This window comes from Megasphaera jansseni (assembly GCF_047974155.1).
GTDB lineage: Bacteria > Bacillota > Negativicutes > Veillonellales > Megasphaeraceae > Megasphaera.
In genome coordinates this window covers 57,672-111,956 of record NZ_JBHYRR010000006.1, presented here as the reverse complement: position 1 = coordinate 111,956, position 54,285 = coordinate 57,672, and the positions used below count along the sequence as shown (strand labels likewise).

The window sequence follows — 54,285 nt, the reverse complement described above, 5'->3', positions numbered from 1 at the left end:
GGTTGGCTGAACGATTGGAGATACACCATACGCCGAAGCATGGCAGCTGGTTGAACATGGCCGAAATCGAGTTGAATGTATTGAGCAGGCAATGCCTCAACCGACGAATCGAAAGCCTTGCTAAGCTGCAACGCGAAGTCTATGTGTGGGAAAATAAGCGGAATAAGAATCCGACACCGATTCATTGGCTATTCAACAAGGAAAAAGCCAGAGTCAAACTGGTGTCTTTGTACCCGGATTTAAGCAAATGACCGATTGTTGTATATATGGAAGAGACTATACACTAGCCTCCCCTGCGAAGGCTCTTTTTGTCCTAGCAGGAATCGACTATAAGGGAAGCCGTTCTAGAAGGAGACTACAAAGTGGTGGAGGGGTTCTTTAAGGTAGCCCGCTAGAGAGATTTCATCACAACCTATTCGAGTATAATGACAGGTTTTTATGAGCCACGAACAACAAACCACAAATCAATATTTTTTCACGAGCCGAGGGTTACTTAAGGCGATGTCGTTATTCTAAGGTTGTCGCCGCAGAGCAGTATCTGAGTCCGAAACGAACAGCGGATGGCGGCCGTCAGGCTCCAAACTCGATGAAAGAAAAAAAGGAGGAGTGTCAGACCTTTTTTTGTGTCAATGACACAGCATTGTGTCAAAATGGAACAAATGATATATAATATTCAATTTCATAATGCGCAAATAATGTGATAAAATGTATATACAACTGCAATAAAATATATGGCACGATAATTTCATGTATATTTTTGTTCATTTTTTATGCTATAAAAAAGAAAAGGGGTTTTTATGAATAAAATATATAAAGTTATTTGGAATCGTGCCAAGCAGTGCTATGTTGTTGTGTCAGAATTAGCACATTCTCAAAGGAAGACGAAATATGAAAAGAAATCTTTATCCTGTTCGCTGGCAACTGCTGTAGCAGTGTTTTTACTTACTGGTGGAGGACAATTTTTAACTGTTCAAGCAGCGGATACGCAAATCAACGATAGTGAGTACTATACGAATGGATCTGATTTACATACAAAGAACAGTCAAACTACCAATCAGACCGTTACGGACCCCCATCATGCTATTGCTGTAGGAGATAGCACGGTGGCAACAGGAACGAATGCTATTGCTGCGGGTACACATAATACAGCGTCGGGTAATTCGTCCATCGCTTTCGGTGGGACGTATCTCCCGCAAACTGTCCGTAAACATGGTACGGCCTGTTATGTTTATCAGATTGGAGATAATACGTATTATAAGTACGGAAATGCTTACTTTAGTACAACAGACGATACGCAATTTACTGGAGATACGTCAACGGCTGTTGCTGTTATGGTCAATGGTGGGAATACGGCCAGTGGGGCGGCTTCAGTGGCCTTTGGTGAAAATACGCAGGCTATTGGGAAGGGCTCTGTAGCATTTGGCATGGGGACGCAGGCTGGAGATGGTAATGGGGGGCAGAACTCGGTTGCATTTGGCAATTACACAAAAGCGCTGGGCGGCCGTTCCGTTGCTTTTGGTGAATATACGGTGGCGAAATACAATGACTCTGTCGCTTTTGGCGACGACACTCGCGCTTCTTCCACTGGCGCTACGGCATTTGGCAACCGTACCCGCGCTCTGGCGCAGTATTCTACGGCTTGGGGTAATGCTACCGTCGCAGCTGATGAAGAATCCACGGCCTGGGGTACCGACACCATCGCCGGTGCTAAACTTGACGACAACGGTGCTGTGACCAATATCTATACCTACAAGAACAACCCGGACGATAAAACCGAGCAACCGAAGACTGCAACGGAAAAAATGGATGTCCATGGCAATCTGGCTTATATCCAGAACGGCAGTACAGTCGGTGTCAAGCAGATGGATATTGGCGGTAATACCGAAAAGCACGATTACGTGGTACTGGACGGCCAAGACGGCAATACCTATGTCCGTGACTATCAGGGCAGTCTCTGGCGAGTGAAGGTCAGCGCTGATGGCAAGACGGCTACCGTCGACACGACAGTCGGCACGAATGGCAAAGTATACAACAATAGTGCCAAAGCTGGAACAGTCGGTTCCCTAGCCAAGACAACAATCAATGGAGTGGAAGTCGCCATCACGCCGGACAGTGTGCTGAAAAAAGCTCATGAAGGCAGTAACGGCTATAACATTGACGGCTATAAAGATGCCACGGCCTTTGGCTACTCGACCGAAGCCTCCGGCGACTACGCCACAGCCTTTGGCAACGACACCAAGGCCCAGGCATCAGCCGCTACGGCTTTTGGCACCACAACGACGGCTTCCGGCGATAATGCCACGGCCTTCGGTCTCAGTACTACAGCCTCCGGCAAGCAGGCAACCGCTTTCGGCAGCTCGTCAACTGCTTCCGGTGACAACGCCACCGCCTTCGGCGAAAGCAGCACAGCTTCCGGCGAAGCGGCCACGGCCTTTGGCATCAGTTCCACCGCTTCGGGCAAGAACTCCCTCGCCGCACTGGGCGGCACGGTGGACGAAACAGCCACCAACGCCGCTGCCATCGGCAACGGTGCACAGGCAACTCTTGCTAACAGCGTGGCCTTGGGCAGCAACTCCAAGACCACCCGTGCCAAGTACAGTGCTTTGACCGATGCTAAAGAAAAAGCGGCCTATGCGAAGGGCAGCACTTCTACCGGTTCAGCTTGGGAAGCAACGGATAATGCCATTGCCGTAGGCGATGACAGCACCACCACCCGACAGATTACCGGCGTAGCCGCAGGCTCTCTTGATACGGATGTCGTCAACGTGGCTCAGCTCAGAGCTGTCGATGAAAAGCACACGATTGTCACAGTCGGCGGCCAAGCGGTAACGGCAGACAATACACCGGTTACCGGCGGCAACCTCGACTTGAAGCGCACGACTGCCGCCAATGGGCAGGAAACGTATGACTTGTCATTGGATAAAAATGTGACTCTTGGCGAACAGGCTGAGACTAAGGGCGGCAAGCTGACTGTCAACAACGTTGATAAATTCGAGAACTATGATGAAAAGGGAAATCGCTTACCGGATACCACAGTCAAAGAAGCAGTCAAAATCGATGGCAAGACCGTATCGATCGTAAAACACGATGGTTCGGATGCGGACAACGACCAGCGTCAGGTCGTCCTGGGCGTCGATCAGGATGCGGGCGGCTATGTTGCATTGTATGATAACACCGGTAAGAAACCGACTTATATCTACAATGCTATCACGCCAGGTGCTACGTATCTGAAGGATGGAGAATCCTATACTGCTGGCAATGCTAAGGAATACGGTCGCCTGGAATATGGTGACTATCATCAGGGGACAATTCAGTTCATCGCAACCTTGGACGACGGCCAGAAATATGCCGGCGACAACTACAAGGTCGCTGAGACTGAAACGAAAACCGTTGATGGCAAAACCACCACGGTTATCAAGACAGACGAGCAGAACGTCCTCCTTAAGAAACTCAACGAGCGCTTGGATATCAAGGGCGGCGCAACTGGTGCTCTGACGGAAAACAACATCGGCGTTAATGTTAAGGACGGTGTAATGAAAGTCCAGCTTGCTCAGAACATCGACTTAGGCGGTAGCGGCTCTGTCAAGATGGGCAATACCACCATCAATAATGGCGGCGTGACCATTACTCCTACAGGCGTAACAGACGACAACAAAATGATTTCTCTGACGGACAAGGGCCTCAGCAATGGCGGCAAGCAGATTACCCATGTTGACAGCGGTTTGAAAGATGCTAAAGGCAACCCGGTAGATTTGGCTACAGCCAGTGGAGATGTACTGAACAATGCAGTCAATGTAGGTGATCTGCAGAAAGTTTCTTCTGCCCATACGGCTGTTACCGTCAATGGCAGCGTGGACGCTCCTGCCGCCGGTGCTGATGGAAATCTTGGGGAGTATACGGATAAAGAAAAAGGTAACCTGCGCTTGGCACAGAAGAAAAATACTAAAACCGGCCAGATTACCTATGATTTGAAACTCAATGATAACATCATTCTTGGCAAGGATACCTCTGACGGCAAAGACGGCCAGGAAGGCACCATTGGCCTCACCGGTAAAGATGGCGTACCAGGCGCTGACGGCAAACAGGGATACAGCACCACCATCATCAAGACGGAAAAAGGACAGCCGGGTGCGAATGGTAAGAATGGCAAACCCGGTGTGGATGGCACAGATATTACCCGCATTGTCTATCAGAATGGTAAAGACGGCGAAGTCGGCACTACGACCCATACGGTGGCTACGCTCGATGACGGTCTGAAGTTCATTGGTGACAAAACTGATGATACGGCGATTGCAAAAAAGCTTGGTGAAATCTTGACGATTAAAGGCGACGGTACCTATGATGCAGCCACCAAAACCAATACGGGCAATATCCAGACTTCTGTTGATAACGGGGCAATCAAGGTCGCTCTGAATAAAGATATCAACTTGAAACAGAAGGGTTCCTTGACTGTCGGCGGCAACACGCAGGATGGCTCCACAACGGTACAAGACCCGATTATCATCAAGCACTTTGCCGCTGGTGATTTGACGGTTACAGGAAAAGATAAGAACGGTAACACGCCTCAGTCCAAAGCTGGCGATTACGTCACCGGCCTTGACAACAAGGATTGGGATGTCGATTATCCAACCTATGTCAGCGGCCGCGCGGCTACAGAAGACCAGCTCAAGAAAATCAGCGATATCATTAAGTCAAACGCCGAAACAGCAGCTGGTCAGCATACCGAAATTACTGTTAATGATAAGAAGACACCTACAATTGTTACTTCAGATAAAGTGGGTACAACTGATTACGGTGATTATGTCGGTGGAAATGACAATCTGTTGATTGCTGCTAAAAAAGATTCAATGAGTAATAAGATGACCTACAACATCAAACTCAACGACCAGCTGGCTATTGGCCAGAAGGGCGAGCCGGGTGTGGCTGGCAAAGACGGCAAGGACGGCAAAGTCACGGTGGAAACAAGCAAAGACACCACCGTTGTCATCGGCCATGACGGTGAACCGGGCAAGGATGGCAAAGACGGTATTTCCGTGAAAGGCAAAGACGGCAAGGATGGTGTCACTATCAGTGCTGTGAATGGCAAGGATGGCAGCGAAGGCCATATCGGCCTCACCGGCCCGAAGGGTGCTGACGGCAAGAACGCCAATATCGATATTTCCACGGTTCTTGGCAAGGCTACGCTTGACCGCGACCAGAATGAAGTCAAGGATAAAGACGATAGCACCAAAGACCAGGCAGCCCGCATCCAGTATCAGACCACGGTCACGACAGAAGATGGCACGCAAAAGACTATCACACATGAAGTGGCTACCATGGATGACGGTCTGAAAATTGGTGCCAATGCCGCGTCTAAGGAAAAATCTGCTAATCCTGTCAATAATAAGCTGAACAGTATCCTGAATATTAAGGGGGAAGATGCAAAAACTGGCCATACTTATACCGGCGACAATCTGACCACGATAGTGGAACAGGATGCAAATGGAAACACGACGGTCAAGGTCCTCATGGATAAGGACATCACTGGTAATAGTGTTACTGTCGGAAAAGATGACAAAGATGGACAGGAAGGTTCTATCGGCATTGCTGGTAAGAACGGCATTAATGGTGAGGATGGCAAGCAGGGTATCACGACAACCATCATCAAGACTGAAAAAGGTCAGAATGGTAAAGATGGCGAAGTCGGGAAGCAGGGCGCTCCTGGCATCGATGGCAAAGATATTACCCGTATTGTCTATCAGAATGACCAAAATAATAATGATCAGAACGAGGATGGCAAACATGTCGTCGCTACTCTCGATGATGGCTTGAAATTTGTCGGGGATGATAGTACGGCTACGCCGGTTGCCAAGAAGCTCAACGAAACCTTACAGATTCGCGGCGATGGTACCTATGATGCGACCACCAAGAAGAGCGATGGCAATATCCAGACTTCTGTTGAAGATGGGACAATCAAGGTTGCGCTGAATAAAGATATCAATTTGAAGCAGGATGGGTCCTTAACTGTCGGCGGTGAACAGAAAGATAGTTCTACAACAAGTGATGATCCGATTGTCATCAAGCATTTTGACGACCAGACGCTCAATGTGATTACCGGCGTTGACAAGGATGGCAAGCCGATTCCGGCCAATAAGAAGGCTGCGGCTGGCGACTATGTTACAGGTCTTGATAATAAGGACTGGAATATCGACAATCCGGAATATGTCAGTGGCCGGGCAGCTACAGAAGACCAGCTCAAGAAAATCAGCGATGCAGTCAACAACGCTGCAACTAAGGCTGGCCAGCATACGGTTGTTACGGTCAACGATAAGGACAGCAGTGAAACAATAGCTGCTGTCGGTAAAAATGGCCAATACGGCGAGTATTCAAAGGTTGATCAGGGTAACCTGCTCATTGCTGCCAAAGATGAAAATGGACAGACGACCTACAACATCAAGCTCAACGACCAGCTGACCATTGGCCAGAAGGGCGAGCCGGGTGTGGCTGGCAAAGATGGTAAAGACGGCAAAATCACTGTCGAAACCAAAGGCGGCACGACTGTCGTCATCGGCCATGATGGCAAGGATGGTGAAGACGGCAAAGACGGTCTCTTCGTCACCGGCAAGGATGGGAAAGACGGCAAGTCCGGTGTTTCCATCATCGGTCCGGATGGGAAGGACGGCAAAGATGGTGTCGATGGCAAAGTCGGTATTGCTGGCAAAGACGGCAAGGATGCTGTCTCCCTTGCTGGCAAGGACGGTGTCGGCCATATCGGTTTGACTGGGCCGAAAGGAGAAAAGGGTGCTGACGGGACGCCGGGTAGAGATGGCGCATCTATCGACATTTCGACGGACTATGGTACGAAGACCCTCGACTCGACCAAAAATGTAACGGTTGACAATAAAGAACAGTCCAGCCGTATCATCTACAATGATACCAAGGGTTCGCATGAAGTCGCTACCATGGATGACGGCCTGAAGTTCGTCGGTAACGACGGTAAGGAAGTCACGAAAAAACTCAATTCGACACTGTCACTTACAGGTGGTTTGGACAAGGATGCCGTAGCCAAGGCTTCTTCCAAGAACTTGGGAGTCCGTCAGAATGCAACCAAAGACGGACTGGAAATCGTCATGACCGATACGCCGGACTTCACGAAAGTCACGGTGGGTGGTGACAAGAAGATTACCATCGGCGGACAGCCCAATTCCGATACCAAGAATCCGGCCAACGGCAACTACATCGCCGGTCTGGACAACACCAAGTGGGATAAGGACCATGTGACGGAAAACCGTGCCGCTACAGAAGGTCAGCTCCGCGATATTGCCGGTTCCATCACCAATCAGAACCAGGGCGGTGGTTTTGCTCTGACGTCTGATGAAAAAGGTGCTGACAAGATTGTCAAGCAGGACTTGGGCAAGGCAATTCAGGTTAAAGGTGACACGACCTACAAGGCGGATGGTTCCGTAGAAAAAGCTGGAAACATCAAAACTTCCATAGATAACGGAGCCATCAAGGTGGAACTGAACAAGAATGTAGACTTGACCCAAGAAGGCAGCATCAAGGCCGGTGAAACGACCATCGATAAAAATGGTGTAGATACCAACAAAATCACTATCAAAGATTCGACTATCAGCATCAGTAAAGATGGCATCAATGGCGGCAACAAGCAAATTACAGATGTTGCCAGCGGCGCTACTGAAATCATCAAGGGGGCTGACGGTAAGGATGTCTATAAGTATGACAAAGAGACCAATGCTGCCAATATCGGTGATGTGAAGCGGATTGCAGGTGATATGAAAACTGAAGTCAACAATAATATTTCTAATGTGAATACCAAGGTTGATCAGATTGGCCAGCATGTCGATAACATCCAAAACGATGTCACACAGCTCCAGCAAGATGTCAAGGCAGATCGTACCTATCAGGGCGACGATGGAGCCGCTAAGAAAGTCAATGTTAAATTTGGCAGCTTCCTGAGCCTGACAGGCGGTGCAAAAGTGGCTGACTTGACGGAAGAAGGTAATATCGGTGTTGTTCAGAAAGAAATTGATGATCCGGATAACGAAGGTAAAAAAATCACAGGTCTTTCCGTCCGTCTGGCAAAACGCCTGAATCTGGAAAAGACGACATACACGTCGAATGAAAAAGGTCAGACTTATACGTCTGAAATCGACGGCAAGGGCCTCACCATCAAGACGGGCGATGCCAATCGGACTATTACCGTTCAGGACGGCAACGTCAATATGGGCGGCAACAAGATTGAAAGCGTCGCACCGGGTAAGGTTGCGCCGGATTCGGCAGATGCCGTCAACGGCAGCCAGCTCTTTGCAACGAATCAGACGGTGGCCAACCTCGGCGGTGCTGTTAACAAGCTGGGTACCCGCGTCAATCGCGTCGGTGCCGGTGCCGCTGCCTTGGCAGCCCTCCATCCGCTGGACTTTGACCCGGATGACAAGTGGGATTTCGCAGCCGGCTATGGCAATTATAAAGACGCCAGTGCCGTAGCTGTCGGCGCTTACTATCGCCCGAACGAAGACACGATGTTTAATATCGGCGGTTCCTTCGGCGGCGGAGAAAATATGGTCAATGCCGGCATCAGCTTCAAGGTCGGCCAGGGTAACCATGTTTCGACGTCCCGCGTCGCCATGGCTAAGGAAATCAAAGACCTGCGCCAGGATGTGGCTAACTTGAATGCCATCGTCAATCGCCAGAGTGCCCTCATTGACAAGCTGACAGGCACCCATGCCGGTACGGTCTCGGATACAGGAAATGATTTGTTCCCCGATGTTCCGGCCAACCACTGGGCTTATGAATACGTCACCAAGCTGAAACAGGCCGGTATCCTGACAGGCTATCCCGATGGGAACTTCGATGGCGACCGCATGATGACGCGTTATGAATTCGCGGCCATCGTGTACCGGGCCATTATGGCCGGTGCCGCTTCCAACCCGGCTTTGAGCCAGGACGGCACGCTGGATAAATTAGCCAAGGAATTTTCACCGGAAATGAAACACATCCGCATCGACACGATTGCCAAGGATAAGGATGGTAAGCCGACCATCGAACGAGTCCGCGTCATTCCTGATGCACAATCGTAAAGGAGGGGGAGTATCATTGCACAGATAGGTTTGTCTTTTCGAATCGATTCAGACCTCAAAAAAGAATTTGAAGCGTTTTGCGATGCGGCTGGTATCAGCATGACCGCGGCCATCCACTTGTTCATCAAGACCACGGTCCGGGAACAGCGGATTCCCTTTGAAATAAGGGCATCGAGTAGAAAAATAGAATCGAGAAAGTAAGAAAAAGGCGCTGTCACATGAAGACAGCGCCTTTTTACGTTGATCGTAGTTCGTTCATCGTTTGTCGAGTTTGGGGCCTAACAGCCCGCAGACCGCAGTTCGCAGGCCGCCTCGGACTCAACTTTGTGGCAATAAACTCAGCCTAACAACATCGCCTCGAGTAACCCTCGGCTCGTGAAAAGCCTGCCATTATACTCGGACAGGCTATGGTTAAACCTCACAGCGGGACGCCCGCCGCTACTGTCCGTTCGGGCAACCGCCTTGTACCTCCCGATGGTCGGGCTAGAAAGGCTTTGGGCGTCCCCTACACACAAAGGGCCGTTGTCCGTGTATTTTTTGCAGTTTGTGGCCTCGTTCATTCCCGTTGTCTGTATGCGATATCGTAGGGGAACGCCTGTTAAGGCGTCCCATCGTGAATTCTGTGCACAGCCGGAGTTCATGGCGGGTAGCTCACGGTCGTAATATAATCATGAGTATATTGCGGCGCAGCCGCATCTGAGTCCGATAACGACAAAACGATGAACGGGGCGTCAGCCCCTAAAAAGGCCTTCACAGGAAAGGCCTATATATGGTATTATATACGGTAGACTTTAAATTATGATTTTGGTAAAAACGGAGAGAATACATGGATTTTCAGAGCAATAAATTTTATCATATTATTTCTTATGGCTGTCAGGCCAATATGTCTGACAGTGAACATTATGCCGGCCAGTTAGAAGAGTTAGGCTATCACAACACGGAAGATTTGGATACGGCTGATGTCATCCTCATCAATACCTGCTGTGTCCGCGAGACGGCAGAGGAGAAGACGCTGGGGAAAATCGGCGAACTTAAGCACTTGAAGAAGCAGAATCCTGATTTAATCATTGCCGTTACGGGCTGCATGGCGCAGGAATGGCAGGATAAGCTCTTCAAACGGGCCCCGCATATCGATTTGGTCATCGGTACGCATAATATCCACAAGCTCATCGAGCTCATCAAGGAACGCTGCAGTAAAGCGGATCATTATATGGCTGCCGATATGACCCTGCCGGCTTTCCATGATATGCCGGTCAAGCGGTTCCAGAAATTCTTTGCCTGGATTCCCATTATGAATGGCTGCAATAAGTTCTGCACCTACTGCATCGTGCCTTATGTCCGGGGCCGCGAAGTGAGCCGTCCCATCGATGCGATTGTCGAAGAAATCAAGAAGGTCGCTGCGGAAGGGTATAAGGAAATTACCCTTCTTGGCCAGAATGTCAATTCCTATGGCCTGGACCTCAAGGATGGTACAGACTTTTCCAAGCTCGTTGCTGCTGTTGATGATATCGACGGCATCGAACGGGTCCGTTACATGACCAGCCATCCCAAGGATATGACCTTTGCCATGATTGATGCCATTGCCGACAGCAAAAAGGTTGTCAACCACATGCATCTGCCTATCCAGTGTGGCTCTGATGAACTCTTGAAAAAGATGAACCGCGGCTACACGGTGGAACATTACCTGGAACTCGTCGATTATGCCCGCAAGCGCATACCGGACCTGGTCTTGACGACAGACATCATCGTCGGCTTCCCCGGGGAAACAGAAGCCATGTTTGAAGATACGCTGAACCTGATTAAGCGCGTCCAGTACGATATGGCCTATACGTTCATTTATTCGCCGCGGACGGGGACTCCGGCTGCTAAGATGGAAAACCAGATTCCCCAGGAAGAAAAGAGCCGCCGGTTGCAGCGGTTGATGGATGTACAGAATGTATATAGTTTAGCGAAAAATAAAGAGATGGAAGACCACGTCTATGATGTCATCGTCGAAGGACCGACCAAGAACGATGTCAATCACTGGTTCGGCCGGACGACGGGCAACAAGATGATCATTTGGGAAAATGACAATTCCGTCGCTATCGGCGATACCGTTCCGGTCCAGGTCGACAAGGGCCAGACGTGGGTCCTCAAAGGTCACTTAGTTCACTAAAGGAAGGTGAGACTTTGGCAGGAAAAAAATTAACGCCTATGATGCAGCAGTACATGGAGGTCAAGGAGCAGTGCCAGGATAAAATCCTGTTTTTCCGCCTCGGCGATTTCTATGAAATGTTTTTTGACGATGCCCTGACGGCGTCGCGTGAACTCGACCTGACCCTGACCGGCCGGGCCGGTGGCAATAAAGAGAAGGTTCCCATGTGCGGCGTACCGTTCCATTCGGCAGATACTTATATCGAACGGCTGGTTCACAAGGGCTATAAAGTCGCTATCTGCGAACAGATGGAAGACCCGAAATTGGCGAAAGGCCTTGTCAAGCGCAAAATCATCAAGGTCATTACGCCGGGGACGATTACCCTGGAGAATGCCGTCGCGTCGAAGAAGAACAATTATATCGGATGCCTGACGGAAAGCGATGCCATCATTTCCATCGCCCTCATCGATGTTACGACGGGCGAATGCCTGTGGGCAGATTGTGCAGCGTCGGTCATGGAAGACAGCTTATTTGATATCCTGGCTGTTTATGAACCGAGCGAACTGATTTACGCCAACATGGGGAAGGATATGGACGTCGTCCGTGAATATCTGCGCAGTCATCTGGCTCAATGTACCGTCACGGAATTTCCTGCTGATGACCAGGTCGATTATCGGGAACAGGCCCGGTCGTATTTCCCGCCGGAAGATTTTGCGGCTGCCTCGGCAGCCAGCGAATGTATTGGCATGCTCCTGGCTTACGTCAGCGACGTCATGCAGTCCGATATTTCCCACATCAATTCGCTGGAACATATCGACAACGAACGGCGCCTGGTCGTCGATGCCGCCAGCCTGCGTCATCTGGAAATCACCCAGAACGTCCGCGATGGCGGCCGGCGGGGGACCCTGCTCGATGTCCTGGACAAGACCAAGACGGCTATGGGTGGGCGGCTCCTGCGCAAGTGGCTGGAAGCGCCGCTTATCCGCATTGCCGATATTATCCGCCGGCAAGATGCCGTGGAAGACTTCGTTCTCCATGAAATCATGCGCCAGGATACGGCCGATGTGCTGGACCGGATTTACGATTTTGAACGCATCCTGACCCGTATCGAAACGGGGACGGTCAGCCCGAAGGACCTGGTGGCCCTGCGGGAATCGCTGGCCGTGATCCCGCAGCTGAAACAGGTCCTGTCCGGCGCCAGTGCGGACCTGCTGCACAGCCTGAATGACCGTTTGCAGACCCATGATGAAGTCTATGACCTCCTTTGCCGGGGCATTAAAGATGAACCGGGGCTGGTCATCCGCAATGGCGGTGTCATCCGCGACGGTTTTTCGCCGGAACTCGATGAAATCCGTTCCATTGCGGCGAATAGCCACGCCTTTTTACAGGAACTGGAAGAAAAAGAACGGGAAAAGACCGGCATCAAAATGAAAATCGGCTATACCAAGGTCTTTGGCTATTATTTTGAAATTTCCCATGCCAATACCAAGCCTATTCCGGACTATTACGTACGTAAGCAGACCCTGGTCAACGCCGAACGCTACATCACGCCGGAACTGAAGGAATTTGAAGTCAAAGTCCTGACCAGTCAGGAACGGATGCTGGCTTTGGAATATAAGCTCTTTGGCGATATCCGCCGTCAAATTCAGGAACATATCCCGGCCATGCAGGAAACGGCCCGTGCCATTGCCCGCATCGACTGCCTGTACAGCCTAGCCTGCGCGGCTTATGACAACCGCTATGTCCGGCCCAGCCTGAACACGAAGGCGACGATTTCCATCAAAGATGGCCGTCATCCCATCATTGAAAAGTATTTGAAAGATGAATTGTTCGTGCCGAATGACGTTACCTTGAATCATGAAGACCACGAGATTTTGGTCATCACCGGGCCGAATATGGCTGGCAAGTCGACCTATATGCGTCAGATTGCGGTCCTGGTCCTCATGGCGCAGGCCGGTTCCTTCATTCCGGCCAAGGAAGCGTCTATCTGCCCGGTCGACCGCATCTTTACCCGTATCGGAGCCAGCGACGATATCCTGACCGGCCAGAGTACGTTCATGATGGAAATGAAGGAAGTCTCGTATATCCTGAAGCACGCTACCAGCCGCAGCCTGCTCATCCTCGATGAAATCGGCCGCGGGACGAGCACTTTCGACGGCATGTCCATCGCCAGGGCCGTCATTGAATACTGCCTGAAGCACATCCATGCGTTGACATTGTTTGCGACCCATTACCATGAGCTGATTGCCATGGCCGATGATTCGCCGAAAATCAAAAATTATACCGTCGCCGTCAAGGAACGGGGCAAGAACATCAAGTTCCTGCGGCGCATCATTCCCGGCGGGGCCGACCGCAGCTACGGCTTGCACGTCGCGCGCCTGGCCGGGCTGCCGGAAAGCCTGCTCAAGCGGGCCGACGTCATCCTGGAAGACCTGGAAAAGAACGGCGGGACACCGGTACCGGCTAAAGCGGCAGCTGCACCTGCGGCTTCGCCCATGGGGGACAGCCTCTTTTCCAGTCCCGTCATCGACAAGCTGCTCAGTATTGATGTCAGCAGTATGACGCCGATTGAAGCAATTTCTTTCTTATATAATCTGCAAAAAGAGGCTAAAGAGGGAAGTGGTATCCAGTGAGTTCGATTATTCATGTATTAGATGAAGCGACGCGCAATAAAATTGCAGCCGGTGAAGTCGTCGAACGGCCGGCTTCGTGCATCAAGGAACTCGTAGAAAATGCAATCGACGCCGGCGCCCATGCCATCGAAGTGGAAATCGCCGACGGCGGCCAGTCCTATATGCGGGTTACTGATGACGGCTGCGGCATGAGCCCGGAAGACGCTCATAAGTGCATCATCCGCCACGGTACGAGCAAAATCAGTTCTGTCGAAGATATTTTCGCCATTACGTCCCTGGGGTTCCGCGGAGAAGCCGTGCCCAGTATCGCCGCCGTATCGCACATGCAGATTACGACGCGCCAGGCCAGTGATGATTTCGCTACGCATCTCATCCTCGATGGGGGCGAAATCACGGCAGAAGACCAGGCCGGGGCTCCTGTGGGGACTACGATGGAAGTCAGCGACCTCTTCTACAATACGCCGGCGCGGCGCAAATTCCTCAAGAGCGAACGGACGGAAAGTTCAAAGATTTCAGAAATAGTGACCAAATTGGCCCTGGCCAATCCGGCCATCGCCTTTACGTTTACCAACAATGGCCGGACGACGATGAAGACTGGGGGAACGGGGGACTTGCGGGAAACGATTGCCAATATTTATGGGGCTAACGTCGCCCGCGATATCTTCGCCATTACTGCCGACCAGGACGGCATCAGCCTGGAAGGATACGTCGGCAAACCATCGGTCTTGAAGAGCAATCGTAACTGGCAGACCTGCATCGTCAATCATCGTATTGTCCACAATCCCTTGATGTTCAAGGCCATTGACAATGCCTATCACGCCATGCTGCCGAAATCGGGCTATCCCTTCGCCATGCTCCACCTCCACGTCGACCCGGCGACGATCGACGTCAACGTTCATCCGGCTAAGACGGAAATTAAATTTTCTGACGAACAAGCCGTCTACCGGGCTATTTATCACAGCATCGTCGCCGCCCTGGTGGCCCAGGAAAAGCCGGAAGCCATCGCCAAGACAATCGGTACCGTAGGGGCTGTTCCACAGCCGGAAGCCCATGTAGGGGCGCCCACGTGGGGCGCCCGCTCGCAGGAAAGTGGCCAAGCAACCTCCGTAGGGGCCGTCCCAGAGGGCGCCCCGCAGCAGACAGCTCCAGCCAGGCTCTCCGTTTGGGCAGCCGACCCGCAGGAAAAAGCAACCTCCGTAGGGGCCGTCCCAGAGGGCGGCCCGCAAGGGGGAAAAGCAACCTCTCAGTCCGCTGCGCGGACAGCTCCAGCCGGGCTCTCCGTTTGGGCAGCCGGCCCGCAGGAAAAAGCAACCTCTCAGTCCGCTGCGCGGACAGCTCCCCTATTAGGGGAGCCTCCTTCCTTGTTTTCCCAGGCTTTGGCCCAGCATGGCCAGGGCGGGCCGTCGGAAGCGTCGTCGGTCGTATCCGAGGCGTCGGCGCCTAAAATCGTCTTTGACGGCGACGACGATGTATTCATTCCCCTGGGAGAAGTAGCCGATTGCTTCATCATTGCCAAGAAAGGCCAGGATTTATATATTGTTGACCAACATGCCGCCCATGAACGGATCCGTTATGATACGTTCTGCAAGCGCGTCGAACGGATGCCCAGTCAGCAGCTGCTGACGCCGGAGTTCGTCGAAGTCGATAGCGATGACATGACGCTCTTGCTGGAACGGCAGGATGTCTTCAACGACCTGGGCTATACTTATTCCGAAGCCGGGCCGACGACGCTGCGCGTCGAAGAAGTGCCCTGCGATTTGCAGACCAGCGATATTGCCGATTCGTTAAAGGATATCTGCCTGCTCCTGCACGACCAGAAGGAACCGGATAAAGCCATGGTCCGCCATCGTTCACTGGCCTATCTGTCCTGCCACGGTGCCGTCAAGGCCGGGGACAGCCTCAATATCCGCCAGATGAAGCAGCTCCTGGATGATTTGTTCCACACGGAAAAACCCTATGTCTGCCCTCATGGCCGGCCGACGATCATCCGCTTTACGCCCAAAGAATTAGCTCACTTATTTAAACGGACATGACTCATATGATTTACGTCGTGCCTTCACTGAAGGCCAAAGAAAAATTACAACAGGAAGGGAAGGCCTGGGCCGAAAGCCAGGGCTTTGCCTATGTGCCGCGGGGAAAGCGGACCATACAGGATTTGATGGATGAATACGGCGAGGACTTCCTCGTCTATTCATCGCGGGGGCCTCAGATAGACCGCCCGGAAGGCAGCCACTTCTTCAGCCTCAACATGGCCGAACTGCGCATCCAGAACCTGCGGAAAGGCCAGCGCGACCATCTGCTGGAAGCGTTGATGGGGGTAAAGGAGCAAGGCCTGCAACCAGCGGCGGTGCAGCTGCCGATTTCCGTTCTCGATTGTACCTGCGGGTTTGGCGCCGATGCGGCAGTGGCTTCTTTTGGACTGCCTGCCGGATCCCGTGTCGATGCCCTGGAAGTATCGCCTTTGCTGGAAGCCGTCACGGCCTGGGGCTTTTCCCATTTTGTCCACAAGAAAGACGACGTCATGGCCGCGTTGCGCCGTATTTCCCTGCGCTGTGGTGACTATCGCGACTATCTGTTGTCTGATCAGGGACCTTCATACGATGTCCTTTATTTCGACCCCATGTTCCAGCGGCCTGTCGAAGCGAGCTGCCAGTTCCAGCCCGTCCGGGCGATTATGGAACACGGCGGCCTGACACGGGAACTCATCGAACGGGCTCTGCAGAAAGCCCGCCGCCGGGTCGTCATCAAAGAGCGGGATTTTCGGCAGCTCTGCCGCGATTTTCCCGATGTCACGTTATATGGCGGCAAATACAGCCGCATTGGCTATGCCGTATTGGAGTGTGATTCATGGAAAAAGTAATTGCTATCATCGGCCCGACTGCCGTCGGTAAGACCGCCCTCAGCTTTGCCCTGGCCCAACATTACGGGACCGACCTCGTTTCCGGGGATGCCTATCAGATTTACCGTCATATGGATATCGGTACGGCCAAGCCGACAGCAGATGAACTGGCCCGTTACCATCATTACCTCATCAATATTGCCGAACCGGACGAACCTTATTCGGCAGCCCGTTTTTGCGATATGGCGGAAAAAGCCATTACTGAAGTCAACGGAAAGAGGAAAGTCCCCATTCTCGTCGGAGGGACGGGCCTCTACGTCCAGTCCCTCCTGGAAGGCTATGATTTCCAGACGGCCCGCATGACCGAAGCCGACAAGGAAGCGGCTCAGGCGCGGATTGCCTCTCTCGATGAAGCGGCGTTGAAGGCCTATATCGAGAAGGGAACGGACTGGCAGCCGCCGGACTGGCATGAACTGCTGGCGAACACACACCGCCTGACCCGCCTGGTCAGCGCCATCGAACAGGGCGAAGGGAAGGCTTTCGTCCGGGCCGGCAAGGCTCGGGATTTGGTCTATGACGCTTACGTCATCGGCCTGCGCCTGCCGCGGGATGTCTTGTATGCGCGCATCGAAGAGCGCGTCGACGCCATGATAGCTGCCGGCTGGGTCGATGAAGTGCGGCGCCTGCTGGATCGGGGCATCCCGACGGATTGCCAGGCCATGAAGGCCATCGGCTATCAGGAACTGGCTTTATATCTCCAGCATCAGATGCCCCTGGAGGACGCCATAGCCCGCATCAAGACCCGGACGCGGCGCTTTGCCAAACGCCAGCTCACGTGGTTCAAACGCATGCCCTACATCCACTGGTACGACAAGGACCAGTACGATGGAGAAGCGGCCTTGATACAAGCCGTACTGGGGGATTTGCCTTTCCCATGACGTGGGAATGGCGCAGGCGGCAGGCCGCAAGTAGAAAAGCAACCTCTCAGTCAGCAGAGCTGACAGCTCTCCTATGAGGAGAGCCGAAAGCCTCCCCTGATAGGGGAGGTGCCGTAAGGCGGAGAGGTTTTCTTCAGCGACCTGGGAACTGCGAAACAGTGGGCTGTAAGGAGAAAAGCAACCTCCGTAGGGGCTGTCCCAGAGGGCGGCCCGCAGCTGACAGCTCTCCTATGAGGAGAGCCGAAAGCCTCCCCTGATAGGGGAGGTGCCGTAAGGCGGAGAAGTTTCCTTCAGCGGCCTGGGAACTGCGAAACAGCGGACTGTAAGGAAAAGCAACCTCCGTAGGGGGTCCCGGAGGGCGGCCCGCAGCAGACAGCTCTCCTATGAGGAGAGCCAAAAGCCTCCCCTGATAGGGGAGGTGCCGTAAGGCGGAGAGGTTTCCTTCAGCGACCTGGGAACTGTGAAACAGCGGGCTGTAAGGAGAAAAGCAACCTCTCAGTCAGCAGAGCTGACAGCTCTCCTATGAGGAGAGCCACTAACCCCTAGCCCCTAGCCCCTAGCCCCTAGCTCCTAGCCACTAACCCCTAACCCCTAACACCTAACACCTAACTACATATTCACTATAGAAAGGAATCATGACATTGTCTCTGGATTTAGAAAATTTACGAAAAGAAGCGCTGGCTGAATGTGCAGACCAGTTTGAACGCATTGATACCATTTGTCTCCATAATACGGCGAAAGTCCTGGCAGCTTATAAAGAAGCCCAGATTTCTTCGTATCAATTTGCCGGTACCTCCGGCTATGGCTACAGCGATATGGGCCGGGAAAAGCTCGATGAAGTTTTTGCCCGCGTCTTCAAGGCCGAAAAGGCCCTGGTCCGGCCTCATTTTGTATCGGGGACCCATGCGCTGGCGACGGTCCTGCTGGCTCTCCTGCAGACAGGCGACCTCATGATGAGCCTCGTCGGGGCTCCCTATGATACGATGCAGGGTGTCATCGGCTATGCCCATGAAACGCCCCATTCCTTGAAGGAAAAAGGCGTCCGCTATGAAGAAGTCCCCTTGAAGGACAATGCCTATGATTTGGCTGGTATTGAAGCCGCCGTGGCCGAAAAGCAGCCGAAACTGGTCCTCATCCAGCGTTCCCGCGGTTACAGCACGCGGGCATCCCTGACGATTGATGATATCCGTTCTATTATTTCCGTCGTCAAGAAAGTCAGTCCCAAAACGATTTGCTTCGTCGATAACTGTTATGGCGAATTTGCTGCCGAAGAAGAACCGATTGAAGCCGGTGCCGACATCATCGCCGGTTCGCTCATCAAGAATCCCGGCGGCGGCATCGCTCCTACAGGCGGCTATATTGCCGGTAAGGAAGAACTGGTCCACGCCGCAGCCGATTACCTGACAGCTCCGGGCCTGGGCGACGAACTCGGCTCTTATGCGGCCGGTTACCGCCTCTTTTTCCAGGGCTTCTTCATGGCACCCCACGTCACGGCGCAGGCCATTAAAGGCGCTGTCTTTGCAGCCGCTGTCTTTGAAAAGATGGGCTTCAAAGTATCGCCGGCTGTCCAGGACCCGCGGGTCGATTTGATTCAGACCATCTACCTGGAAAATGAACAGAATATGTGCCTCTTCTGCCAGGGCATCCAGTCCTTCTCGCCTGTCGATGCCCACGTCACGCCCATTCCCGACGATATGCCGGGCTATGCCGATAAGATCATCATGGCTGCCGGTGATTTCGTCCAGGGTTCGTCTATCGAATTGTCGGCCGACGGCCCAATCCGCGACCCGTACATGATTTATCTCCAAGGCGGCATCGTCTTTGAACACAATGTACTGGCCATCCTCAGTGCAGCCCAGTACATTGCCGAACACCGGGAAGGAGCCGCTCATGATTAAGGAAGTCCTCGTCGTCGAAGGCCGGTCTGATGTTGCCCGCATCCGGGCCAGTCATATCGACGTCGATATGATTACGACGGATGGCTTCAATTTGAAGCCCCATACGCTGGAACAGATCCGCTGTGCTTATGAAAAGCGGGGCATCATCATCCTGACCGACCCCGACCGGGCGGGGGAACAGATCCGTAAATTCCTGACCGACCGCTTCCCCAAGGCCAAACACGCCTTCATTCCCCGGAAAGATGCCATTGCCAACAACGACCTGGGCGTCGAACAGGCTTCGCCGGAAGCTATCCGCCTGGCCTTATCTAAGGTCCGCTGTGCAACGTACGAGCCGCAGGATACGTTTTCGATGCAGGATATCACGGCAGCCGGGCTCAATGGGACGCCGGATGCGGCCGACCGGCGGGCTGAAGTCGGTGCCATCCTGGGTATCGGTTACGGCAATGCCAAACAGTTTTTGAAACGATTGAATCATTATGGCGTCACCCGTGACGAATGGGACGCTGCACTCCGTCAGATTTGCGAGGTGAAATAGGTGAAAGAAGTCGATTTGTCTAATCCCGACGTCGTCCGTTACGTCGTCAAACGCTTTGGCCTGCGCATGAATAAAAAGCTGGGCCAGAATTTCCTCATCCGGCATGCCGTCGTCGACGACATTGCCGATGCCGCTGAACTCGATGAAGGCGATCCGGTCCTGGAAATCGGGCCAGGCATTGGCACCCTGACCCAGGCCCTGGCCGAAACGGGGGCTGATGTCACGGCGGTCGAACTGGACGACCATTTGCTGCCCGTTCTCGATAAGACCCTGGAACACTATGACAATGTGCGCGTCGTCCACGGCGATATCCTGCGCATCGATATCGAAGAAGTCATGAACCACCAGCCCTTCACGGTCTGCGCCAATCTGCCGTATTATATCACGACGCCGATTATCATGAAGCTCCTGGAACAGAAACTGCCCATCAAGCGCATCGTCGTCATGGTCCAGAAGGAAGTGGCCGAACGCATGGTGGCTGAACCGGGCCATAAGATTTATGGGGCGCTGTCCGTATCGGTCCAGTACTATACCCAGCCGCAGATGCTCTTTGAAATCTCACCGAAATGCTTCATGCCGGCGCCGGAAGTCACATCGGCCGTCGTCGCCATGGATGTCCGCCAGCAGCCGCCTGTCGATCTGATCGATGAAAAGCGCTTCTTCCAGGTCGTCAAAGCCGCCTTCCAGCAGCGCCGCAAGACCTTTGCCAACGCCCTGAAAAATACAGGCATGAGCAAGGAACAGATTGCCCAGGTCCTGGAAAAAACAGGCATCGACGGCAAACGCCGCGGGGAAACCCTGTCCCTCCAGGAATTCGCCGACATCGCCAACGCCTGGAGCGAGTTAATTTAGTGGCTCGTGGTTAGTGGCTCGTGGCTGGTAATTCGTGGCTAGTGGCTAGTGATTCGTGGTTAGTGGCTCGTGGCTGAGCCTCTCCTGATAGGAGAGGTGGCCTGAAAGGCATTTGTAGGGGCTCGCACGTGGCGAGCCCGCCAGGTATATGTGGGATTTTCCGGCTCGGTGAGTGTGTTTTCAAATACCAAGCGGGCGCCCCACGTGGCGCCCCTACAAAAAAGGACCTGCCGCAATGCGGCAGGTCCTTTTTCTCAATCCTTAAAGTAAGGTTTGAATACGGAGCGATTCGGTTCTTTATGTTGTTTGTTTTCACGGCGCTGGTTGTTGTTGCGGAAGCTGCCACGGTTGTTATTGTTGTCACGGTTCTTCGGGGCGAAATGGCGGCGTCGTTCGCCACGGCGTTCGTTGTTGTCTTCGCCGTCGTTATTGCGATTGCGTCGTTCGCCACGGCGGTCGTTACGGTTGTAGCGGCGGTTATTGCGGTCGCCGCGATTGTTGCGGCTGCGATGGACGCGGAGCGGTGCTTCTTCAGTGATTTTGACGGGTGTCGTATCCGGTTCTTTGGTCAGGAGTTTGATGGCAGCGGCTACCAGGGCGGCCGAGTCATAGTTGGACAGGAGTTCTTCGGCGTTTTCTTTATACGTCCCGAAGTTGCCTTCTTCCGTCGTCGTGATCAGGCTGCGGATAGCGGCCTGCTGAGCGCCTTCCAGAGCTTCCGAGAAGGTCGGTGCCTTGCGGCGGGTGATGCGGCGTTTGATGAGACGTTCAATCGTGCGCAGATGTTCCATTTCGCGGGGGATGACGAAAGTCGTCGCTTCGCCGCTCTGGCCGGCACGGCCGGTACGGCCGACGCGGTGGACATAGCTTTCCGGGTCCTGCGGCAGGTCGTAGTTGAAGACGTGGGTGACGCCGCTGATGTCGAGGCCGCGGGCGGCGACGTCGGTAGCGACGAGGATGTCGATGGTCTTTTCACGGAACTGACGGATGACCGTATCGCGTTTGGCCTGGGTCAGATCGCCATGGATGCCTTCGGCAGAATAGCCGCGTTTCTTGAGGGCTTCCGATACTTCGTCGACGCGGCGTTTCGTGCGTACGAAGATGATGGCCAGATCCGGTTCCTGCAGGTCCAGGAGACGGCAGAGGATATCGAATTTCTGGCGGTCCGGTACTTCGATGTACGACTGTTCGATGAGGTCCATCGTGACTTCTTTGGCCTTCATGCGGATGATGAGCGGGTCGTGCAGGAACGTTTCGGCCAGCTGCTGAATCGGTTTCGGCATGGTAGCCGAGAAGAGCAGGGTCTGACGCGTGTTCGGCGTAGCGGCCATGATGAGGTTGATATCGTCGATGAAACCCATGTCCAGCATTTCGTCGGCTTCGTCGAGGACGATGGTCGTGATATGGCTCAAGTCGATGGTACCGCGTTTCATGTGGTCGATGAGGCGGCCCGGCGTAGCGACGATGATCTGCGGGCATTTGCGCAGGCGGCGCAGCTGGCGTTCCATATCCTGGCCGCCGTAGATCGGCAGGGCCTGGATGTTGGTGAACTGAGCCAGGTGATTCAGTTCTTCGGCGACCTGCATGGCCAGTTCACGGGTCGGCGACAGGACGACGGTCTGGATGTCCTTCGACGGTTCAGCTTTCAGGATTTTTTCCAGGACCGGAATGCCGTAGGCTGCGGTCTTACCCGTGCCGGTCTGGGCCTGGCCAATCATGTCACTGCCACTCATGGCAACGGGAATCGATTCCGCCTGAATCGGCGTCGGTTCTTCAAAACCCATTTCGTTCAGGGCACGGATAATGACTTCGCTAATATTTAAATTTTGGAATTGTTCTAACATGTACTTCCTCCTTGTTGTGTAACTTATTTATTATAGCATTAATAAGGGGAAAAAGATAGAGGAGAAGCGGTGCACCCTAAAAGAATATTTATATGTAAAGATAAACGTTAAACCTTGTTTCACGACATTTCATTAAATAAAGTATCACGTTTAAGTTAAAAATATTCGGAAAAGTTCTGAAAAAAGACTTGCAAATTACAAAAGGGTATGATAACATACTACACATCAACGAAACAATCCAAAATAAAAAATGCGTTGAAGAGAACTAGTAAGTTCCGGAATGTTTCCAGAGAGCTGCCGGGTGGTGTGAGGCAGCAGCGGCACGGAACAGAACTCATCTCTAAGCAGCTCGCTGAAACGAAAGGAGTAGGTGGAGCCGGGGCCTGGCCGTTAACAGACAGGAGGGTATCGACGATTTGTCCGTACCTGTAGAGAGCCTATCTTCGGATAGGAATTAGAGTGGTAACGCGTAAGTATAATCTTTCGTCTCTTTGAGGCGGGAGATTTTTTTTATTTTGATTGTGTAATGATTTATTTTAAATTTATTTCATGATCATAGGAGAGATGCCGTATGAAAAACGTAGAACATTATAAAAAAGGTTATTTTATGCCCCCCGTCGTCGATATGTCCTGGGCCCAGAAAGAATATCCTGATAAAGCCCCCGTCTGGTGCAGCGTCGATTTGCGCGATGGCAACCAGGCCCTCATCATTCCTATGAGCCTTGAAGAAAAGATTGAATTCTATAAAGTCTTAGTAGGTATGGGCTTCAAGGAAATCGAAGTCGGCTTCCCGGCTGCGTCGGAAACGGAATTTGAATTCCTGCGCTACTTAGTCGACCACGACATGATCCCCGATGACGTCACCGTCCAGGTCCTGACCCAGGCCCGGGAACACATCATCCGCAAGACCTTCGATGCTTTGAAAGGTGTCAAGAACGCCATCGTCCACGTCTACAATTCCACGTCCTTCGCCCAGCGCCAGCAAGTCTTCCGCAAATCGAAGGAAGAAATTAAACAGATCGCCGTCGACGGTGCGAAATTGTTACAGCGCCTGACCGACGAAGCCGGTGCTGACTACCGCTTCGAATATTCGCCGGAAAGCTTCACCGGCACAGAACCGGAATACGCATTGGAAGTCTGCAATGCCGTCCTCGATGTCTGGAAACCGACAGCTGACCGCAAGGCCATCATCAACCTGCCGTCGACGGTACAGATGTCCATGCCGCATGTCTTTGCATCGCAGATCGCTTACATGTCGCAGAATTTGAAATACCGCGATAACGTCATCTTATCGGTCCATCCGCACAATGACCGCGGCACGGGCGTTGCCGATGCTGAAATGGCCATGCTGGCCGGTGCCGACCGCGTCGAAGGGACGCTCTTTGGCAATGGCGAACGGACAGGCAATGCCGACATCGTCACCATCGGCATGAACATGTATGCCTTAGGCATTGATCCGGGCCTGGATTTCTCGAACATGCCGAAACTGGTGGAAACGTACGAACGAGTGACCCGCATGCATGTCCATCCGCGTCAGCCCTATGCCGGCCAGCTGGTCTTCGCCGCTTTCTCCGGTTCTCATCAGGACGCCATCGCCAAGGGCATGCATTTCCGCGAAGAAAACGACGAACCGTACTGGACCTGCCCGTACCTGTACATCGACCCGCATGATGTGGGCCGTACGTATGACGCCGATGTCATCCGCATCAACAGCCAGTCCGGCAAGGGTGGCGTAGGCTTCATCATGGAACAGAACTACGGCATCGACATGCCGAAGAAGATGCGCGAAGACTTCAGCTATTTCGTCAAAGAAGTGTCGGACCACAAGCATCAGGAACTGAAACCGGCCGAAATCTACGACGTCTTCCAGAAGAATTACCTCAATGCCGATACGCCGCTGAAAGTCGAAGACTTCTCGCTCAAGAAAAAAGGGGACAAATGGGTCGGCAAAGTCCTGGTCCGTGCCAACGACGAAGAAGTCGTCCTCGAAGGCGCAGGCAATGGCCAGTTGAATGCCGTCAGCAACGCCGTCTGCAAAGCCTATGGCATCGAATTCAGCAACCTGGTCTACAGCGAACACGATTTGGACCGCGATTCTGATTCCCGCGGCATCGCTTACTTCGGCCTGACCGATAAAGACGGCCATACGACCTGGGGTGCCGGCGTCGACACGGACACCATTACGGCATCTATCTTCGCCTTCATGACGGCCATCAACCGCATGGACGGTATGGCCCAGCGCGTCAAGTTCCGGGCCCTCAAATCCACGCCGGATACGATTACGGCCTTCAAAGCTACATCGGGCCAACACTAATGGCTGAGGCAGGCTGTTTGAGGTGGCGTTATGGTTAAAACCACTTGCCTCAGGCTCCTGCCGGCCACATCAGGCGCAGCCTGATAACCATTTATCTGTATTGGATTTTAGTGAAATATTAAGGAGTGTATATACATATGGGTATGACGATGACGCAGAAAATCCTGGCAAAACATGCCGGCGTCGACTCGGTGAAACCGGGTGATTTAATTACATGCAAGCTCGATATGGTCTTGGCCAATGATATTACGGCCCCTCCGGCCATTGCCGAATTCAACAAGATCGGCAAGCCCGTCTTCGATAAGACCAAGATTTCCCTGGTCCCGGACCATTTCACGCCGAACAAAGACATCAAGTCCGCCGGCCTGGCCAAAATCGTCCGCGATTTCGCCAAACAGCACGGCATTACGCATTATTTTGAAGTCGGCCGCGTCGGCATCGAACACGTCCTCCTGCCGGAACAGGGCATCGTCGCTCCGGGCATGTTGACTATCGGCGCTGACTCCCATACCTGTACGTATGGCGCTCTCGGTGGTTTCTCCACCGGCGTCGGCTCGACGGACTTAGGCGTCGCCATGGCGACGGGCAAGGCCTGGTTCAAGGTCCCCGATGCCATCAACGTCCACCTGACAGGCACGAAACCCGATGACATTACGGGCAAAGACGTCATGCTGACCCTCATCGGCATGATCGGCGTCGACGGCGCCCTCTACCAGTCCCTGGAATTCACTGGCGAAGGCGTCGCTGCCCTGGATATGACCGACCGCTTCACCATCGCCAACATGGCCATCGAAGCCGGTGCCAAGAACGGTATTTTCCCTGTCGATGAACAGACCATCGCCTATGAAAAGGGCCGCGTCCCCGATGGCTACGACATCGTCACGGCCGACGCCGATGCGCATTACAGCCGGACCGTTGAAATCAACTTGTCCGAATTGAAACCCGTCGTCGCTTTCCCGCATCTGCCGGAAAACACCAAGGTCATCGGTACCTTCGGCGACATCAAGATCGACCAGGTCGTCATCGGTTCCTGCACCAACGGTCGCCTGGAAGACCTGAAAATCGCAGCCGATATCTTCAAAGGCCACAAGGTCCATCCCGACGTCCGCTGCATCGTCATTCCCGGCAGCCAGCACGTCTATATGGAAGCCATGAAGGCCGGCTACATCGAAACCTTTATCACCGCCGGCTGTGCCGTTTCGACGCCGACCTGCGGCCCTTGCCTGGGCGGCTACATGGGCATCATGACGGCTGGTGAAAAGTGTGTCTCCACGACGAACCGCAATTTCCGCGGCCGCATGGGTCACGTCGACAGCGAAGTTTACCTGGCTGGCCCGCAGGTTGCTGCAGCCAGTGCAATTCTCGGCAAGATTGCTGCACCGAAGGAGGTCCGTTAATCATGACATTAGAAGGAAAAGTATGGCGCTACGGCGACAATATCGACACAGACGTAATCATCCCGGCTCGTTATTTGAACAGTTTCGACCCGAAAGAATTGGCCACGCACTGCATGGTCGACATTGACGAAACGTTTGCCGGCAACGTAAAGGCCGGGGACATCATGGTCGGCGGCCACAACTTTGGCTGCGGCTCGTCCCGTGAACATGCGCCGATTGCCATCAAGGCTTCGGGCATTCCCGTCGTCATTGCGGCCAGCTTCGCCCGCATCTTTTACCGCAACGCCATCAACGTCGGCCTGCCGGCCCTGGAAATCGGCGATGATGTTGAAAAAATCAAAGCCGGCGATATCCTCTCCATCGACCTCGATACGGGGAAAATCGTCGACAAGACGACGGGGGATACCTTTCAGGCCCCGCCGCTGCCAGGGTTCATCCAGGACATCGCCAAAGCGGGCGGCTTGATCAATTACGTAAAGGAGTCTAAGTAACATGGCTAAACATATCGTCGTCATCCCCGGCGACGGAATCGGGGAAGAAATCACGGCTGGTGCCGTCAAAGTCTTACAGAAAATCGATGAAGTCTGCCACATCGGCCTGACCTTTGAAAAGAAGCCCGCTGGCGGCACGGCCTATGACCTCTGCGGGTCGCCCTTGCCGGAAGATACGATCGAAGCAGCCAAGAAAGCCGATGCCATCCTCTTCGGCGCCGTCGGCGGCGACAAATGGGATAACGTCGACCCGAAACTGCGTCCGGAACAGGCCGTATTAGGCTTGCGCAAGGCCTTGGGACTCTACGTCAACCTGCGCCCGGTCAAAGTACCGGCCGTCCTGGCCGAATACTCGCCGCTCAAACCGGACATCGTCACCGGTACGGACGTCCTCATCGTCCGAGAACTCGTCGGCGGCATCTACTTCGGCGACCGCTGCGAATCGGAAATCCACAACGGCGTCGAACGCGCATGGGACTTGGAAAACTACAGTGTCCCTGAAGTACAGCGCATCAGCACCTTTGCCATGAAGGCTGCCCAGAAGCGCCGCCATAAGGTCACATCCGTCGATAAGGCCAACGTCCTGGCTACGTCCCGCTTGTGGCGCCGCACGGTCATCGACATCGCCAAAGCCTATCCCGATGTCGCCCTGAATCATTTCTATGTCGACAATTGCGCTATGCAGCTGGCCCTCAACCCGAAACAGTTCGACGTCATCGTCACCAGCAACCTCTTCGGCGATATCCTCAGCGATGAAGCCGCTGTCCTCGGCGGTTCCATCGGCATGATGCCGTCGGCTTCCATCGGCGAAATGACCAGCCTCTACGAACCCATCCACGGTTCGGCACCGGACATTGCCGGCCAGGGCATTGCCAACCCCTGCGCTACTATCCTCTCGGCAGCCATGCTCCTGCGCTACTCCCTGGATGAAGACGAAGCGGCCGACAAGATTGAAAAAGCCGTTGACGCCGCCTTAGCTGCCGGCTGGCGCACACCGGATCTCTATAAAGAAGGCTTCAAGAAAGCCGATACCCAGACGATGACCGATGTCATCATCAGCTATATCCAATAAATAAATCTTAGTTATCTCACGGGTCTTCCGTCTTAGCTTCGGCTAAGAGGGAAGACTCTTTTTTTTGAAAATATTTCTTTACCTAATGTATATATAATTAATATAGCTTTGGCCTATCCGCGCAAGATATTGACTATAAAAATAGAAATAATAGCCGGAAATTTCCATATTTTGCGAAATAATATGCTATATTTTCGCCGTTTATGTGATATAATAAAACTACACTCCTTTCGTGTTAAAATAATTAATTTTTATAAGATAAAGTATAAATATGCAATACGAATTGAGAAAAACTATAGCCCTGTACTGTATGAGGTAGTTCCGTCCGGTCAAGAGCCATAATTGTACATTATTATTCCGTGTTTGGTGCTATATTTGGCACTAGAGGTAACTATGAATGACGATAACCTTTTTCGGAGCGACCTGAACCGAAATTTAAAGATTTCCATCATTGCTCCGACGACAGCCTGGTATGACCAGGTACAGCCCATGCTTCAGTCGACGAAGCAGATTCATCCGGACCAAGTCCTGGTTTTAGATGGGAGTACGGCAGAGCCACGCAAGCGGGTACAGGAAGCCCTTCGCTTTGGCAGCGATGCCCTCATTGCCTGGGAACCGCTGGCGGCTGACATCGCGGCCGTCTATCCACAGCTGCAGGTCTTTCCCGTCCAGCCCAGTATCCTCGATTTGCTCAACAGCATACGGCAGGCGCCGAAAGACGCGAAACTAGGTGTCATCATCCCTTTTTCGCTGCGTGACTATTATGCGGACCTCCTCGTGCAGTTCAACAGCCGGGCGATTTCTTTTTATGGCATTGCGCCCGATCAGGACGATAAGGTCTTGCAGCACATCGTTTCTCAGGCTGCGGCCGAAGGCGTGCAGGCCCTGGTCGGGACAGAGGCCATCGAAAGTGCTGCCCATGAACAGGGCCTGCCCTGGATTCCTCTCCATCCCGGCTGGGGCGGATTGGTGCGGGCGTTTTTCCAGGCCTTGTGGAGCGTCCATCGCCATCCGCAGGGGAAGACGCGGCCTGCTGCCGGCCCTTCCGGCGTGACGGCACATTACCAGCTCCAGGACATCATCGGGACTTCACCTGTCATGACGGCCGTAAAACAGCTGGCCCGGACGTATGCCATGACCGATTCGACGGTCCTCATTACCGGAGAATCGGGGACGGGGAAGGAAATGCTGGCGCAGGCTATCCACAATTTGAGCCCTCGCCAGGATCGGCCCTTTGTCGCCATCAACTGTGGGTCCATTACGGAAAGCCTCTTGGAAAGTGAATTGTTCGGCTATACTGGCGGGACTTTCACCGGAGCCCGCCGGGACGGCAAGAAAGGCCTCTTCGAAGCGGCCAATGGCGGTACGCTGTTCCTCGATGAAGTAGGGGACATGCCTTATACGCTGCAGAACCGGCTGCTGCGGGTCTTGCAGGAAAAATACATCCGCCGTATTGGCGGTCACAACGGGATTCCCGTAGACGTGCGCGTCCTGGCGGCGACCAATAAGGACCTGGAACAGGCGGTGAAAGACGGCCATTTCCGCCTCGACTTGTATTACCGCCTGGCCGTGCTGCCCATACGGATCCCGCCGCTGCGGGAACGGCGGGAAGATATTGCTGACATTTCCCACTCTCTGCTCTATCATTTTGATAAACTTTATGAACGCCATCACTTGTTTCACGACGAAGTGCTGGACTATTTCCAGGACCTGCCCTGGCCGGGCAATGTCCGCCAGTTGTCCAACGTCATCGAACGGCTGGTCCTCATCGTCCCGAATGAAGCGATTTCCCTGGCCGATGTCCAGCCCCTGCTGCCGCCGTCGCTGATAGCAGAGAACGTGAAACCGAAGGACTTGAATATCCGGGATATGACGTATGACCTCATCGAGAAACTGGGGGATGACGGCAAGAGCGTCGTTGAAATCGCCAAAGAACTGGGCATCAGCCGCTCCACCGTCTACCGGCTCAAACAGAAGCGGAAACAAGATTGAAGTTTTAAGTTTGAAGTATGGAGTTTGTAGAAAGAGCTTTAAATTTTTTACCATTTGCTGCAAACTAAAAACTCAAAAAGGCGCTGTCTTCATGCGACAGCGCCTTTTTTCATTCCTAAAATACGACAGGTTGTCGCGGAATTTGTTCCGTTTTGAAACGCCAATCTTCCGTTGACAATGAGCGTATGGAAAGAGGTGTGATAGTACAGCCCTTTGTCAGAAGATAACGTTTTGGCACATAAATTTCATGTAAGTTAATGAACGATTCACTACGGAAGGGGGTGACCTACTATCGCACAGACAGGTGTATGTTTTCGTATTGACACAGAGCTGAAGAAAGATTTTGAACAGTTTTGTTCTTCTGTAGGCTTGAGTATGTCCACGGCGGTCATGTTGTTCATCAAGACGACCGTCCGGGAACAACGGATTCCTTTTGAAATCGCTGCGGCTCCGAAAGCCAAAGACTACGAAGTGAAGAAATAAGGGGAAAAAGGAGCTGTCGCATCGCGACAGCTCCTTTCAAGTTGTTAGTGGCTAGTTGTTAGTTGTTAGCGGATGGGTTTAAATTTAAAGCTTTTCTCTGCAAACTACAAACTCTGTGCTACAAACTATAAAGTAAACGGGGCATCACATGATGGCAGAAACCTTCGTGCGACAAGCCCTTTTTTATGTACATTATTATAGTATATAAAGAGGTCACACCTTGAAAGGTCGCGGCGAATAGTGTATGATGAGAAATAGTTTAAGTACATTTTCAGATTTCGTGTACAGCGAGAGGCAGGATGGAGATAGATGTTAGAATTTCCGATTAAACGCACGATTATTATTGATGATACTAAAAAGAAGAAACGAGGGCGCAAGAAAAAAGGCGATGGCGAGAAGACCGTCATCCACGGTACGGTCAATCTGCCCAAGAAGGAACCGCTGAAGAAGTTGGACCCGCTTCCGAAGAATGCCAAGAACCTGGTCATCGTCGAATCGCCGGCCAAGGCCAAGACCATCGAACGCTTCCTGGGCAGCGGCTATAAGGTCATGGCCAGCCGCGGCCACCTGCGGGATCTGCCGCGCAATCAGTTCGGCGTCAATATCGAAGAAGGTTTCGTGCCGACGTATACCAACATGTGGGATAAGCGCAAGCTCATTGAAGACTTGCAGAATGAATACATCCGCTCGAAGCAAGTCTTTCTGGCAACGGACCCGGACCGTGAAGGGGAAGCCATTTCCTGGCATCTGGCCCATTTGCTGGAAATCGACCCGCACGACAAATGCCGCATCATGTTCCACGAAATTACCAAGAAAGCCATCCTTGAAGCCATCAAGGACCCGGAACCGATTGATTTAAAGAAAGTCGATGCCCAGCAGGCCCGCCGCGTCCTGGACCGCATTGTCGGTTACAAATTGAGCCCCCTTTTGTGGAAGAAAGTCTGCAAAGGCCTCAGCGCCGGCCGCGTCCAGTCCGTTGCCGTCCGCCTCATCTGTGAACGGGAAGAAGCCATCAAGGCTTTCGTGCCGGAAGAATACTGGACTGTCAGCGGGACCTATACGACCGAAGACGGCCTGACGCTGTCGACGGAACTGACTAAGATCGACGGCAAGAAGGCTGAAATCCCGACGCAGGAAGCGGCTGAAGCCATCGCTCACGACCTGACCTGGGAAAGCCGCGGCGAAGACCACGACTCCGATATGATTGTGAAAGTCGAAAAGCGCAAGCGCAAACGCCAGCCCCAGCCGCCGTTCACGACGTCGACGATGCAGCAGGAATGTGTCAGCAAACTCAATTTCGGTGCCAAGAAGACGATGATGCTGGCCCAGCAGCTCTATGAAGGCCTCGATATGGGCGATCAGGGCCACGTCGGCCTCATTACCTACATGCGTACCGACTCGGTCCGCATTAACGACGATATGATCCAGGCCGCACGAGAATTCATTACATCCAACTACGGCGAAGAATATATCCCCGACAAGCCCCGCGTCTATAAGACAAAACAGACCAGTCAGGATGCGCACGAAGCCATCCGTCCGACGTCGCTGGAACTGACGCCATATAAGGTATCGGAATTCCTGTCCCGCGACCAGCTGCGCCTGTATACGCTCATCTGGAACCGCTTCCTGGCCAGTCAGATGGAATCAGTCGAAACGGAACACATGGCCATCATCATCACCAGCGGCCGCTACGAACTGCGGGCTGCGGGCTATAAAGTCCTGTTCAAAGGCTTTACGGAACTCTACGAAGACGCCAAGAAGGATAAGACCTTGGCTGAACTGCCCCATATTTCGGCCAATACCGTCGTCCACAACCAGGCCGTCACGCCGCAGCAGCATTTCACTCAGCCACCGGCGCGCTATACCGAAGCCAGCCTGATCAAGACGCTGGAAGAAAAGGGCATCGGCCGGCCGAGTACGTATGCGCCCATCATGGATACCATACAGAACCGCAATTACGTCGAAAAGAAGGACAAACAGTTCGTCCCGACGGAACTGGGCGTCATCATCGTCGATTTATTGAAAAAATATTTCGCCCAGATCATCAACGTTGGCTTCACGGCCCACATGGAAGAAGAACTGGACGCCATTGAACAGGGAAAGGACACGTACCGCCATGTCCTCCAGGAATTCTATGACGTCTTCAAACCGGAAATGGACGAAGCCGAAGAAAAGATGGAAAAAGTTACCATTTCCGGTCAGGATTCGGGCCAGGTCTGCGAGCTCTGCGGCGCGCCGATGGTCTATAAATTCGGCCGCTTCGGCAAATTCCTGGCCTGCTCCAATTTCCCGGAATGCCGCAATACCAAGGCCATCGTCGAGGATTTGGGGATTACCTGTCCCAAGTGTGGCAAGGGGACGCTCATCAAGCGCAAGTCCAAGCGGGGCCGCGTCTTCTACGGCTGCAGCCAGTATCCGGAATGTGATTTCGTCCTCTGGAACCAGCCTGTCGACAAGAAGTGTCCCCTTTGTGGCAGTATTATGATTGTCAAACATTATAAAAAAGGTCCGGATAAGATTTTCTGCAGCAATGCAGAGTGTGAAAACCATAAAAAAGGTGAGGTAGTGCATGAAGAATAGTGTCTTAGTCATCGGAGCCGGCCTGGCCGGTTCGGAAGCTGCCTGGCAGCTCGTCCGCCGCGGCGTCCCGGTAGAACTCGTTGAAATGCGGCCGGTCAAATCGTCGCCGGCTCATCATACGGAATACTTCGCAGAACTCGTCTGCAGCAACTCCCTGCGGGCAGCGAATATCGAAAATGCCGTCGGCCTCTTGAAAGAAGAAATGCGCCGGCTCGGCTCGCTCATCATGGATGCCGCCGATACGCACCGCGTCCCGGCTGGCGGCGCCCTGGCCGTCGACCGCGTCCCCTTCAGCCAGTACGTGACGGAAAAGCTCAAGAATCATCCCCTGGTCACCATCCGCCACGAAGAAGTGACGGAACTGCCGGATGACCAGATATGCATCGTCGCCAGCGGCCCGCTCACGAGTGATGCCCTGGCCGATACCATCCGCCGCCTGACGGGGGAAGACTATTTCCATTTCCACGACGCCGCAGCGCCTATTGTCGCCGTCGACTCCCTGGATATGACCAAAGTCTACCGCGCCGCCCGCTACGGCAAGGGTGGGGCAGACTATCTCAACTGCCCCTTTACCAAAGAAGAATATGAAGCTTTCTGGCAGGCCCTGACGACGGCTGAATGTGCCGAACTCCACGACTTTGAAAAGGACGACAGCGTCTTTGAAGGCTGCATGCCCATCGAAGTCATGGCCGGCCGCGGTATAGATACGATGCGTTACGGCCCCATGAAACCCGTCGGTCTGGAATTGCCCGGCACCGGGGAATTGCCGTATGCCGTCGTCCAGCTCCGCCAGGACAATGGCAGTGCGACCTTGTATAACATCGTAGGGTTCCAGACCCATCTCAAGTTCCCGGAACAGAAGCGGGTCTTCTCGATGATTCCTGGGCTGGAACACGCCGAATTCGTCCGCTACGGCGTCATGCACCGCAATTCTTATATCAATTCGCCGGAACTGCTCCTGCCGACGCTGCAGCTGCGCAAACAGCCGAACCTGCTCTTTGCCGGCCAGCTGACCGGCGTCGAAGGCTATCTGGAATCGGCTGCCATGGGCCTTTTGGCTGGTGTCAATGCGGCCCGTCTCCTGCAAGGGGAAGAGGGACTGACCTTTTCCCGGCGCACGGCCATGGGCGGCCTGAGCCAATACATTTCCAGCGGCCCGAATGATCATTTCCAGCCGATGAATATCAACTTCGGCCTCATGGAACCGCTGGGCATCAAGAAACGCATGAAGAAGAAAGAAAAGAATGCCCTGCTGGCACAGCGGGCACTCGATGAAATTGAACAAATGAAGGGGGATTACCCATGTCTGAATTAATGTCTACTGAATTCCACGCTACTACGATATGCGCCGTCCAGCGTGACGGCAAGACGGCCATCGCCGGCGACGGCCAGGTCACGATGGGCAATGCTGTCATCATGAAGGGGACGGCCCAGAAAGTCCGCCGCCTTTACCACGGCAAGATCATCAGCGGCTTTGCTGGATCCGTTGCCGATGCCTTTACCTTATTCGACCATTTTGAAGAAAAATTGAACGAACACAATGGCAACCTCGTCCGCAGTGCCGTCGAACTGGCCAAGGACTGGCGGTCCGACAAGATCCTCCACAAGCTGGAAGCCCTGCTCCTGGTTGCTGACAGCCAGCGCATCCTGCTCATTTCCGGCAACGGCGAAGTCATCGAACCGGACGACGGCGTCCTGGCCATCGGTTCCGGCGGCAACTATGCCCTGGCTTCGGCACGGGCCCTGATGCAGAATACAGACTTGTCGGCCCGGGAGATTGCTGAAAAATCCCTGCACATCGCAGCCGATATCTGCGTCTATACCAACCACAATGTCATTGTCGAAGAAATTTAAGAAAGAGGTATTTCTATGGAAAAAACAGAATTGACGCCAAAACAGATTGTGGCGGAATTGAATAAATACATCGTCGGCCAGAGCGAAGCCAAGAAATCCGTTTCCATCGCCCTGCGCAACCGCTGGCGCCGCAAACGCCTGAGCGAAGACATGCAGGATGAAATCATCCCCAAGAATATCCTGCTCATCGGGCCGACTGGCGTCGGCAAGACGGAAATCGCCCGCCGCCTGGCCAAGCTCGTCGGCGCCCCGTTCATCAAAGTCGAAGCGACGAAATACACCGAAGTCGGTTATGTTGGCCGCGACGTCGAACAGATGATCCGCGACCTCGTAGCCAACGCCATCCGCATGGTCCAGGAACAGGAAAGCCAGCGCTATGAAGAAAAGGCCGAAGAAGAAGCCAACAAGCGCATCCTCCAGGTCTTCTGGCCGAAGAAATCGATCAAGGAAAAGGTCAAGAACCCGATGGACGTCTTCTTCAGCAGCGACGATGACGACGACGAAACGACGGAAGAACCGAAACAGCTGGAAGAACCGAAGTCTGACCGCCGCCAGAAGATGTTTGAAGACATCTGCGCCCATAAGATGGACGACCGGGAAATCGAAGTCGAAGTGGCTGAACAGAACCAGGGTTTCCAGGGCATCCTGACGGGCAATTCGACGGAAGAACTGACCAACAACTTCCAGGAAATGCTGGGCAGCATCATGCCGAAAAAGAAGAAGAAAAAGAAGATGACCGTCGCCAAGGCCCGGGACATCTTCAAGGAAGAAGAATTGGAAAAATGCCTGGATATGGACATCATCGTCGACAAAGCCATTGAAGCAACGGAAGAATCGGGCATCGTCTTCATCGACGAATTCGATAAGATCGCTGAAAAAGGTCGTTCTAACGGGCCTGACGTATCCCGTGAAGGCGTACAGCGCGACATCCTGCCTATCGTCGAAGGCGCTACGGTCAATACCAAGTATGGCCCGGTCAAAACCGACCACATCCTGTTCATTGCTGCCGGGGCTTTCCACGTTTCCAAGCCGAGCGACCTCATTCCTGAACTCCAGGGCCGTTTCCCAATCCGCGTTGAACTCCAGTCCCTTACGGTCGACGATTTCCGCCGGATTTTGACAGAACCGAACCAGTCCCTGGTCAAACAGTATAAAGCCCTCCTGGAAACGGACGGCGTCACATTGGAATTTACCGATGATGGAATTGATGCCATTGCCGAATACGCTTATCGCGTCAATTTAGAAACTGAAAATATCGGGGCCCGCCGGCTGCACACGATTTTGGAAAAAATCCTCGAAGATGTGGCTTATGAAGCTCCGGATATCGACGAAAAGCACGTCGTCGTCAACAAGGAATTTGTATCGAGTAAACTGAACGATGTCGTCCAGAACGTCGATTTGAGCCACTATATTTTGTAACACAGGGGGGTACTATGAACCGACCTTATGCTAAATTAACAATCACCAAGAAGGGGGAACGGGCTGCCCGCAGCGGCCACCCTTGGGTGTATGGGGAAGAAGTGACCCATGTCGACGGCACGTATCAGACCGGAGATATCGTCGATGTCTATAGTGACAAGGACCGTTATCTCGGTACCGGCTTTGCCAACGATATTTCTAAGATCCGCGTGCGCATCGTGTCGCGCAATGCCAATGACCGCTTCGACGAAGCCTTTTGGCAGCGCCGGGTCAAATATGCCCTGGACTATCGCCAGACCGTCATGGGAGCGAAGGATTTTGCCTGCTGCCGCCTCATTTTCGGCGATGCCGATGACATGCCGGGCCTTACGGTAGACCGCTACAATGACGTCCTCGTTGTCCAGACCCTGTGCTATGGTATGGACCAAGTGAAGGCGGTCATCTTCAAGGCTCTCGTCGATGAACTGGCTGCCATGGGCGTCACGATCCGCGGGATTTATGAACGGAATGACGTCAAAGTCCGCGAACTGGATGGAATGGAACAGTACAAAGGCTGGTATCAGGCTGACTTCCTGCCTCAGCCGGGCAGCGTCCTGACGACGATTGAGGAAAACGGCATCCTCTATGACGTCGATGTCGAAAACGGGCAGAAAACGGGGTTCTTCCTGGACCAGAAATACAATCGCCTGGCTGTGGCCAAAATCGCTGCCGGCAAACATGTCCTGGACTGCTTCACGCATACCGGGGCCTTTGCCCTCAATGCGGCGAAAGGCGGCGCTGCCAGCGTCACGGCTGTCGACATTTCCCAGGAAGCCATCGACATGACCAATGAAAACATCCGCCGCAACGGACTGGAAGCCATCGTCACGGCCAAGCAGGCCAACGTTTTCGACCTGCTGACCGACCTGGCCGACCACAAATGTCACGACTATGATTTCATCATCCTCGACCCGCCAGCCTTCACGAAATCGGGCCATACCGTCCGCAACGCCATCCGGGGCTATAAGGAAATCAACCTGAAAGCCATGAAACTCCTGCCCCGCGGCGGCTATCTGGCGACCTGCTCATGCTCGCACTTCATGCGCGACGACCTGTTCCGCCAGATGCTCCACGATGCGGCTAAAGACGCCGGTGTCCGCCTCCGCCAAATCGAAGGCCGCCAACAGTCGCCGGATCATCCCATCCTCTGGAACGTCCCGGAAACGAATTACCTGAAATTCTACCTGTTCCAGGTCGTGTGAGATTAGTGGCTCGTGGCTCGTGGTTAGTGGCTCGTGGTTAGTGGTTAGTAACTCGCTAGCCACTAACCACTTAAAAGGGCTGTCGCGATGCGACAGCCCTTTTACTATTCCCTAAAATGCGTGTGTTTGACCCGCCAGGCGGTCATTTTGTTGAATAGCCAGAAGCCGTAGATGCCCAGGGTGATGATTGTGAAGAACCACCATTTAATGTAGCTGCCGAAGAGCTGCAGCCCTGTTCCATCAAAGGTGAGACGCTGGCCGTCGATGATCGTATTGCGGCAGATCCAGCGGCGGAACATGACTTCGCCCCAAGGATAGGCGATGCCGAACGTACAAATCGTAAGGATGACTAAGATGAGGCCATAGCCGATAAATCCGAGTACGGACCCTTCAAATTTTGATTCTTGTTGTAATGACATAGAGGACACCCTTTCTGAAAATAGATATGATAATATCATACCATATTTTTTGTTTGACCAATAGGAGGAAAGCGTGGTAGAATAGACGGGTACCTGCGAGTGTGGCGGAATGGCAGACGCACCAGACTTAGGATCTGGCGCCTCACGGCGTGAGGGTTCAAGTCCCTCCACTCGCACCAATGGGACAACCATCGCATTCAGCGGTGGGTGTCCTTTTTTTTTATTGACCTCACAATATCTGGTGCGTTTGACCCCTTTTTGCCCCCGCGACGAAGCAAAATTAATAGTTCGGCCGTAAAAATCATGACGTTTGCCGTCGATGGTCAGAGATACTTTGTAGCGCTTATCAGGTCGTTTTTTCATAAAAATCGCCTCTTTAAAGAAATGAAAATACACTCAAAAGATTGTTTACATATTTACGAATACACTCAAAAGGTGTATGATATAATCAAGAAGGGAGTTTACAGAATGAAACGGTCGGAGTTGCTAAAGATCCTTAAAAAGAATGGGTGCAAGTTGATTGGACATGGTGGAAATCATGACCTGTATTACAGCCCGATAACGGGAAAGCAATTCCCCGTCTGGCGGCACAATAAGGACATACCGCCAGGAACGATTAAAGCTATTTTTAAACAGGCTGGTATTCAGTAAGGCAAGGGGAGAAATCCCCTTGACCTGATTCATATAAAAAGGAGGACGTCATGAGTAAATATATTTTCCCAGCTACATTTCAATGGGATGAAAAAGACAAAGTATATTACGTAAATTTTCCGGATGTAGACGGTTGCTTTACCGATGGCGCAACCTTGACCGAAGCGATGGAAAATGCAGACGATGTGTTGAATTTAATGGTCTGGAATATGGAACAGCAAAAGCAGGCTATACCCGAACCGACACCGCGGGATAAAGTAAAAGTACCGGAAAATGGATTTGTTAATTTAGTGGTTGCTGATACTGACGCGTATCAAGATGTCATTGACCGGGAAAATAATCCTATCAAGTATGCGCGCAAGAAAGCTGGATTGAATGTAAAAGGATTAGCTGACCTCTTAGGCGCACCTTATCGTACGGTGCAGGAATGGAACGCCGGAAATCGGATGCCGCCCAAATGGGTACAGCGTTTGATTATCGAAAAAATCGAAGCAAATATGTAGTAAATACCCGCTGTCGAGTAAGATGGACAGCGGGTATTTTGATATAACAAATGGCAGCGTCATGGGCTAGCCGTTGAACTGTAGAGGGCGAACTCTCTGAATAGTGTTTCTTTGCCAACTGCGGACTGCGGCCGGAGGCTACTATTATGCTCGTGGAAAAATTCACAATATTCCCAATTGCTATTGGCAAGACCCCTCCAAGTATGATATACTACGCGTGACACATAAGGCAGGTTCTTTTAAAGCGCCGGATTGGTACCGGAAACGGGCGGATACTGGCGCGGACCGGCCGTGTTTTTGCGTCTTTAATCGTATTACGACTTGTATCTTGCGAAAGAGCGAGAACGGAGGAAAAACATGGAAAAACAGAATGTGGCTGGTGTTATGCCGGCACGACGCACTTTTTTGTCGATTCGTCAGTTAACGGTTGCCGGTTTCTTATCGGCGATTACGATTTTTTTAGGCCTTACGGGCTATGGTTTCATCCCGCTGGTCATCATGAACGCGACGATACTTCATATCCCAACGATCATCGGCAGCCTCACGGCAGGCCGTAAAGTGGGCATGATCGTCGGCTTTATGTTCGGTATTTTTTCCTTTATCCGGTCTTTACAGGCACCGAGTGCCTTACTCATGTTTGCTGTACAGTATAATGTGGCTGCCGATGCCTTCATCTGCATCGTACCGCGCATCCTGATCGGCGTCATCGCTTTTGAATTGTACCGCCGTCTGAAAATCCGCGAAGTATGGCGCATCGCCGTTACCGCTGTCGTCACGACGGTCTGCCACACGATTCTCTTCCTGGGCTCCTTTACAGCCATCGTCGGCGTACCTTATGCAGAAGCACAGGGCATTGCCTTTTCCAATGTCATCAACATCATGTTAGGTATTACGGTTGTCAATGGCATCCCGGAAGCCATCGTATCGGGCCTGATTATCACACCCGTTGTCATGGCCCTGCACCGCGCTGGATTGAAAGTCGCGTAAACCCATCCGCTAACAACTAACAACTAGCCACTAACAACTTGAAAGGAGCTGTCGCGATGTGACAGCTCCTTTTTTCTATTCCCTGAAATTAGTTAATGCGAAAAGGGGCGCAATGTGATAGAATATGGAATGATGACTGTTTTGTATAACAGAATATGCGAAAGAAATAGAAAGGATTTGTTATGGCTTCGATTTTTTCTCCATTAACTAAAAATATAGGGATTGATTTAGGGACGTCTACGACCCAGGTCTATGTGGAGGGCCGGGGCATCGTCCTGTCTGAACCGTCGGTCATGGCGACTGATGAACGGAACAGCAAGATGATTGCTGTCGGCCGGGCGGCAGAGGATTTATTGTCCCGGTCGCCGGAAACGGTGAAGCTCCATCGGCCTCTGGTCCATGGCGTCATCGCCGATTACAGCGTGACCCGGACCATGCTGGGCTATATCCTCAGCAAGTGCGTCCGCAGCGTCCAGCGCCTGCGCATCATGATCGGTGTGCCTTCGGCGGCGTCGAATGTCGAAAAGCGGGCCGTCATGGAAGCCGTCTATCAGGCCGGCGCCAAAGAAGCCTTTCTCATCGAAACGGCAGCCGCAGCAGCTCTCGGCGTGAATCTGCCCGTCTACGACCCGGTCGGCAATATGGTCATCGACATCGGCGGTGGTACGACTAACGTGGCCATGCTGTCCCTGGGCGGCATCGTCGTATCCAAGTCGCTCCATCTGGGCAGTCTCGATTTCAATGCGGCTATCAAGGATTATCTGCGCTATCAGTACGATATCGTCACCGATGACATGACCATCGAAGAGATGAAAGTGACCAACGGGTCGGCCGTCCTGCCGCTGGAGGACCGGGGCTATTACTTCATGGGCCGCGGCCTAGATGACGGTCTTCAGCGGGAAATGGCTATCAAATCGAGTGAACTCTACCACGTCATCGGCAAGCCGCTCATCAAGATCCTCGACCTGGTCAAGGACGTCCTGCGGGAAACGCCGCCGGAACTGGCTGCGGATATCATGGAACACGGCATCGTCCTCACCGGCGGTGGCGCCAAGCTCAAGGGCATGGACCAGCTCTTTACCCAGGAATTGGGGGTCCCGGTCATGCTGGCTTCTGAGCCGGAACTGGCCGTTGCCAAGGGCACGGGCATTGCCGTCGCTGATCGTGATAAGTTATCGGCCCTCATCGAAGGGGCACAGCGTATATATAGGAGGAGATTTTAAAATTGTTTTCGTTCGGTAAAAGAAGCGTCGTCTTCGTACTCATCTTATTCATCGTCATTGCGCTTGTCGGCTGGGCCTGGCGCCAGCGCGACTCCCTGCCGTTCATTACCAAGCCGCTGATGACGATCATGTCGCCTTTTGAATACGGTGCCAGCCGCGTCATGGATTCGCTGACCTCGAGCATCCATATCGTCGACGTCAGCTTGAAGAACCGCATTGAATGGGAATCGCTGGAAAAAGAAAATGCCGACCTCAAGAGCCGGACCGTCGACTACGATGAAGTCGTAGCCGAAAATGACCGCCTGCGGGCGCTCCTCAATTTCAAATCGACCCATAATCAGTATCAGCTCCTGGCCGGATCCGTCATTTCCCGTGACTACGGCACCTGGACTAACACCATGATCATCGATGTCGGCAGCGGTGAAGGCGTCGAAAAAGACATGCCTGTCATCACGCCGAGTGGTGTCGTCGGCTTCATCAGCGATGTCTATCCTCATTCGTCCCGCGTCCAGCTCCTGACGGACCCGCGGACCAGCATCGGCGCTATCGTCCAGCGTCCGGAATCGCGCGTTTCCTCTGTCGTCCGCGGCAACGGCAACGTGCCGACGGAACCGCAATTCGTCAATATCGCCAAGGATGCAGATATCCTGGAAGGGGATACCCTGGTCACATCGGGCTTCGGCTCCATCTATCCGAAGGGCCTGCCTATCGGTACCATCGTATCGATTCATCAGAATGAAAATGATTTCGTAAAATATGCCGTCATTCGTCCCAGCGTCGATTTCTCCAAACTGGAAGAAGTCTTCGTCATCTTGAAGTCGGCCGATACCGGCTCTTATGAAAAACCGGAAGTCACGCCGAAACTCGTACCGCAGACGAATCGCGACAAAGTAGAAGGAATTAAAGGAGCCGCGGCATTATGAAGAAACTGAACTGTGTCATGACAGCCTTCATCGTCTTTATTCTGCAGGCTGCCATTCTGCCTTTTATGTTTAACAGCGTGAGCCAGCCTAACCTCATCTTCGTCTTCGTCGTCCTCATGGCCCTCCATCACGGCCAGCGCATCGGCATCATCACGGCCCTTTTGGGCGGATTTTGTCAGGATGTCATTATCGGAAATTTCTTTGGCCTGCACCTTCTGGTCTACCTCATCGTAGCCCTCATATGCAGTTACCTCGGCCGTGACATCGACAAGGACCAGTGGGTACTGACATTGCTCATCGTCCTCGCGGCGACCGAAGTCGGCCTGGTCCTGACCTGCGGGTTCCTCTTCCTGGCCGGCCAGTATATCAACATCGCCGCCTACTTGCTGGAATTCAGCATCCCTATGCTTGTTTATCACGGAATCCTGGCCCTGCCGGTAGATCACATCGTCTGGCATCTGCGCCGCGACGATGCCTTTTACGGGTTCCCGGGCTATCGCTGGTAAATAAAGGAGATTTAGTTACATGCTTGAAGCGTTATTGAAAAAGAAGAATCAAGATGGCCGTTTCCGCTATCTCTACTGGATCGTCATCGCGATTTTCGTCATCCTCGTCAGCCGGCTGGTTTATTTGCAGCTCTTTGCCGGTGAATATTACTATACCCTGGCCGAAGGGAACCGCCTGCGGGCTATCCCTATTGCGGCCATGCGCGGTATCATGTACGACCGCAACGGGCAGATCCTTGTCGGTTCGCGGCCGAGCTTCATGGTGACCTACGTGCCGCCGAAGGACGGCATGAGCGATGAAGAACTGCAGAAGCTGGCCGGTATCCTCAACATGCCGGAAGACAAACTGCGGGAAAAGGTCCAGAAGGTCAAGAGTTCTTATGTGCCGACTGTCCTGGCTAATGACTTGACCCAGGATATCGTCACCAAAATCGAAGAACAGCGCAATGACCTGCCTGGCGTATCCGTCGATGTCCAGCCGATACGCTATTATCCGTACAAGATGATGGCCGCCCAGGTCTTTGGCTACGTCGGCCAGATCGATGAAGAAGATGCCAAGCGCCTGAAAGGCGTCGAAGGCGTATCCAACATCACCCAGATCGGCCGTGCCGGCCTGGAAGCCTATTATGACGACCTCCTGCGCGGCAAGGACGGCGGCCGTCAGGTCGAAGTCGACGCTGCCGGCAGTCCGGTCAAGGAAATGGAACGCAAGGACCCTGTAGCCGGTCATAATATGCACCTGACCATCGACCTCTACCTGCAGCAGGCCACGGAACGGGCTATGGACCGCCAGATTGCCAATGGCATCGGCACCCACGGCATCGCTGCCGTCGCCATCGACCCCAATACGGGCGCCGTCCTGGCTATGGCCAGCCGCCCGGCTTATGACCCGAACTGGTTCACCCGGGGCATTACGGAAAAGGAATGGTCCCTCATCAACGACAATCCCAATCACCCCATGGAAAACCGCGTCATTGCCGGCGAATATCCGCCGGGTTCTACGTTCAAGCTGATCACCGGGTCGGCTGCCCTGGAACTCAAGAAAGTTACGCCAGATGAAATGATTTTCGACAGTGGCCGCCACTGGCTGGTCGACATGCGCAACGCCGGCGGCGAAGCCCTGGGCTGGATCAATTTCGTCGAAGCCCTGGCTAAGTCCGATAACGTATACTTCTACGAAATGGGCCGCCGCGTCGGCATCGACGAACTGGCAAAATATGCCCGCATGTTCGGCATGGGCAAGAAGACGGGCATCGCCCTGCGCGGCGAAGCACCGGGCCTGGTCGCCAGTGCGGAATACAAGAAGAAGAATTTCCATGATGAATGGTACCTCGGCGATACGTTCAACTCGGCCATCGGCCAGGGGTTCCAGCTGGTTACGCCGCTCCAGGCGGCCATGATCGTCAGCGAAGTCGCCAACGGCGGCATCCAGTACCGGCCATTCATCGTCAGCCGTATCGATAACCTCGACGGCACACCGTATAAGATCTTTGCACCGGAACAGGTCGGCACCTTGTCCGTATCCAAATCGACGCTGGACTTGGTCCGCGAAGGGATGCGTAACGTTGCGGAAGAATCCGGTACCGCTGGTTCCCTGTTCGCCGGCTTCCCCATCCAGGTCGCTGGTAAGACCGGGACGGCGGAAAACTTCGGCGGTACGGACCATGGCTGGTTCGTCGCCTATGCGCCGTATGAACATCCGCGCATCGTCATCGCCGTCCTGACGGAACAGGGCGGGTTCGGGTCCCTGTCATCTGGCCCGATTGTCCGCTCTATGCTGGAAGCGTATTTCCACGTCGGTGAATACGCCGAAGGCGCACCGAAGGACAAGGACGGTAAAGGAAAAGACAACAAGGCCGATAAGAATGACCAGGACGGGAAAACCGGTAGTCAGCACGACCGTGCTGAACAAGACCAGTAGGCCCTGATGACGGCCTTATCTCATCAGAAAGGAAAGTGATTTCATGTCCCGACTCATCGCCATCGCCTCCGGGAAGGGGGGCGTCGGCAAGACCTTGATCACGGCGGCCCTGGCCGTCCTCTTGCAGCGCCGGGGCCATCGTGTCCTGGCGGCCGACGCCGACATGGGCCTGCGCAATCTGGACCTGCTCTTCGGGCTGGACGAGGCCATCCATTACGATGCCGCCCAGGCTGCGCGGGGGAAATGCCTGCCCGGTCAGGCCCTGCTGACGGTCGTGCCGGGACTGGATTTCCTGCCGGCCAGCCAGAAGCGGACCTGGGAGCGGATCGACATCCCGTCATACCAGTATGTCCTGGAATCCCTGTCCGAGGCTTATGACTATACCCTCATCGACTGCCCGCCCGGCCGCGACGGCGCCTATCAGGCAGCGACGGCCCTGGCCGATGAAATCCTGTTCGTCGTCGAACCGTCGCCGTCGTCGCTGCGCGACGCGGCCAAGGTCATGCAGTCGGCAGCCCGGGAGAAACGCTTTCACTACGACGTCATCCTCAACAATTTTTACGCTGACGGCGTCATCACGCCGGACGCAGCCAAAGCCTGCCTGCAGACCGGCCACCTCGCCGGTCTCTTGCCGCATGATGAGGGCATCGACCGGGCTGCCGGGGAAGGGCGGATCGCCAGCACAGCCGATTCCCTGCCGTTCTGTCAGGCTCTGTCGGAAACGGCCGCCTGGCTGGAAACGGGGAAGGCCATCGAGGAAAGGGCTTTGACGGCCCTCTTGCCGAGACACCAGGCCCAGCCCGCCGCCTTGCCGGGCCTGTCGCTGCACCGCCGCCGTCAGGAGTGCCGGAATTGGCGCCACTATCGTCGATAGGAGAGAGAAATGTTTATTAAACGAGAATGGAAAAATTTAGATAAAGTCATGCTCATCGTGAGCTTCCTCATCGTCTGCATCAGCCTGTGTATCATCGGCAGTGCGACGCATATCAATAAAGGGGCCATCAATTACGACTTCGTCGCAAAGCAGGGGGCGGCTTTTGTCGTCGACTTGATGATCGTCCTCTTTTTCAGCCGTTACGATTACGCGAAACTGAAGAAATACGCCAAGCCCCTGTACATCATCAACCTGCTCATGCTGGTCGCCGTCATGTTCGTCGGTACGTCGGCTCTGGGCGCTCAGCGCTGGATCCAGCTCGGCCCGGTCACGCTGCAGCCGTCGGAATTTTCCAAGCTCATCATGATCATCTGCACGGCCGCCATCCTCAGCGACCGCGTAGGCCAGCTCAATACGTGGCGCCAGGTCCTGCCCATCGGCCTCTACGTCGGGATTCCTTTCCTCCTGGTCTTGAAACAGCCTGACTTGGGGACGAGTCTCGTCTTCCTGGCCATTACCTTCGGCATGCTCTTCGTCGGCCGCATCAAGATGTCCCTCTTGCGCAACGTCTTCCTGGCCGGCGTCGTCATGGCCCCGGTAGGCTGGCATTTCCTCAAGGATTACCAGAAGTCCCGTATCACCGTCTTCCTCAATCCGAATGCCGATCCCTTTGGTGCCGGCTATCATATCATCCAGTCGAAGATTGCCATCGGTTCGGGCATGCTCTTCGGTAAAGGTCTCTTCCAGGGGACGCAGAGCCAACTGAACTTCCTGCCGGAAAACCATACGGACTTCATCTTTTCCGTCATCGGCGAAGAACTGGGCTTTTTAGGCTGCGTCTTCCTCTTGTTCCTGTACTTCATCCTCGTCTATCGCGGCCTCATGATCGCCAAGGACTGTAAGGACAGCTTTGGCATGATGCTGGCGACAGGCGTCGTTTCTATGTGGGCTTTCCAGATTCTGGTCAATGTCGGTATGACCTGCGGCATCATGCCGGTCACAGGGATTCCTCTGCCGTTCATGAGCTATGGCGTCAGCGCCTTGACGACCAATATGATGGGCCTGGGCCTCTTACTGAGTATTTACATGCGTCAGCAGACGATGATTTTTTAACCCGCCGTGAAGGAGGAAACTAATTTGTCACATCCCGTGGAGATCGATCCGATTTTACTGAGCAAAGTCAGCAAGCCGGCCCGCTACGTCGGCGGAGAATGGAACAGCGTCGTCAAGGATCACGACGCCGTCAAGCTGACCGTTGCCTATTGTTTCCCTGACGTCTATGAAGTCGCCATGAGCCATCTGGGCCTGCGCATCCTCTATGCCCTGCTCAATGAACGGCCTGACGTCGCAGCCGAACGGGTCTACGCACCCTGGCCGGATATGGAAGACATCATGCGCAGTCAAGGCTATCCGCTCTTTTCCCTGGAAACGAAGACGCCTGTCCGCGATTTCGATATGGTCGGCTTTACCCTCCAGTATGAGATGAGCTTTACGAACATCCTCAACATGCTCGACCTGGCTGGCATCCCGCTCTTTGCCAAAGACCGCGGCGATGACATGCCTCTGGTGGCAGCTGGCGGGCCCTGTGCCTACAACGCCGAACCGCTGGCCGATTACATCGACGTCTTTTTCCTCGGTGAATCGGAAGAATCGACGCAGGTCCTGGCCGATACGATCATCGCCTGGAAAGAGCAGGGGAAACCGGGCGGCAAGAAGGGTCTCTTAAAACAGCTCTCGCAGCAGCCTGGCAACTACGTGCCGTCCTTCTATGAAGCCCAGTACGATGAAAAAGGCGATTTCCAGGGCCTGATGGCTATTGAACCGGGAGCTCCGGCAGAAATCGAGAAATGCGTCGTTTCCGATGTGGAACATGTCTTTTTCCCGACGAAACCTATCGTGCCCAATATCGACATCGTCCACAACCGGGCCGTCCTGGAACTCTTCCGTGGCTGCAGCCGCGGCTGTCGTTTCTGTCAGGCCGGTATGCTCTATCGCCCGGTCCGGGAAAAGTCGCCGGAACATTTGGCAGACCTGGCCAAACAGATCATCGCCAATTCCGGCTACAATGAGATTTCCCTCATGAGCCTGAGCTCGGCCGACTACTCTTGTCTGCCCGAACTGGTTGACCGGCTCCTGGACGAATTCAAGGGCCAGAAAGTCAGTGTCAGCCTACCGTCGCTTCGGGTCGACAGCTTTTCCGTCGATATCGCCAAGAAGGTCCAGCAGGTCCGCAAGAGCGGCCTGACCTTTGCGCCTGAAGCCGGGACCCAGCGCCTGCGCGACGTCATCAATAAGGGCGTCACCGAAGAAGACTTGCTGGCAGCCTGTGAAAATGCCTTTGAAAACGGCTGGTCTACGGTCAAGCTCTACTTCATGATGGGCTTGCCGACGGAAACGGACGAAGACCTGGCCGGCATCGCCGACCTGGCCTATAAGGTCCTCAACCTTTACCGCAAAGTGACCCACAAGAATAACGGCAAGGTCACGGTCTCCGTATCGAGCTTCGTGCCCAAGTCGCATACGGCCTTTCAGTGGTTCGGCCAGCTGCCTATCGAAGAAATCGAACGGAAGCAGCAGTACATCAAAGGGCTCATCAACGACAAGCACATTTCCTACCATTACCACGACGCCAAGACGGGCCGCCTGGAAGCGACCTTCGCCCGCGGCGACCGCCGCATGGGCAAAGTCCTTTATGAAGCCTGGAAACTGGGCTGTAAGTTCGACGGCTGGACGGAAATGTTCGACTACGATATGTGGATGAAGGCCTTTGACCTGGCCGGCATCGACCCGGATTACTATGCCGCCCGGACGCGCAGCCTCGACGAAGCCCTGCCCTGGGACCATCTCAGCAACGGCGCTGCCAAGGCCTATTTGAAACGGGAATGGCAGAAAGCGACGAAGGCTGAACTGACCCACGACTGCCGCCGCCTGCCCTGCACGGGCTGCGGGGTCTGCCCGCACCTGGGCGTATCCATCATCGACAGAAAGGAAGGGGACGACCATGGAAAGACTACGTTTAGCTGTTAAGAAAGACGGGGCCCTGCAATTCCTGTCGCACCTCGATTTCGCCCGGGCCGTGCGCTACGTCATCATCCGGGCCCAGCTGCCTATCTGTTATTCCGAAGGTTTCAACCCGCACATGAAACTGAGCTTCGCTTCGGCCCTGGGGGTCGGGGTATCGGCCGATGTGGAATACCTGGACATGGAACTGGCCGAAAAGCTGCCCGTTGCCGACGTCATGGCGCGCATGAACGCCATGTCTCCTGATGGCTTTGCCGTCCTCGACGGCAAGTACGTCGATGCCAAGGCGCCGAAGCTGATGGCCATTGCCAACTACGCCGTCTACACCCTGCGCGGCCCGCTGACGGAAGATCTCAGCCAGGACGGGCTCAACCAGATTTTGGCGAAATTCAATGAAGCGCCGCAGGTCCTTTATGAAAAAGTGTCCCATAAGGGCAAGCACCGCGTGCGCACCATCGACGTCAAGCAGCACGTCGTCGAAGAGATCCACGGCCATGTGAAAGACGGCAATGTCTATCTGACTGTCGGCATCTATCAGACTGGCGAAGGGGCTATCAAGCCGTCCCAGGTCTGGGAAATCCTGGGTAAGGAATTCGGCCTGCCTATCCATACGGACATGATGCTGGCCCGGCGGACGGGCCTTTTCGTCCGCAAGGAAGATGGCAAAAAATATTCATTATTTGAGGGATGATCATGAATGGTACACTCTATTGCGTCGGCGTCGGCCCGGGCGATCCGGAACTGCTGACCCTGAAGGCGCTGAAAATCATCAGGCATTGTCCCGTCCTGGCCGTGCCCCAGAGCCGGACCGGTGTCGTCACGGCTCAGGGAATCCTTATGAAGGCCCTGGACGGCTGCGGCATTTCCGTAGAAGATAAAACCGTCGTCGCCATGGATTTTCCCATGACCCGCGACGACCAGGTCCTCCAGGGAGCCCATGAGAAGGCAGCGCGGCGGCTCATGACTGAACTCGACCAGGGGCGCGATGTCTGCCTTATCACCTTAGGCTGCCCGACGGTCTACGCGACCAGCATCTATGTCCACCGCCTCATCCATCAGGCCGGCTACGACACGGAAATCGTGCCCGGCGTGCCCAGCTTCTGCGCCGTCGCCGCCAAGCTCCAGCAGCCGCTGTGCGAAAAGGATGAAGCCCTCATCGTCATCCCCGGTAACAACCGGCAGCGCAAAGAATTGCTGGCTCTGGAAGGCAGCAAAGTCATCATGAAGCCTTCGGGCCGGCTGGCCCCGATCCAAGAGGAACTGCGAGACCTGCAGCTCCTCGATAAGGCGTCGATGATTGAGCGCTGCGGCCTGCCGGGGGAACGGATCTATGAAAAGGCAGCCGACGCCAAAGAAACGGGCTATTTTGCCGTTTTACTGGTAAAATAGTCTTAGGATTTACGAAATGGCCCGCACAGGAGGAATGAGAAGATGAAAATAATCGTAGGCAATGTCATGCCAGAAGAAACGCGCATGGCTATCCTGGAGGATGGTCGTCTTCGTGATTTCGCTGTCGAACGCAATGACGACATGCACATAGTCAACCATATCTATAAAGGGACGATTCAGAACATCCTGCCGTCCCTGCAGGCTGCCTTCGTCAATATCGGCCGCCGCAGGAACGCCTTCATCTATATGGGCGACATGTTCCCGCGGGCGGCATCGAAGGAAGAAATCCAGCAGATGCACCTCTCTGTGGGCCAGTCCGTCCTGGTCCAGGTCATCAAGGACGAACAGGGCATGAAGGGACCGAAAGTCACGGCCAATATCAGCCTGGCCGGCCGCTATGCCGTCCTCATGCCGACCGTCGATTATATCGGCGTGTCCAAGAAAATCCGCGATGAAGAAGAACGCAACCGCCTGCGCCGCATCGTATCGGAAATCAAGCCCGATGGTATGGGACTCATCATCCGGACGGTCGCCAAGGGCATTTCCCGGGAAGAACTCCTGAAGGATCTGCAGTATCTCCTGGGGACGTGGGACAGTATCCTCCAGCGGTATAAGCTGGCCCGCAAGCCGACCCTCTTATACCGCGAAGCCGATCTGGTCATGCGCATGATCCGCGACCATTTCACAGCCGACGTCAAACAAGTCGTCGTCGACAGCCGCGAAGCCTATGAACGCATCTGCCAGGTCTTTCCCGACCCGTCCTGGCGCAGCCGCGTCCGCCTCTACGAAGGGACTGTGCCTATCTTTGAACAGTACGCCATCGAAGAGAGCCTGACGCACCTCATGTCGCGCATCGTGCCCCTGCCGTCGGGCGGCAACCTGGTCATCGATCACACGGAAGCCCTGACGGTCATCGACGTCAACAGCAGCAAGTATACCGGCAACGGATCGACCCTGCAGGACACGATTTTCCATGTCAATAAGGAAGCGGCCGTGGAAATCGCCCGCCAGCTGCGCCTGCGCGACATCGGCGGCATCATCATCATCGATTTTATCGACATGGCTCAGCCGACGAAACGCGATGAAATCCTCCAGATCCTGACCCGCGAGACGGCTCAGGACTGCACGAAGACCCGCGTCCTGGGCATGACGGCCTTGAACCTGGTGGAAATCACCCGCAAGAAAGCCCGCCAGAGCTTGTACCAGGTCCAGTTCAGTCCCTGCGACGTCTGCGGCGGCTCGGGGTATCTCTATTCGCCGGAAACCGTAGCCATCCAGATTATCCGCCGCCTGCGCCACATGGTCCAGGTCCGCCACATCAAAGGCGACATCCTCATCGAAGCCCATCCCGACGTCCTGGCCCTGCTCCAGGACAAGAAGCGCAAAGCCGAATGGGAACGGGAGCTGAAACGGACCCTGTATTTTGAAGAATCACACCATCCGAACCGGGAAGTCTTTTCCATTTTGTCCTACGAACCCTGACCGGAGTCAGTCAGCGCTTGTGCTCCTGTCGTGCTTGTACTATAATAACATTAAATACATGCAGAAATATAAATATAGCATAGAAGGAATAGCAATCTATTCATATATTGTTATGACAGGAGACGGACGTATGGAATATCGAATGAATGGGGAGGAGCGGGCTGCCTTGACGGCCTGCATCCCGCAGAGCCTGGCCGGGGGCATCTTTGTTTATAAAGCCGATGAAAAGGAAACACTGCTTTATGCCAGTGACTATGTCATCGGCTTTTTTGGCTGTTCTTCTTATGACCAATTGGCCAGCCTTGTCCATCACAGTTTCCGCGGCATGGTCGACCCGCGGGACCGCGAGCTGGTAGAACGGGATATCCGCTATCAGACGGCGAGCGACGTCTGCCAGAGCGGTTATGTCCGCTACCGCATCATCACCTGCGATGGTACCGTGCGCTATGCGGAACACTTCAGCCGCAAAGTCACCCTGTCCGGCATAGGTGACGTCTATTACGTCTTCCTCATCGATTACGATCGCAAATACCTGACCAGCGACATCGACAACATGACCGGCCTGCCAGGGAACCGACGCTTCCTCCAGTATGTCCGGGACTTCATGGCATCGGGCCAGTCCCTGCATGGATACTGTCTGGTCTATTTCAATATCATCAACTTCAAGCTCGTCAATATCCGTTATGGCGTCGCCGCCGGCAATGACTGCCTGAAAGGCCTGGCGGCCATCATCCAAGAAGCCTTTCCCAAAGGATTCTTGTCGCGCCGCCGCAACGACCATTTCCTGCTGCTCACGGCTGAAAGGCCGGTGAAGGAAAAGCTGGAAGCTCTCCATGAATCGATTTGTCAGGCGTACCATGAATATCATCTGGAAATCAAGGCCGGCGTCTATCATTTCCCTGAAAATCAGGTCGTCGACCCGGCGCTGGCCGTGGACTATGCCAAGATTGCCTGTCAGCATATCCGCGATGAAGTGGGCGTCTCCGTCCTGGAATATACCCAGGACCTGCAGCAGCTGATTACGATCAATGACTACATTGCCGGACACTGCGATGAGGCTATCGAGCACGGCTGGATCCAGGTCTATTATCAGCCTGTCATCCGCACCCTGACCGGTGCCGTCTGCGGCATGGAAGCCCTGGCCCGCTGGGATGACCCCGTCGTCGGATTCCTGTCGCCAGGACGCTTCATTCCCGTCCTGGAAAAGAATCATGATATCTATAAACTCGACTGCTACATCCTGCGACAGACCTGTCAGGCCCTGCGCCGCCGCCTGGACCGGCAGCTTCCCGTCGTCCCGGTGTCCTTCAACTTGTCGCGCCTGGACTTTTTCCTCTGCGACATCTTCCAGGTCGTCGAAGATACCGTCCGGGAATACGGCCTGCCGCGGGACCTCATCCATCTGGAAATCACGGAGACCATGCTGGTCCATGACAAGGACGTCATCCAAGCGGCGCTGGCACGCTTCCGCCAGGCCGGTTACCAGATCCTCATGGACGATTTCGGCAGCGGCTATTCGTCCCTCAACGTCCTCAAGGATTACGACTTCGATATCATCAAACTAGATACGCGTTTCCTCTCGTCGTCGACGGACAAGGCCCGTTCCATCATCGGCACGACCGTCGATATGGTCAAGGGAATCGGCAGCCAAAGCCTGGCCGAAGGGGTAGAGACACAGGAACACGTCGATTTCTTGGCCTCTGTAGGTTGTGAGAAACTCCAGGGCTATTTCTTTAGCAAGCCCATGCCCTGGGATGATTTATTTGCCTATCTGGAAGGCCAGTACCGGCCGCTGGAAAGCCGGGACAGCCAGGCTTATTATGATAAAGCCAGCGCGGCTATCTGCCGGACGGACCAGCCCCTGGCCCTGGTCGAGTACGACGGCCAGGAATTCCATCACGTCTACCTCAATCAGGCCTACCGGACACAGCTGGTCAGTTTCGGCCGCATTACAGCCCTCAGTGCAGAACTGCGCATCAACCGGCCGGGATCGCATCTCTATGCCCATTTCCGGGACCTCATGGAAGGCCTCAAGCAGAGCGGTCACTTGGAAACGCTCTTCCAGTCGGAAAAAGGCTATTACGTCCAGCTTACGGCCGATTTGGCAGCCTCTCTGCCGTCGCGCTGGATGATGACCGTATCCCTGCACAACCTGACTCTGGACGAACACATCCAGGAACAGGAGGCCCTCAATGTCCACATCCATGAGCTCTACCGCTTGTACGACGTCATCTACCTCATCGACTTGGACAAATCAGCAGGGATTCCTTTGTTCTCACACCATGCCATAGCGGGGGAACTTCGAGAGAAATGCCTGTCTATGCGCTCGTTCCTGCAGAACTATGCCCAGCACTATATCCATCCTGATGACTGCCAGCGATTCCTGGATTTCACGGATTATACGGCGCTCAAGGTGAAATTGTCCGAAGGGGACCAGTCGGACTGTTTCCGCTTCCGCCAGCAAGGGGAGGACGCAAGCTATACGTGGAAAGAAGTCACGTATATCGCCGTTTCCAAGAGCCACCGGGCATTGGCCCTGGCCTGTGTGCGGCCAGCTCTCTGCTGCCCGGCCTGCCAGCAGCATAAAGGGGGAAATCTTTCATGATGCAAACCATACGGTCCCGCTTTTTGACCATCATCTGCGGCGTCTCCCTGACGCTGACCCTGGTCTTTGGCGGTCTCTGTGTCTTCCTCGTCGACCGCGACGAAACGAAAATCGCCGCCAAGACCCTCAACGGCCGGGCTATCCATGCTAGTACGACACTGAACCCGATTTTTATGCAGTCTGAA

General features: G+C 53.9%; 39 protein-coding genes, 1 tRNA gene and 1 other annotated feature (1 of these 41 cut by a window edge). Of the genes, 38 read left to right on the top strand and 2 right to left on the bottom strand.

All coding sequences use genetic code 11. The annotated features are described in order from the left end of the window. The 11 genes from ACE418_RS03810 to rsmA all read left to right on the top strand — a co-directional run. A partial coding sequence (locus ACE418_RS03810; protein ID WP_416449395.1) for a transposase occupies window positions 1-251 on the top strand: 251 nt, incomplete at its 5' end. Between the two features lie 546 nt (window positions 252-797). Continuing rightward, window positions 798-9,077, top strand: a complete 8,280-nt coding sequence (locus ACE418_RS03805) for an ESPR-type extended signal peptide-containing protein (protein WP_416449394.1) — start codon at window positions 798-800, stop codon at window positions 9,075-9,077. 30 nt (window positions 9,078-9,107) lie between these two features. Beyond that, entirely contained in the window at window positions 9,108-9,278 is a 171-nt protein-coding gene (locus ACE418_RS03800) for a type II toxin-antitoxin system RelB/DinJ family antitoxin (protein ID WP_416449393.1), read from the top strand. A 625-nt stretch (window positions 9,279-9,903) separates the two neighbouring features. Next, window positions 9,904-11,232, top strand: coding sequence for a tRNA (N6-isopentenyl adenosine(37)-C2)-methylthiotransferase MiaB (miaB, locus tag ACE418_RS03795; RefSeq protein WP_416449392.1), 1,329 nt, complete (start codon window positions 9,904-9,906; stop codon window positions 11,230-11,232). Window positions 11,233-11,270: 38 nt separating this feature from the next. Next, complete coding sequence (gene mutS, locus ACE418_RS03790; RefSeq protein WP_416449391.1) at window positions 11,271-13,844, top strand: DNA mismatch repair protein MutS; 2,574 nt, start codon at window positions 11,271-11,273, stop codon at window positions 13,842-13,844. After that, a complete protein-coding gene (mutL, locus tag ACE418_RS03785; RefSeq protein WP_416449390.1) occupies window positions 13,841-15,877 on the top strand; it encodes a DNA mismatch repair endonuclease MutL in 2,037 nt (678 codons plus the stop codon). The genes mutS and mutL overlap by 4 nt, the downstream gene beginning before the upstream one ends. Window positions 15,878-15,882: 5 nt before the next feature. Continuing rightward, window positions 15,883-16,704, top strand: a complete 822-nt coding sequence (locus tag ACE418_RS03780) for a class I SAM-dependent methyltransferase (RefSeq protein WP_416449389.1) — start codon at window positions 15,883-15,885, stop codon at window positions 16,702-16,704. Next, window positions 16,692-17,621 carry a tRNA (adenosine(37)-N6)-dimethylallyltransferase MiaA gene (miaA, locus tag ACE418_RS03775; RefSeq protein ID WP_416449388.1) on the top strand — a complete coding sequence of 310 codons (930 nt, stop codon included), beginning with the start codon at window positions 16,692-16,694 and terminating at the stop codon, window positions 17,619-17,621. Before ACE418_RS03780 ends, miaA begins: the two co-directional genes overlap by 13 nt. A gap of 647 nt (window positions 17,622-18,268) precedes the next feature. Beyond that, on the top strand, window positions 18,269-19,519 hold the full coding sequence (locus ACE418_RS03770) for a methionine gamma-lyase family protein (RefSeq protein ID WP_416449397.1): 1,251 nt from the start codon (window positions 18,269-18,271) through the stop codon (window positions 19,517-19,519). Next, on the top strand, window positions 19,512-20,057 hold the full coding sequence (rnmV, locus tag ACE418_RS03765) for a ribonuclease M5 (RefSeq protein WP_416449387.1): 546 nt from the start codon (window positions 19,512-19,514) through the stop codon (window positions 20,055-20,057). Before ACE418_RS03770 ends, rnmV begins: the two co-directional genes overlap by 8 nt. Continuing rightward, entirely contained in the window at window positions 20,058-20,909 is an 852-nt protein-coding gene (gene rsmA / locus ACE418_RS03760) for a 16S rRNA (adenine(1518)-N(6)/adenine(1519)-N(6))-dimethyltransferase RsmA (protein WP_416449386.1), read from the top strand. It abuts the gene before it with no gap. A 254-nt stretch (window positions 20,910-21,163) separates the two neighbouring features. Here the strand turns inward: rsmA and ACE418_RS03755 are convergent, their stop codons facing one another. Continuing rightward, window positions 21,164-22,753 (bottom strand): DEAD/DEAH box helicase, encoded by a 1,590-nt coding sequence (locus ACE418_RS03755; protein WP_416449385.1) that lies wholly within the window; start codon window positions 22,751-22,753, stop codon window positions 21,164-21,166. A 246-nt stretch (window positions 22,754-22,999) separates the two neighbouring features. Further along, window positions 23,000-23,247: a binding site (T-box leader), on the top strand. Between the two features lie 77 nt (window positions 23,248-23,324). Here ACE418_RS03755 and ACE418_RS03750 point away from each other — a divergent pair. The 11 genes from ACE418_RS03750 to ACE418_RS03700 all read left to right on the top strand — a co-directional run bounded on the left by ACE418_RS03750 (window position 23,325) and on the right by ACE418_RS03700 (window position 37,596). After that, entirely contained in the window at window positions 23,325-25,067 is a 1,743-nt protein-coding gene (locus ACE418_RS03750) for a 2-isopropylmalate synthase (protein ID WP_416449384.1), read from the top strand. A 137-nt stretch (window positions 25,068-25,204) separates the two neighbouring features. Beyond that, window positions 25,205-26,464 (top strand): 3-isopropylmalate dehydratase large subunit, encoded by a 1,260-nt coding sequence (leuC, locus tag ACE418_RS03745; protein ID WP_416449383.1) that lies wholly within the window; start codon window positions 25,205-25,207, stop codon window positions 26,462-26,464. A gap of 2 nt (window positions 26,465-26,466) precedes the next feature. Next, a complete protein-coding gene (locus tag ACE418_RS03740; RefSeq protein WP_020310045.1) occupies window positions 26,467-26,955 on the top strand; it encodes a 3-isopropylmalate dehydratase small subunit in 489 nt (162 codons plus the stop codon). A 1-nt stretch (window position 26,956) separates the two neighbouring features. Beyond that, window positions 26,957-28,027, top strand: a complete 1,071-nt coding sequence (gene leuB, locus ACE418_RS03735; RefSeq protein WP_416449382.1) for a 3-isopropylmalate dehydrogenase — start codon at window positions 26,957-26,959, stop codon at window positions 28,025-28,027. Window positions 28,028-28,420: 393 nt separating this feature from the next. Then, entirely contained in the window at window positions 28,421-30,019 is a 1,599-nt protein-coding gene (locus tag ACE418_RS03730; RefSeq protein WP_416449381.1) for a sigma 54-interacting transcriptional regulator, read from the top strand. 291 nt (window positions 30,020-30,310) lie between these two features. Further along, a complete protein-coding gene (locus ACE418_RS03725; RefSeq protein ID WP_416449396.1) occupies window positions 30,311-30,502 on the top strand; it encodes a type II toxin-antitoxin system RelB/DinJ family antitoxin in 192 nt (63 codons plus the stop codon). Window positions 30,503-30,811: 309 nt separating this feature from the next. Then, window positions 30,812-33,082: a type I DNA topoisomerase gene (topA, locus tag ACE418_RS03720; RefSeq protein WP_416449380.1), complete on the top strand. Its 2,271-nt coding sequence runs from the start codon at window positions 30,812-30,814 to the stop codon at window positions 33,080-33,082. Next, window positions 33,072-34,397 carry a methylenetetrahydrofolate--tRNA-(uracil(54)-C(5))-methyltransferase (FADH(2)-oxidizing) TrmFO gene (trmFO, locus tag ACE418_RS03715; RefSeq protein WP_416449379.1) on the top strand — a complete coding sequence of 442 codons (1,326 nt, stop codon included), beginning with the start codon at window positions 33,072-33,074 and terminating at the stop codon, window positions 34,395-34,397. Before topA ends, trmFO begins: the two co-directional genes overlap by 11 nt. After that, the gene (gene hslV / locus ACE418_RS03710; RefSeq protein WP_036200680.1) at window positions 34,385-34,936 is read left to right on the top strand and encodes an ATP-dependent protease subunit HslV; all 552 of its coding nucleotides are present in this window, start codon (window positions 34,385-34,387) and stop codon (window positions 34,934-34,936) included. Before trmFO ends, hslV begins: the two co-directional genes overlap by 13 nt. Window positions 34,937-34,951: 15 nt before the next feature. Further along, window positions 34,952-36,355, top strand: a complete 1,404-nt coding sequence (gene hslU, locus ACE418_RS03705) for an ATP-dependent protease ATPase subunit HslU (RefSeq protein ID WP_416449378.1) — start codon at window positions 34,952-34,954, stop codon at window positions 36,353-36,355. Between the two features lie 14 nt (window positions 36,356-36,369). Continuing rightward, window positions 36,370-37,596, top strand: a complete 1,227-nt coding sequence (locus ACE418_RS03700) for a class I SAM-dependent rRNA methyltransferase (protein ID WP_416449377.1) — start codon at window positions 36,370-36,372, stop codon at window positions 37,594-37,596. Window positions 37,597-37,700: 104 nt separating this feature from the next. Here ACE418_RS03700 and ACE418_RS03695 read toward each other — a convergent pair whose 3' ends face one another. Beyond that, window positions 37,701-38,015 (bottom strand): DUF6693 family protein, encoded by a 315-nt coding sequence (locus ACE418_RS03695; protein WP_416449376.1) that lies wholly within the window; start codon window positions 38,013-38,015, stop codon window positions 37,701-37,703. 95 nt (window positions 38,016-38,110) lie between these two features. On the opposite strand from ACE418_RS03695, the gene ACE418_RS03690 reads away from it, so the two are divergent. The 16 genes from ACE418_RS03690 to ACE418_RS03615 form a co-directional block, all read left to right on the top strand. Beyond that, window positions 38,111-38,194, top strand: a tRNA-Leu gene (locus ACE418_RS03690). A 124-nt stretch (window positions 38,195-38,318) separates the two neighbouring features. Continuing rightward, entirely contained in the window at window positions 38,319-38,666 is a 348-nt protein-coding gene (locus ACE418_RS03685) for a type II toxin-antitoxin system HicA family toxin (RefSeq protein ID WP_416449375.1), read from the top strand. Window positions 38,667-38,716: 50 nt separating this feature from the next. After that, window positions 38,717-39,169 (top strand): type II toxin-antitoxin system HicB family antitoxin, encoded by a 453-nt coding sequence (locus ACE418_RS03680; protein ID WP_416449374.1) that lies wholly within the window; start codon window positions 38,717-38,719, stop codon window positions 39,167-39,169. Between the two features lie 357 nt (window positions 39,170-39,526). Continuing rightward, entirely contained in the window at window positions 39,527-40,156 is a 630-nt protein-coding gene (locus tag ACE418_RS03675) for an ECF transporter S component (RefSeq protein WP_416449373.1), read from the top strand. Between the two features lie 182 nt (window positions 40,157-40,338). Further along, window positions 40,339-41,379, top strand: a complete 1,041-nt coding sequence (mreB, locus tag ACE418_RS03670; protein WP_416449372.1) for a rod shape-determining protein — start codon at window positions 40,339-40,341, stop codon at window positions 41,377-41,379. 2 nt (window positions 41,380-41,381) lie between these two features. After that, window positions 41,382-42,302 (top strand): rod shape-determining protein MreC, encoded by a 921-nt coding sequence (mreC, locus tag ACE418_RS03665; RefSeq protein WP_020309889.1) that lies wholly within the window; start codon window positions 41,382-41,384, stop codon window positions 42,300-42,302. Further along, window positions 42,299-42,808, top strand: a complete 510-nt coding sequence (mreD, locus tag ACE418_RS03660; protein WP_416449371.1) for a rod shape-determining protein MreD — start codon at window positions 42,299-42,301, stop codon at window positions 42,806-42,808. The genes mreC and mreD overlap by 4 nt, the downstream gene beginning before the upstream one ends. A 19-nt stretch (window positions 42,809-42,827) precedes the next feature. After that, window positions 42,828-44,729: a penicillin-binding protein 2 gene (gene mrdA / locus ACE418_RS03655; RefSeq protein WP_416449370.1), complete on the top strand. Its 1,902-nt coding sequence runs from the start codon at window positions 42,828-42,830 to the stop codon at window positions 44,727-44,729. Between the two features lie 43 nt (window positions 44,730-44,772). Then, window positions 44,773-45,603, top strand: a complete 831-nt coding sequence (locus ACE418_RS03650; RefSeq protein WP_416449369.1) for an AAA family ATPase — start codon at window positions 44,773-44,775, stop codon at window positions 45,601-45,603. A gap of 9 nt (window positions 45,604-45,612) precedes the next feature. Next, the gene (rodA, locus tag ACE418_RS03645; RefSeq protein WP_416449368.1) at window positions 45,613-46,716 is read left to right on the top strand and encodes a rod shape-determining protein RodA; all 1,104 of its coding nucleotides are present in this window, start codon (window positions 45,613-45,615) and stop codon (window positions 46,714-46,716) included. A gap of 36 nt (window positions 46,717-46,752) precedes the next feature. Further along, window positions 46,753-48,630, top strand: a complete 1,878-nt coding sequence (locus ACE418_RS03640; RefSeq protein WP_416449367.1) for a TIGR03960 family B12-binding radical SAM protein — start codon at window positions 46,753-46,755, stop codon at window positions 48,628-48,630. Further along, on the top strand, window positions 48,605-49,315 hold the full coding sequence (locus ACE418_RS03635) for a TIGR03936 family radical SAM-associated protein (protein ID WP_416449366.1): 711 nt from the start codon (window positions 48,605-48,607) through the stop codon (window positions 49,313-49,315). The genes ACE418_RS03640 and ACE418_RS03635 overlap by 26 nt, the downstream gene beginning before the upstream one ends. A 2-nt stretch (window positions 49,316-49,317) precedes the next feature. Beyond that, window positions 49,318-50,013 (top strand): precorrin-2 C(20)-methyltransferase, encoded by a 696-nt coding sequence (gene cobI, locus ACE418_RS03630; protein ID WP_416449365.1) that lies wholly within the window; start codon window positions 49,318-49,320, stop codon window positions 50,011-50,013. A 42-nt stretch (window positions 50,014-50,055) separates the two neighbouring features. Further along, window positions 50,056-51,495, top strand: coding sequence for an Rne/Rng family ribonuclease (locus ACE418_RS03625; protein ID WP_416449364.1), 1,440 nt, complete (start codon window positions 50,056-50,058; stop codon window positions 51,493-51,495). A 130-nt stretch (window positions 51,496-51,625) separates the two neighbouring features. Further along, complete coding sequence (locus tag ACE418_RS03620) at window positions 51,626-54,100, top strand: EAL domain-containing protein (RefSeq protein ID WP_416449363.1); 2,475 nt, start codon at window positions 51,626-51,628, stop codon at window positions 54,098-54,100. Further along, window positions 54,097-54,285, top strand: partial view of a sensor domain-containing diguanylate cyclase gene (locus ACE418_RS03615; protein WP_416449362.1) — the beginning only. 1,461 nt of this gene lie beyond the right edge of the window; the window shows 189 of its 1,650 coding nt (coding positions 1-189); it begins with the start codon at window positions 54,097-54,099; its stop codon lies beyond the right edge, outside the window. The genes ACE418_RS03620 and ACE418_RS03615 overlap by 4 nt, the downstream gene beginning before the upstream one ends.

Coding starts and splice junctions, on each gene's coding strand:
- ACE418_RS03625 (WP_416449364.1), top strand. CDS start 50,056: ATGAAAATAATCGTAGGCAATGTCATGCCAGAAGAAACGCGCATGGCT.
- cobI (WP_416449365.1), top strand. CDS start 49,318: ATGAATGGTACACTCTATTGCGTCGGCGTCGGCCCGGGCGATCCGGAA.
- rodA (WP_416449368.1), top strand. CDS start 45,613: ATGTTTATTAAACGAGAATGGAAAAATTTAGATAAAGTCATGCTCATC.
- ACE418_RS03700 (WP_416449377.1), top strand. CDS start 36,370: ATGAACCGACCTTATGCTAAATTAACAATCACCAAGAAGGGGGAACGG.
- ACE418_RS03635 (WP_416449366.1), top strand. CDS start 48,605: ATGGAAAGACTACGTTTAGCTGTTAAGAAAGACGGGGCCCTGCAATTC.
- ACE418_RS03740 (WP_020310045.1), top strand. CDS start 26,467: ATGACATTAGAAGGAAAAGTATGGCGCTACGGCGACAATATCGACACA.
- ACE418_RS03695 (WP_416449376.1), bottom strand. CDS start 38,015: ATGTCATTACAACAAGAATCAAAATTTGAAGGGTCCGTACTCGGATTT.
- mreB (WP_416449372.1), top strand. CDS start 40,339: ATGGCTTCGATTTTTTCTCCATTAACTAAAAATATAGGGATTGATTTA.
- leuB (WP_416449382.1), top strand. CDS start 26,957: ATGGCTAAACATATCGTCGTCATCCCCGGCGACGGAATCGGGGAAGAA.
- ACE418_RS03675 (WP_416449373.1), top strand. CDS start 39,527: ATGGAAAAACAGAATGTGGCTGGTGTTATGCCGGCACGACGCACTTTT.
- ACE418_RS03730 (WP_416449381.1), top strand. CDS start 28,421: ATGAATGACGATAACCTTTTTCGGAGCGACCTGAACCGAAATTTAAAG.
- hslV (WP_036200680.1), top strand. CDS start 34,385: ATGTCTGAATTAATGTCTACTGAATTCCACGCTACTACGATATGCGCC.
- miaA (WP_416449388.1), top strand. CDS start 16,692: ATGGAAAAAGTAATTGCTATCATCGGCCCGACTGCCGTCGGTAAGACC.
- topA (WP_416449380.1), top strand. CDS start 30,812: ATGTTAGAATTTCCGATTAAACGCACGATTATTATTGATGATACTAAA.
- ACE418_RS03685 (WP_416449375.1), top strand. CDS start 38,319: ATGACGTTTGCCGTCGATGGTCAGAGATACTTTGTAGCGCTTATCAGG.
- ACE418_RS03620 (WP_416449363.1), top strand. CDS start 51,626: ATGGAATATCGAATGAATGGGGAGGAGCGGGCTGCCTTGACGGCCTGC.
- ACE418_RS03780 (WP_416449389.1), top strand. CDS start 15,883: ATGATTTACGTCGTGCCTTCACTGAAGGCCAAAGAAAAATTACAACAG.
- ACE418_RS03680 (WP_416449374.1), top strand. CDS start 38,717: ATGAGTAAATATATTTTCCCAGCTACATTTCAATGGGATGAAAAAGAC.
- ACE418_RS03805 (WP_416449394.1), top strand. CDS start 798: ATGAATAAAATATATAAAGTTATTTGGAATCGTGCCAAGCAGTGCTAT.
- ACE418_RS03750 (WP_416449384.1), top strand. CDS start 23,325: ATGAAAAACGTAGAACATTATAAAAAAGGTTATTTTATGCCCCCCGTC.
- miaB (WP_416449392.1), top strand. CDS start 9,904: ATGGATTTTCAGAGCAATAAATTTTATCATATTATTTCTTATGGCTGT.
- trmFO (WP_416449379.1), top strand. CDS start 33,072: ATGAAGAATAGTGTCTTAGTCATCGGAGCCGGCCTGGCCGGTTCGGAA.
- ACE418_RS03755 (WP_416449385.1), bottom strand. CDS start 22,753: ATGTTAGAACAATTCCAAAATTTAAATATTAGCGAAGTCATTATCCGT.
- leuC (WP_416449383.1), top strand. CDS start 25,205: ATGGGTATGACGATGACGCAGAAAATCCTGGCAAAACATGCCGGCGTC.
- mreD (WP_416449371.1), top strand. CDS start 42,299: ATGAAGAAACTGAACTGTGTCATGACAGCCTTCATCGTCTTTATTCTG.
- ACE418_RS03650 (WP_416449369.1), top strand. CDS start 44,773: ATGTCCCGACTCATCGCCATCGCCTCCGGGAAGGGGGGCGTCGGCAAG.
- hslU (WP_416449378.1), top strand. CDS start 34,952: ATGGAAAAAACAGAATTGACGCCAAAACAGATTGTGGCGGAATTGAAT.
- rnmV (WP_416449387.1), top strand. CDS start 19,512: ATGATTAAGGAAGTCCTCGTCGTCGAAGGCCGGTCTGATGTTGCCCGC.
- mrdA (WP_416449370.1), top strand. CDS start 42,828: ATGCTTGAAGCGTTATTGAAAAAGAAGAATCAAGATGGCCGTTTCCGC.
- mutS (WP_416449391.1), top strand. CDS start 11,271: ATGATGCAGCAGTACATGGAGGTCAAGGAGCAGTGCCAGGATAAAATC.